The 49,684-nt window shown below is 65.9% G+C and carries 48 protein-coding genes; 36 read left to right on the forward strand and 12 right to left on the reverse strand.

Annotation, left to right across the window (positions count from 1 at the left end; translation table 11 throughout):
* Nucleotides 1-22 precede the first annotated feature (22 nt).
* The gene (locus A5779_RS34845; RefSeq protein ID WP_269085859.1) at nt 23-178 is read left to right on the forward strand and encodes a heme-binding protein; all 156 of its coding nucleotides are present in this window, start codon (nt 23-25) and stop codon (nt 176-178) included.
* 55 nt (nt 179-233) lie between these two features.
* On the opposite strand, the gene A5779_RS31985 is transcribed toward A5779_RS34845, so the two are convergent.
* Nucleotides 234-944 carry a (2Fe-2S)-binding protein gene (locus A5779_RS31985; RefSeq protein ID WP_064888014.1) on the reverse strand — a complete coding sequence of 237 codons (711 nt, stop codon included), beginning with the start codon at nt 942-944 and terminating at the stop codon, nt 234-236.
* Between the two features lie 125 nt (nt 945-1,069).
* On the opposite strand from A5779_RS31985, the gene A5779_RS31990 reads away from it, so the two are divergent.
* From A5779_RS31990 to A5779_RS32070, 19 genes are all read left to right on the forward strand, one after another.
* Complete coding sequence (locus tag A5779_RS31990) at nt 1,070-1,498, forward strand: diol dehydratase small subunit (RefSeq protein ID WP_064888016.1); 429 nt, start codon at nt 1,070-1,072, stop codon at nt 1,496-1,498.
* A gap of 10 nt (nt 1,499-1,508) precedes the next feature.
* A complete protein-coding gene (locus A5779_RS31995) occupies nt 1,509-3,227 on the forward strand; it encodes a propanediol/glycerol family dehydratase large subunit (RefSeq protein ID WP_064888018.1) in 1,719 nt (572 codons plus the stop codon).
* Between the two features lies 1 nt (nt 3,228).
* Nucleotides 3,229-3,825 (forward strand): propanediol/glycerol family dehydratase medium subunit, encoded by a 597-nt coding sequence (locus A5779_RS32000; RefSeq protein WP_064888020.1) that lies wholly within the window; start codon nt 3,229-3,231, stop codon nt 3,823-3,825.
* Nucleotides 3,825-5,684 carry a diol dehydratase reactivase subunit alpha gene (locus A5779_RS32005; protein ID WP_064888022.1) on the forward strand — a complete coding sequence of 620 codons (1,860 nt, stop codon included), beginning with the start codon at nt 3,825-3,827 and terminating at the stop codon, nt 5,682-5,684. Before A5779_RS32000 ends, A5779_RS32005 begins: the two co-directional genes overlap by 1 nt.
* Before the next feature lie 22 nt (nt 5,685-5,706).
* The gene (locus tag A5779_RS33295) at nt 5,707-6,033 is read left to right on the forward strand and encodes a glycerol dehydratase reactivase beta/small subunit family protein (protein ID WP_236734950.1); all 327 of its coding nucleotides are present in this window, start codon (nt 5,707-5,709) and stop codon (nt 6,031-6,033) included.
* A 221-nt stretch (nt 6,034-6,254) separates the two neighbouring features.
* The gene (gene eat / locus A5779_RS32015; protein WP_064888085.1) at nt 6,255-7,670 is read left to right on the forward strand and encodes an ethanolamine permease; all 1,416 of its coding nucleotides are present in this window, start codon (nt 6,255-6,257) and stop codon (nt 7,668-7,670) included.
* Nucleotides 7,667-9,082 (forward strand): ethanolamine ammonia-lyase subunit EutB, encoded by a 1,416-nt coding sequence (locus A5779_RS32020; protein ID WP_064888026.1) that lies wholly within the window; start codon nt 7,667-7,669, stop codon nt 9,080-9,082. Before eat ends, A5779_RS32020 begins: the two co-directional genes overlap by 4 nt.
* Nucleotides 9,079-9,852, forward strand: coding sequence for an ethanolamine ammonia-lyase subunit EutC (gene eutC, locus A5779_RS32025; RefSeq protein WP_064888028.1), 774 nt, complete (start codon nt 9,079-9,081; stop codon nt 9,850-9,852). The genes A5779_RS32020 and eutC overlap by 4 nt, the downstream gene beginning before the upstream one ends.
* Nucleotides 9,853-9,865: 13 nt before the next feature.
* Nucleotides 9,866-11,152, forward strand: a complete 1,287-nt coding sequence (locus A5779_RS32030; protein WP_064888030.1) for an HAD family hydrolase — start codon at nt 9,866-9,868, stop codon at nt 11,150-11,152.
* 425 nt (nt 11,153-11,577) lie between these two features.
* On the forward strand, nt 11,578-11,880 hold the full coding sequence (locus tag A5779_RS32035) for a DUF5663 domain-containing protein (protein WP_131811729.1): 303 nt from the start codon (nt 11,578-11,580) through the stop codon (nt 11,878-11,880).
* 10 nt (nt 11,881-11,890) lie between these two features.
* Entirely contained in the window at nt 11,891-14,218 is a 2,328-nt protein-coding gene (locus tag A5779_RS33920; protein WP_131811730.1) for a P-loop NTPase fold protein, read from the forward strand.
* A 29-nt stretch (nt 14,219-14,247) separates the two neighbouring features.
* Nucleotides 14,248-16,512 carry an amidohydrolase family protein gene (locus A5779_RS33300; protein WP_131811731.1) on the forward strand — a complete coding sequence of 755 codons (2,265 nt, stop codon included), beginning with the start codon at nt 14,248-14,250 and terminating at the stop codon, nt 16,510-16,512.
* Between the two features lie 525 nt (nt 16,513-17,037).
* The gene (rplM, locus tag A5779_RS32040) at nt 17,038-17,481 is read left to right on the forward strand and encodes a 50S ribosomal protein L13 (RefSeq protein ID WP_055109823.1); all 444 of its coding nucleotides are present in this window, start codon (nt 17,038-17,040) and stop codon (nt 17,479-17,481) included.
* Nucleotides 17,478-17,951 (forward strand): 30S ribosomal protein S9, encoded by a 474-nt coding sequence (gene rpsI, locus A5779_RS32045; protein WP_082941946.1) that lies wholly within the window; start codon nt 17,478-17,480, stop codon nt 17,949-17,951. The genes rplM and rpsI overlap by 4 nt, the downstream gene beginning before the upstream one ends.
* A 343-nt stretch (nt 17,952-18,294) precedes the next feature.
* Nucleotides 18,295-18,723, forward strand: a complete 429-nt coding sequence (locus A5779_RS32050) for a hypothetical protein (protein WP_131811732.1) — start codon at nt 18,295-18,297, stop codon at nt 18,721-18,723.
* A gap of 156 nt (nt 18,724-18,879) precedes the next feature.
* Nucleotides 18,880-20,220, forward strand: coding sequence for a phosphoglucosamine mutase (gene glmM, locus A5779_RS32055; protein ID WP_064888036.1), 1,341 nt, complete (start codon nt 18,880-18,882; stop codon nt 20,218-20,220).
* 68 nt (nt 20,221-20,288) lie between these two features.
* Nucleotides 20,289-20,594, forward strand: a complete 306-nt coding sequence (locus A5779_RS32060) for a type VII secretion target (protein WP_064888038.1) — start codon at nt 20,289-20,291, stop codon at nt 20,592-20,594.
* Between the two features lie 3 nt (nt 20,595-20,597).
* Nucleotides 20,598-22,022 (forward strand): hypothetical protein, encoded by a 1,425-nt coding sequence (locus tag A5779_RS32065; RefSeq protein WP_064888040.1) that lies wholly within the window; start codon nt 20,598-20,600, stop codon nt 22,020-22,022.
* Between the two features lie 122 nt (nt 22,023-22,144).
* Entirely contained in the window at nt 22,145-23,284 is a 1,140-nt protein-coding gene (locus tag A5779_RS32070; protein ID WP_207549150.1) for a 3-ketosteroid-9-alpha-monooxygenase, oxygenase component, read from the forward strand.
* Between the two features lie 37 nt (nt 23,285-23,321).
* Here A5779_RS32070 and A5779_RS34200 read toward each other — a convergent pair whose 3' ends face one another.
* Nucleotides 23,322-23,471: a hypothetical protein gene (locus A5779_RS34200; RefSeq protein ID WP_165609199.1), complete on the reverse strand. Its 150-nt coding sequence runs from the start codon at nt 23,469-23,471 to the stop codon at nt 23,322-23,324.
* A 47-nt stretch (nt 23,472-23,518) separates the two neighbouring features.
* Between A5779_RS34200 and A5779_RS32075 the strand changes: the two genes are divergently transcribed.
* Nucleotides 23,519-24,175 carry a TetR/AcrR family transcriptional regulator gene (locus tag A5779_RS32075; protein WP_064888087.1) on the forward strand — a complete coding sequence of 219 codons (657 nt, stop codon included), beginning with the start codon at nt 23,519-23,521 and terminating at the stop codon, nt 24,173-24,175.
* A gap of 55 nt (nt 24,176-24,230) precedes the next feature.
* Here A5779_RS32075 and A5779_RS32080 read toward each other — a convergent pair whose 3' ends face one another.
* The 3 genes from A5779_RS32080 to A5779_RS32090 are packed head-to-tail and all read right to left on the reverse strand — an operon-like array spanning nt 24,231 to nt 26,819.
* Complete coding sequence (locus tag A5779_RS32080) at nt 24,231-25,271, reverse strand: LLM class F420-dependent oxidoreductase (RefSeq protein ID WP_064888044.1); 1,041 nt, start codon at nt 25,269-25,271, stop codon at nt 24,231-24,233.
* A gap of 55 nt (nt 25,272-25,326) precedes the next feature.
* The gene (locus tag A5779_RS32085; protein ID WP_236734951.1) at nt 25,327-25,938 is read right to left on the reverse strand and encodes a hypothetical protein; all 612 of its coding nucleotides are present in this window, start codon (nt 25,936-25,938) and stop codon (nt 25,327-25,329) included.
* Entirely contained in the window at nt 25,938-26,819 is an 882-nt protein-coding gene (locus A5779_RS32090; protein WP_064888047.1) for a LysR family transcriptional regulator, read from the reverse strand. The genes A5779_RS32085 and A5779_RS32090 overlap by 1 nt, the downstream gene beginning before the upstream one ends.
* A 71-nt stretch (nt 26,820-26,890) precedes the next feature.
* Here A5779_RS32090 and A5779_RS32095 point away from each other — a divergent pair, with 71 nt between their 5' ends.
* Nucleotides 26,891-27,607 (forward strand): SDR family oxidoreductase, encoded by a 717-nt coding sequence (locus tag A5779_RS32095; protein WP_110777965.1) that lies wholly within the window; start codon nt 26,891-26,893, stop codon nt 27,605-27,607.
* Between the two features lie 7 nt (nt 27,608-27,614).
* Here the strand turns inward: A5779_RS32095 and A5779_RS32100 are convergent, their stop codons facing one another.
* A complete protein-coding gene (locus tag A5779_RS32100; RefSeq protein WP_064888049.1) occupies nt 27,615-28,466 on the reverse strand; it encodes a dienelactone hydrolase family protein in 852 nt (283 codons plus the stop codon).
* 142 nt (nt 28,467-28,608) lie between these two features.
* Here A5779_RS32100 and glmS point away from each other — a divergent pair, with 142 nt between their 5' ends.
* On the forward strand, nt 28,609-30,486 hold the full coding sequence (glmS, locus tag A5779_RS32105) for a glutamine--fructose-6-phosphate transaminase (isomerizing) (protein WP_064888051.1): 1,878 nt from the start codon (nt 28,609-28,611) through the stop codon (nt 30,484-30,486).
* Nucleotides 30,487-30,570: 84 nt separating this feature from the next.
* Nucleotides 30,571-31,491, forward strand: coding sequence for an alpha/beta fold hydrolase (locus tag A5779_RS32110; RefSeq protein ID WP_064888053.1), 921 nt, complete (start codon nt 30,571-30,573; stop codon nt 31,489-31,491).
* A 14-nt stretch (nt 31,492-31,505) separates the two neighbouring features.
* Here the strand turns inward: A5779_RS32110 and A5779_RS32115 are convergent, their stop codons facing one another.
* Together A5779_RS32115 and A5779_RS32120 are read right to left on the reverse strand one after the other, a co-directional pair.
* Complete coding sequence (locus A5779_RS32115; protein WP_064888055.1) at nt 31,506-32,264, reverse strand: DeoR/GlpR family DNA-binding transcription regulator; 759 nt, start codon at nt 32,262-32,264, stop codon at nt 31,506-31,508.
* A gap of 35 nt (nt 32,265-32,299) precedes the next feature.
* On the reverse strand, nt 32,300-34,264 hold the full coding sequence (locus A5779_RS32120; protein ID WP_064888058.1) for a PTS mannitol transporter subunit IICBA: 1,965 nt from the start codon (nt 34,262-34,264) through the stop codon (nt 32,300-32,302).
* 194 nt (nt 34,265-34,458) lie between these two features.
* Between A5779_RS32120 and A5779_RS32125 the strand changes: the two genes are divergently transcribed.
* Complete coding sequence (locus A5779_RS32125; protein ID WP_064888060.1) at nt 34,459-35,538, forward strand: zinc-dependent dehydrogenase; 1,080 nt, start codon at nt 34,459-34,461, stop codon at nt 35,536-35,538.
* Between the two features lie 2 nt (nt 35,539-35,540).
* Here A5779_RS32125 and A5779_RS32130 read toward each other — a convergent pair whose 3' ends face one another.
* Nucleotides 35,541-36,212: an MSMEG_1061 family FMN-dependent PPOX-type flavoprotein gene (locus A5779_RS32130; protein ID WP_064888062.1), complete on the reverse strand. Its 672-nt coding sequence runs from the start codon at nt 36,210-36,212 to the stop codon at nt 35,541-35,543.
* A gap of 8 nt (nt 36,213-36,220) precedes the next feature.
* Nucleotides 36,221-37,180: a PDR/VanB family oxidoreductase gene (locus tag A5779_RS32135; RefSeq protein ID WP_110777968.1), complete on the reverse strand. Its 960-nt coding sequence runs from the start codon at nt 37,178-37,180 to the stop codon at nt 36,221-36,223.
* A gap of 66 nt (nt 37,181-37,246) precedes the next feature.
* Between A5779_RS32135 and A5779_RS33305 the strand changes: the two genes are divergently transcribed.
* Nucleotides 37,247-37,897, forward strand: a complete 651-nt coding sequence (locus A5779_RS33305) for a TetR/AcrR family transcriptional regulator C-terminal domain-containing protein (RefSeq protein WP_236734952.1) — start codon at nt 37,247-37,249, stop codon at nt 37,895-37,897.
* Here A5779_RS33305 and A5779_RS32140 read toward each other — a convergent pair.
* Entirely contained in the window at nt 37,783-38,766 is a 984-nt protein-coding gene (locus A5779_RS32140) for a DMT family transporter (protein WP_064888064.1), read from the reverse strand. The two genes, A5779_RS33305 and A5779_RS32140, sit on opposite strands and share 115 nt — an antisense overlap.
* Before the next feature lie 57 nt (nt 38,767-38,823).
* Between A5779_RS32140 and pdxR the strand changes: the two genes are divergently transcribed.
* From pdxR to A5779_RS32190, 10 genes are all read left to right on the forward strand, one after another.
* Entirely contained in the window at nt 38,824-40,305 is a 1,482-nt protein-coding gene (gene pdxR, locus A5779_RS32145) for a MocR-like pyridoxine biosynthesis transcription factor PdxR (protein WP_236734953.1), read from the forward strand.
* 49 nt (nt 40,306-40,354) lie between these two features.
* Nucleotides 40,355-41,803: an NAD(P)H-hydrate dehydratase gene (locus A5779_RS32150; RefSeq protein ID WP_064888066.1), complete on the forward strand. Its 1,449-nt coding sequence runs from the start codon at nt 40,355-40,357 to the stop codon at nt 41,801-41,803.
* Between the two features lie 15 nt (nt 41,804-41,818).
* Nucleotides 41,819-43,201 (forward strand): glutamate decarboxylase, encoded by a 1,383-nt coding sequence (locus tag A5779_RS32155; protein WP_064888068.1) that lies wholly within the window; start codon nt 41,819-41,821, stop codon nt 43,199-43,201.
* Nucleotides 43,202-43,270: 69 nt separating this feature from the next.
* Nucleotides 43,271-44,440: an alanine racemase gene (gene alr, locus A5779_RS32160; protein WP_064888070.1), complete on the forward strand. Its 1,170-nt coding sequence runs from the start codon at nt 43,271-43,273 to the stop codon at nt 44,438-44,440.
* Complete coding sequence (locus A5779_RS32165; protein ID WP_064888072.1) at nt 44,437-45,525, forward strand: alpha/beta fold hydrolase; 1,089 nt, start codon at nt 44,437-44,439, stop codon at nt 45,523-45,525. The genes alr and A5779_RS32165 overlap by 4 nt, the downstream gene beginning before the upstream one ends.
* Nucleotides 45,518-45,985, forward strand: a complete 468-nt coding sequence (tsaE, locus tag A5779_RS32170; protein WP_064888074.1) for a tRNA (adenosine(37)-N6)-threonylcarbamoyltransferase complex ATPase subunit type 1 TsaE — start codon at nt 45,518-45,520, stop codon at nt 45,983-45,985. The genes A5779_RS32165 and tsaE overlap by 8 nt, the downstream gene beginning before the upstream one ends.
* Nucleotides 45,982-46,611, forward strand: coding sequence for a tRNA (adenosine(37)-N6)-threonylcarbamoyltransferase complex dimerization subunit type 1 TsaB (gene tsaB, locus A5779_RS32175; RefSeq protein ID WP_064888096.1), 630 nt, complete (start codon nt 45,982-45,984; stop codon nt 46,609-46,611). Before tsaE ends, tsaB begins: the two co-directional genes overlap by 4 nt.
* Complete coding sequence (rimI, locus tag A5779_RS32180; protein ID WP_064888076.1) at nt 46,608-47,069, forward strand: ribosomal protein S18-alanine N-acetyltransferase; 462 nt, start codon at nt 46,608-46,610, stop codon at nt 47,067-47,069. The genes tsaB and rimI overlap by 4 nt, the downstream gene beginning before the upstream one ends.
* Entirely contained in the window at nt 47,066-48,088 is a 1,023-nt protein-coding gene (tsaD, locus tag A5779_RS32185; RefSeq protein ID WP_064888078.1) for a tRNA (adenosine(37)-N6)-threonylcarbamoyltransferase complex transferase subunit TsaD, read from the forward strand. The genes rimI and tsaD overlap by 4 nt, the downstream gene beginning before the upstream one ends.
* Nucleotides 48,085-48,555, forward strand: coding sequence for a nuclear transport factor 2 family protein (locus A5779_RS32190; RefSeq protein ID WP_064888081.1), 471 nt, complete (start codon nt 48,085-48,087; stop codon nt 48,553-48,555). Before tsaD ends, A5779_RS32190 begins: the two co-directional genes overlap by 4 nt.
* A 1-nt stretch (nt 48,556) precedes the next feature.
* Here the strand turns inward: A5779_RS32190 and A5779_RS32195 are convergent.
* The coding region (locus A5779_RS32195) for a PucR family transcriptional regulator ligand-binding domain-containing protein (RefSeq protein WP_330220092.1) at nt 48,557-49,684 on the reverse strand (1,128 nt) is incomplete at its 5' end.

Below are 49,684 nucleotides of genomic sequence, written 5' to 3' on the forward strand. Positions count from 1 at the left end.
CATCTGCCAGCCCGGCGGTGAGTTGTACGGCCTGGAGCAGACCGCCGGCGGGCTGGTCGTGTTCGGCGGCGGGGTTCTGCTGGAAGCCGGCGGAGTGGTGATCGGCGCGGTCGGGGTCAGTGCGGGCAGTGTCGAGCAGGATGTCGCAGTGGCGACCGCTGCGGCAGCGGCAATGTAGCCACCGCTGCGGCAGCGGCAATGTCGCCGGAGCAGGGGCGGCGCCCTCTAGGGATCTAGCCCGGCCCGCTGGTCAGAACACAGTCACCGCAGTAGCCGCCCCCGGGCACCTGGTAGAACAGGCAGCAGTTGCGCCGCCGGAACTGTTCTCCCACAACGTCTGCGGCACCGCGCAGCGGTTCGATCGCGATCAGTTCGGCCACCAGCTCACGGCCGCGGCGCTGCGCGTCGGGGCGGGACATGGCCAGTACGGTGACCGCGCCGTTGGCCGCCGATGCGATGTTGCCCCACATCACCTGTGGCGAAAGGGATTCCGCCGGCCCCATGGTGCCGTTCAGCAGGAGCAACACGGTTTCGATCAGCGATTCGGCGATGGTGACGGCGACCCGCCGCAGGTCGGTTTCGGTCACCCATTCGACACCGGCTTTTCCGAGGGCTGGTCGGTGGGATGAATCCTGTTGCCAGAACAGCGAATCCATCGTGAGTAGTGGGACGCTGCCAAAGCACACCGCGGCGCCGAGTGCGGGGGACAACAGGCGTGCGGCGATCGACAGGTGCACCGAGGAGGCCGCGGCCTTCACCGGCACGTCGGCTTCGTCGATCCCGAAGCCGGCGGCCGTCGCCGCCCGGGTGCGCATCGTGTACTCGTGCAGGACGGCCGGATCGCCACACAGGGACGCGATCGGCCTCCAGTCGGCGGGATCGGCCGCCGGGAGGGCAAAGAACTCGCCCAGCGCGGCGATCGGGTCAGATTTTCCGGCGTCCATCGTCGGGTCAGGTTAGCCGCACTGACCTGCGGCGCAACCCTGATGCAACGTGATGCAGCGCACAATTGGCTCGCGTTGTGTCGCACGTCGGTGGGAGATCCGCCCCGAGTCAGTTGGAGTAGTGAATGACGGAACCGATTCTCGACCCTTCGGCCGATTACCCGCTGAGCATCCATCGCGAGGATCTGCTGTTCACCCCCAACGGCACGCCGATCGGCGGTATCACCATGGACGCGGTGATGTCAGGTGAGATCGCCGCCTCCGATCTGCGCATCACCCCGCAGACCCTGCGACTGCAGGCCCAGATCGCGGAAAAGGTGGGACGCCGCCAGCTCGGCTCGAACCTGCGCCGCGCCGCGGAGATGACCGCGATCAGCGACGAGCGGGTGTTGCAGATCTACAACGCGCTGCGGCCCAACGCCTCCACCAAGGCCGAACTCGACGCCATCGCCGACGAGCTGGACACCAAATACGGGGCGGCGTTGCTGGCGGGGCTCGTCCGTGAGGCCGCCGACGTGTACGAGCGCCGCGACATCCTGGCCACCAGCGAATAGGAGAACACCGGTGACGGCAGTATCGCCACAACATTCCACGGCCGGCCGGCGCAGGCAGTCCGAGCGCACCAAGGTCCTTGAGGACCGGCCGGTCAACCTCGACGGCTTCGTCGAGGAATGGCCCGAGGTGGGCATGGTCGCGCTGGACAGCGCATTCGATCCTGCGCCGAGCGTGCGCGTCGTCGACGGGGTGATCGTCGAGATGGACGGCCGGGACCGCGCCGATTTCGATTTCATCGACCAGTTCATCGCCGATCACGCCATCGACACCGCGACCACCGAGCAGGCGATGGCGATCCCGGCGGCCGACATCGCTCGGATGCTTGTCGACCCACATGTGTCCCGCGACGAGGTGATCGCGGTGACCACGGCACTGACCCCGGCCAAGCTGCTCGAAGTGGCAAAGACGCTGAACATCGTCGAGATCATGATGGGGATGCAGAAGATGCGGGCCCGTCGCACCCCGGCGAACCAGGCGCACTGCACCAGCGCTCGGGACAACCCGCTCCAGGTCGCGTGTGAAGCCGCCGAGGCTTCGCTGCGCGGATTCTCGGAAGTGGAAACCACTTTGGGTGTGGTGCGCTACGCGCCGCTGGTGGCGATGGCGCAGCAGATCGGCAGCCAGGTCGGCTGTGGTGGACGCCTGACCCAGTGCGCCCTCGAGGAGGCCACCGAGCTCGAACTCGGCATGCGCGGCATCACTGCCTATGCCGAGACCATCTCGGTCTACGGCACCGAGTCGGTGTTCGTCGACGGCGATGACACCCCGTGGTCGAAGGCCTTCCTGGCCGCGGCTTATGCCTCGCGTGGCATCAAGATGCGGTTCACCTCGGGCACCGGTTCCGAGGTGCAGATGGGCAACGCCGAGGGCCGCTCCATGCTGTACCTCGAGATCCGGTGCATCTTGGTCGCGAAAGGCGCAGGCGTGCAGGGCTTGCAGAACGGTTCGATTTCCTGCATCGGCGTGCCGGGTGCGGTACCGGCGGGGATCCGGGCGGTGGCGGCGGAGAATCTGATTGCCTCGGCGGTGGACCTCGAATGCGCTTCGGGCAACGACCAGTCGTTCTCCCACTCGCCGATGCGCCGGGTGGCGCGGTTGTTGCCGCAGCTGATGCCGGGCACCGATTTCATCTGCTCGGGCTACTCGGCGCCACCCAACTACGACGACATGTTCGCCGGATCCAACCTTGACGCCGAGGATTACGACGACTTCAACACCATCCAGCGGGACCTGCAGATCGACGGCGGGTTGCGCCACGTCAACGAGGCCGAGATTCTCGCTGTCCGGCATCGTGCGGCCAAGGCTCTGCAGGCAGTGTTCGCATACCTGGACCTGCCCGCCATCTCTGACGCCGAGATCGAGACGGCCGTGTATGCGCACGGCAGCCGCGAGCTGATCCCGCGGGACGTCCTGGAAGACCTCAAGGGTGCTCAGCAGGTGATGGACCGCAACATCACGGGACTGGACCTGGTGAAGGCGCTGGAATCGACCGGTTTCTCCGATGTCGCCGAGAACCTGTTGGCCGTTCTGCGGCAACGGGTCTCGGGTGACCTGCTGCAGACGTCGGCGATCATGACGCGCGAGCTCCAGCCGTTGTCTGCGGTCAACGACCGCAACGACTATGCGGGCCCGGGCACCGGCTACCGCCCCACGGGCGCACGCTGGGAAGAGATGAAGCGGCTACGTCACGTGACCAGCGCCGAGAATCCTGAACTGGAGGTCGAGTGACATGTCGGCAGTGACCGGGCAGCGGACACTGAGCTTCACCGGCGAGCGGCCGGCAGAACCCGGCAAGCGCTCTGATGAAGTGGTGCTGGCGATTTCGCCTGCGTTCGCCGACTTCTTCAGCCAGACCATCGTCGGCCTGTCTCATGCCGACGTGATCCGTCAGATCCTGGCCGGTATCGAGGAACAGGAGGTGACCGCCCGGTGTATCCGGATCCGGCACAGCAGTGACCTCGCCGTGGTCGCACACGCGGCGGCCAGGCTCAGCGGGTCGGGCATCGGTATCGGCATCCTGTCTCGCGGCACATCGATGATCCATCAGCGTGACCTGCCCAGGTTGTCCAGCCTCGAACTGTTCCCCCAGAGTCCGCTGATGACGTTGGAGACCTACCGCCGCATCGGGTCGAACGCCGCCCAGTACGCCAAAGGTGAGTCACCCGAACCGGTTCCGACGCTCAATGATCAGATGGCGCGGCCGCGTTGGCAGGCGAAGGCGGCGCTGCTGCACCTGAAGGAGACCGAGCAGATCCGCAAGCAGGATCGCCCGGTAGAGGTGACGCCGGAGTTCGGCGAGCTGACCCCCGAGGCACTGGGTACCTGATGGCGTTGACTGTTGTCGGTGTCGACATCGGCAACTCGACGACCGAGGCCAGTGCCGCGGTCGTCGCGACTGACGGCTCGACCAGGTTCCGTGGCGCGGCACTGACCGCGACGACGGGCGTCAAGGGCACGCCTCGAAACGTGGACGGCGTGGCCCAGGCGGTGGTTCGAGCGCTGGAGGCGAGCGCGGTGCGACTGGCCGACCTGGACCTCGTCCTGCTGAACGAGGCCACGCCGGTGATCAGTGGCATGGCGATGGAAACCATCACCGAAACCATCATCACCGAGTCGACGATGATCGGTCATGACCCGCGCACCCCTGGCGGCCGCGGTCTCGGTGTGGGCGTCACCGTGGCGTTCGACGACCTCGCCCAAACGCCATCCGGCACCGAAGTGATCGTGGTGGTGCCCAGGGACGTGGACTTCGAGGACGCGGCACGTGGGATCAATGCGGCAGCGGCACAAGGGCTGACGGTGCGCGGGGTGATCCTGGGCAACGACGATGCGGTGCTGGTGGCCAACCGGCTCGACTCCGTGGTCCCGGTGATCGACGAGGTATCGCGCATCGATGCGGTGCCGCTGGGCATGCTGGCCGCAGTCGAGGTGGCCGCACCCGGTAACTCGATCCGTACCCTGTCCAACGCCTACGGGCTGGCGACGATCTTCGACCTGGACGCGGCTGCCACCAAGGTGATCTCGCCGGTGGCCCGGGCGTTGACCGGCAACCGCTCGGCGGTGGTGGTGCGCACTCCCGCAGGCGATGTCGCCGATCGCAGTATCCCGGCTGGATCGCTGGAGCTGTCCGGTGTACACAAGCGGGTCACCGTCGATGTGTCCCGCGGTGCACCGGAGATCATGAGCGCGGTCGAGCGGGTCGCTCCGCTGGCGGATGTGGCGGGGGAGGCAGGCACCAACACCGGCGGCATGATCGCCAATGTGCGGCACAGCATGGCCGAGCTGTCCGGACATGTGCTGGCCGACGTATGCATCCAGGATCTGCTCGCAGTGGATACCTTTGTGCCGCAGGAGGTTCGTGGCGGGGTGGCCGGTGAGGTCGCCCTGGAGAACGCGGTTGCGCTGGCGGCCATGGTCCGGACGCGTGAAAGCGGAATGCGAGCGGTCGCCGACGAGGTTCGGGCCCGGTTGCGGGCCGCCGGGGCTGACCGTGTCGAGGTGATGGTCGGTGGTGTCGAGGCCGAGATGGCGGCGCTGGGTGCGCTGACCACGCCGGGCACCGACAAGCCGCTCGTGGTGCTCGATCTGGGTGGCGGCTCGACCGATGCCGCATCGCTGGCGGTGGACGGCGGGATCGGTACCGTGCACCTGGCCGGTGCAGGCGATCTGGTCACCAAGCTGATCGACGCCGAGCTCGGTCTCGACAACCTGGAACTGGCCGAGGACATCAAACGATCACCGTTGGGCAAGGCGGAGAGCTTCTTTCATGTCCGGCTGGAGAACGGCACCGTGATGTTCTTCGAGAAGCCGCTGCCCGCTGCATCGTTCGCGCGAGTGGTCACGCTGGCTGAATACGGCATGAATGCGATCCCCACCCGGCATTCCATGGACCGGGTCAGGCTGGTGCGCCGCGCGGCCAAGGAACGGGTCTTCGTGGTGAATGCGTTGCGCGCACTGCGGGCCATCGCGCCCGGTGGTGACCTGCGACAGATCGGGTTCGTGGTGCTGCTCGGTGGATGCGCGCTGGACTTCGAGATCCCCGAACTCATCGCGGATGCCCTGGCTCCGTTCGGAATCGTCTGCGGCACAGGAAATGTACGCGGGTCGGAGGGGCCACGGAACGCCGTGGCCACCGGTCTGGTGGCGTCGCACGCTCGGCTGGTCGGAGCGGGCCTCAGTGCATAGCGGTGGTCAACCTGATCGTCCGGTGATCGTGGTGTTGAGTTCGGGTAGCCGGGATGTCGAACGCGACGTGCTCGCGGGCATCGAGGAAGAAGGCGTTCCGTACCTGTTGGTTCCGGGCGACGCCGGGGTGCCTGCGACGGAACTTGCGCGCCGCGCGGCGCTCAGATCGCCGCTGCATGTCGGGGTGGGTGTCGGCCCCGGAGGTGAAGTGTGCGTGCAACATGCCAAGCTGTCAGATCCGTTGCCCGAGTTGATGTCTGGTGCAGTTACGCGCCCTTCGGTTGTCCGGGTACTAGGGCACAATGCGGCCAGGATCGTGGTAGGTGTTCCGCTCAAACCCGACGATTGACAACGAAACTGACCGTTGGGGTAGACACCGTCGCAGAGTGGGGTAATAATCTTCCATTAAAGGTTGATTTTCATACCTTTGGAAGGTGAACTCGCCGGAGCTCCGGCGTCGGACCGGCGGTGTTGCCGGGGTAAAGGTGGGCCGCCGCCTGCGAAGACCGTCATCAGCTGACGGCATCACATACGAGACATTCGAAAACGTTGTAAATGAAGGAGTTTGACATGGCGGGTGTGGAAGAACACCTGGAGAGCGCTGACTATCTACAGAAACGTCAGCTCAAATCCGGAAGCGCGGGATGGCTGCTGTTGGCCGGCCTGGGCGTCAGTTATGTGGTGTCCGGTGACTTCTCGGGCTGGAACTTCGGCCTCGAGCAGGGTGGCTTCGGTGGTCTGCTGATCGCCGTGGTGGTCATCGCCGCGATGTACTTCTGCATGGTCCTGGGCCTGGCCGAGCTGTCCTCGGCGCTGCCCGCGGCCGGCGGCGGCTACACGTTCGCCCGCCGCGCGCTGGGCCCGTGGGGTGGCTTCGCCACCGGCACCGCGATCCTGATCGAATACTCGATCGCGCCGGCAGCGATCGCCACCTTCATCGGCGGCTACGTCGAATCGCTCGGTCTGTTCGGTATACACAAGGGCTGGTGGGTGTACCTGGCGGCCTTCGTCATCTTCATCGGCATCCACCTCGCGGGTGTCGGTGAGGCGCTGCGGTTGATGTTCGTCATCACCGCGATCGCGCTGCTGGGTCTGGTCATCTTCGCCGTGAGCGCCATCGGCCACTTCGACGTCGCCAACCTGACCGACATCGCCCCCGACGCCGCGGCGGCAGGTGCGTCGAGCTTCCTGCCGCACGGTTACCTCGGCATCTGGGCGGCCATCCCGTTCGCCATCTGGTTCTTCCTCGCCGTCGAGGGCGTCCCGCTGGCCGCCGAGGAGACCGCCAACCCCGAGCGCAACGTGCCGCGCGGCATCATCGCCGCGATGACGGTGCTCATCATCACCTGCGTCACCGTGCTGTTCCTGACGGCCGGCGCCGGCGGTGCCGACGCGATGTCGACGGTGGACGATCCGCTGGTGCAGGCCCTCGGTGGCACCGGGTTCGCCGCCAAGGCGGTCAACTACATCGGCCTGTTCGGACTGATCGCGAGCTTCTTCTCGATCATCTACGCCTACTCGCGGCAGACCTTCGCGCTGTCGCGGGCCGGCTACCTCCCCACGAGGCTGTCGGTGACCAACAAGCGCAAGGCCCCGACCCTCGCGCTGATCGTCCCCGGCATCGTCGGCTTCCTGTTGTCGCTGACCGGTCACGGTGATCTGATCCTGAACATGGCGGTGTTCGGCGCGGCGCTGAGCTACGTGCTGATGATGATCAGCCACATCGTGCTGCGGGTGCGTGAGCCGGAGATGAAGCGGCCGTACCGCACCCCGGGCGGCATCGTCACCACGGGCTTCGCCCTGGTCATCGCGGTCGTGGCGCTCATCGCGACCTTCGTGGTCAGCCCCGTGGCCGCGGGTCTGTGCCTGGCTGTGTTCTGCGCGTTCATGCTCTACTTCGCGCTCTACAGCCGCCACCGTCTGGTCGCCAACTCGCCTGACGAGGAGTTCGCGATGCTCGCGGAAGCGGAGAGTGCCCTGAAATGAAGTACCACCAGCAGGTTTCGGGGGTGACCTACAGCTTCGACGGTCTGGTCGAGGTGATGGCCAAGGCCACCCCGCTGCGCTCCGGCGATCAACTCGCCGGTTGCGCGGCCGAGCACGACGGTGAACGCGCCGCGGCCGCCTGGGTGCTCGCGGACCTGCCGCTGGACATCTTCCTCAACGAGGAGCTGGTGCCGTACGACACCGACGAGGTGACCCGGCTGATCATGGACAGCCATGACCGCCAGGCCTTTTCGGAGATCTCACACCTGACCGTGGGCGGGCTGCGGGACTGGCTGATGGACGTCACGGCCCATGACCACAGCGCCGAGCGGCTGGCTGCCGTCGCCGCGGGGCTCACCCCGGAGATGGTGGCCGCGGTCAGCAAGATCATGCGCAACCAGGATCTGATCGCGGTGTCGGCCGCCGCCGAGGTGACCGCCGCGTTCCGCACCACCGTCGGCGGCCGCGGCACCCTGGCCACCCGGCTGCAGCCCAACCATCCGACCGACGACCCCCGCGGCATCGCCGCGGCGGTGCTCGACGGGCTGCTGCTGGGCTGCGGCGACGCGGTGATCGGGATCAACCCGGCGACCGACTCGCCACAGGCCACCGCCGATCTGCTGTATCTGCTCGACTCGATCCGCACCCGCTACGACATTCCGGCCCAGTCCTGTGTGCTCTCGCATGTCACCACCACGATCGGCCTGATCGAGGCCGGTGCGCCGGTCGACCTGATGTTCCAGTCGATCGCCGGCACCGAGGGCGCCAACTCCGCGTTCGGGGTGAACCTGCAGCTGTTGCGGGAAGGCAACGAAGCGGCGCGCAGCCTGCACCGGGGCACCGTCGGCGACAACGTCATGTACCTGGAGACCGGGCAGGGCTCGGTACTGAGCTCGGGCACGCACCTGGGCGTCGGCGGCAAGCCCGTCGACCAGCAGACCCTGGAGGCCCGCGCCTACGCGGTGGCCCGCGACCTGCAGCCGCTGCTGGTCAACACGGTCGTCGGCTTCATCGGGCCGGAGTACCTGTACGACGGCAAGCAGATCATCCGGGCCGGCCTGGAAGACCACTTCTGCGGCAAGCTGCTCGGCCTGCCGATGGGGGTGGACGTCTGCTACACCAACCACGCCGAGGCCGACCAGAACGACATGGACACCCTGCTGACGTTGCTGGCTGCCGCGGGAGTGGCGTTCGTCATCACCGTGCCCGGCGCCGACGACGTCATGCTGGGGTATCAGAGCTTGTCGTTCCACGATGTGCTGACCACTCGGCGCACCCTGGGACTGAGACCGGCTCCGGAGTTCGAGGCGTGGCTGCGCAGCGTCGGCATGGTCGACGACTCCGGGAAGCTGACCCCGTTCGACCTGGAGCGCTCGGCGCTGCGGTCGTTGACTTCGGGGGAGGTGCGATGAGCCCGAACGAGGTTGCGGTTCAAGAGTTCTGGGATGAGCTGCGCAAAACCACGCAGGCCAGGATCGGGCTGGGCCGGGCCGGCAACGCGTTGCCGACGCGCCGGGTGCTCGAACTGGCCGCTGCCCACGCCGCGGCGCGCGACGCCGTGCACGTGCCGCTGGATTTGGATCGGCTCAGGCAAGCTGTCCTCGAGGTGGGTATCGGTGAGCCGACCGTGGTGACCAGTCAAGCCACCTCGCGCGACGAGTACCTTCGCCGTCCCGATCTGGGCCGGGCCCCCGCAACCGGCATGCAGGTGCCCGAAACCCCGGCCGACATCGGCTTCGTGCTGGCCGACGGTTTGTCGCCGACGGCACTGGATCGTCATGGCGCTGAGCTACTGGCAGCTCTGGTGGCTCAATTGAAGGACCGCTACACCCTGGCCCCGCCGGTGATCGCGACGCAGGCCCGCGTCGCACTCGGCGACCACATCGCAGCTCAGGCCCGCATGCGGACCGTGCTCGTCATCGTCGGAGAACGGCCGGGCTTGAGTGTCGCCGACAGCCTCGGCATCTACCTGACCCACCTGCCGATGCCCGGCCGCACCGACGCCGACCGCAACTGCATCTCCAACATCCACCCGCCCGATGGCCTGGGATACACCGAGGCCGCGCGGGTGGCGGCAGGCCTGGTCGACGGCGCGTTGGCGCTGGGCCGCTCCGGTGTCGACCTGAAGGACACCTCACGAACCTCCACGCTCGACCCGTCCAGCATGACCCAGCTCAACTGAATCAGGAGTCTCAATGACCGTGCGTGCCGTTCTGTCCCTGCTCGCCGCGACGACCGTTGCTGTCGCGGGCTGCGGTGCAAGCAACGATTCGGCGGAGCCGTCGGCCGGTACGCAAACTGGCACCGAGACACCGGCCGCCAACTGCCGCACCCTGGCGGACAACCCGGGTTGGTACGGCGACAACCGGGACCGGATTGACGCGATGCTCGCCGAACGCGGCAGCTGCGGGGCGGACGGCTCGGTGGCCGACGGCGCTCCGCTGGCGTTGTTCGACTGGGACAACACCGTGGTCAAGAACGACATCGGGGATGCGACGTTCTTCTGGATGGTGCGCAACGGCAAGCTGCGGGCACCCGCAGGCGGCGACTGGTCGACGACGAGCCCGTACCTGACCCCGCAGGCCACGGCTGCGCTCGGCAAGGCCTGCGCCGCAACAACTCCGGGCCAACCGATGCCGACGAACACCGATCTGGGCTGCGCCGACGAACTGCTGTCGGTCTACACCGACGGTGAGACACGTGCCGACGAGCCGGCGTTCGCCGGGTTCAACGCCCGCCGGTTCGAGCCCTCGTATGCCTGGGCCGCGCAGATGCTGGCCGGCTGGCCCGAATCCGAGCTGACCGGTTTCGCCGAGGCGGCACGCAAGGAGAACCTCGACGCGCCCGAGGGCACGGACCAGAAGGTCGGCAGCGGTGACGAGACCGGTTGGGTTCGCTACTACCCGCAGATGCGCGATCTGGTGGAAACCTTGCGCGCCAACGGTTTCGACGTCCGCATCATCTCCGCGTCGGCGGAGCCGGTGGTGCGGGTGTGGGCGGCCGATCTCGGTTTCACCCCGGACAAGGTGATGGGGGTGCGGACCGAGCGCGACGGTGATGTCCTGACGTCGAGGCTGGTGCCGTGTGGCGGCGAGACGGCCATCCCGTACATCGAGGGCAAGCGGTGCCGGGTCAACGAGGACGTCTTCGGCATCAAGGGGCCCGCCGCGTTCGAGCAGCAGCCAGAGGCCAAACGTGCGGCCTTCGGCGCCGGGGACTCCGACACCGACGTCACGTTCCTCACCGACGCCACGGCGTTGCGCCTGGTGCTCAACCGCAACAAGACCGAGTTGATGTGCACCGCCTACGACAACTCCGACGGTCGGTGGGTGGTCAATCCGATGTTCATCGATCCGAAGAAGAAGCAGGCCGACCCGTACGAGTGCACGACGGAGGGCTACATCGAGCCCAGCGGCAAGGACGCCCCGCTGCACCGCGCGGACGGAACGGTGGTGCCTGACCAGCAGGACTCGGTCTCGTAGCGCCTAGGTCAAGACACCCTCTGCGCGGTGTCGTAATCGCGTTTGAAAGGAGTGGCCGGCAGCTGATCGATCGCGTGCATCGAGTATTACGTTGGAGCAGGCGGCCTGGCACATGATTACGCTCGACTCCCTGGGCCGAGATAGGGCTTCGCTCCGCGTTCGACGATGGTCTTTCAGGCGGAGCGTTGATCCAGTCCCAGGCCGTGCGTCGACTTCAACACGCCAGCAGACCTTGGCGGTTGGAGCACGGCGCAGCGCATTCGAAATGGACGTCAACCCGATGCCGTTAACCCACTGCCGCAAGACCCACTATCTTCTTACTGCTGCAAGACCCATCATTGCGGTTGGGCGGCGTAATCTAGCTCCATCAGATTCGTCGCATGCAACCAGCTGGGCTTGCGTGCTGGCAGGACAAGGGGAGACGGTTGACGCTTACGATAACGCGCGATGTCATCGCCGACCTCGGCTATACACGTCTGACGGAGGAGCAAGCTTCGCAGCTGCTCGATCAGCTCGTCGCTACGCTCACGAACATCGTTGGCTACCGCATTGCGCGTGCTACAGCGGGTGACGCGGCTGATTCTCTAGCCGGACTTCCAGAGGATGACGTCCTCGCGTGGTTACAGACACAGGCTCCGGGCCACGAGGAGGTTGTACGGCACGTATTCGAGGAGATTCGGCAAAAACTGAAGCAATTATCGGACGCAGGCGCGAGCTACAGCGACTAACATTCCGCGAATGAACTCGTGGAATGGGTCGTTCAATACTATCCTCAGTGGACGGGACGAGCCTAGGAATCTCACAGTCCTCCGTGACAGCATCGTCGGCCGTATTAATGCATATTATAGTGAGCTAAAAGATGTGTACTCTAGCTATCAAGATTGCCTCGACTCGGAGATGCTTTTCACCGATGAACCCGCAACTATTGCGATCATGGGTGAGCGAGGCGCCGGTAAATCAACCCTGTTGGCTGCTACTTTAGCCAGATTGCGCGAATTTAATCGAGATATTGTAACTCCAATACTCAGGCCCGAACTTTATTCTCAGAGTGAGTCGATTATCTCTGCGTTTTTAGCCTCGATGTGGGACATCGCTACCCGCGGTCCGGATCCTTTTGGACTCGGTTTGGATGACAACGACAGACTCGCACTAACCCGACAACTGGGCGACGCTGCGCGGCTTCAGGCGATAGCCCGAACGACGCTCTCCGCACTCGAAAACTCAAGTGAGGGCCCAGGGGATTTTGCCGAGGATGCGAACGCTGTCAGCCGGTCAGGTGTGCGCGTCGTTCGCGTTCTGCAAAGTGTCGCCATGACTTTGTCCACTCTAGGCGACCGCCAAGAGCCTCGCCTCATAATTGTGCCTATCGACGACGCCGATTTGGCAGCGGGTAATGTGACAACAATCCTTCGAGATTTGCGCGTACTGGGATCAATGCCTGGGATTGTTCCGATATTTTGTATGAATCCGGTGGACCTTTTCGACTCATGGGTATCGTCAAAAAAGCAGGGCATGGCGGACGACAATCTCGCTAAGCGCTACAACCGCCAATTGATTAAGGCGATACCTTATACGTCACGTTTTGAGATTGACCCGATCCCCTCTCATGAGCGCCCAAACTTTAAACCCATCGGGCAGTCCGCGAGTATCGCGGAAGTCATGTGGGAGTTTGAATCTGCGATAGGGCACGAATTTGGGCTGGACTTAAATTCAGACGCCTGGATGAGTTTTCCGGATAGCCAGTTTGGTTTACCTAATCCGCTTCCGGATAACGCACGCGAACTGGTCCAGCTTTGGCAAACGGTGAGTAATGCGACTCGTAGCGAAGAACTTACTAAAGAAGCAATAGTGCTTGGCGTTCGCAGGATACTCAGCATCCTGTCTGAGAGGCTCCGTTCAGTCGGGGCTACTGCGACAACGGAATTATGTACAATTACTCAGAATGATCCACGATATTCTAGCTACGACTTTTCAATCAATCTTAAACCTGACGATCTATTCGTGTACCTGACCTCGCAAAGAGAGTATCCGCGAGGGGTTAATGACCGGTTGTTTGATGCGGCCCTCGCTCCGCCACTTGTGGACATCGATCTAAGACCGGTTCACGCGGTTTACGCTGCATTCGACTCAGATGGTTCGGTTCATCCGCGGACAAACTCATCGAGGCCGGAACACCTCGAAGGTGAGATAGTTTCGACAATACTTGCTATCCAAGAGCTCGTATATTCAGGAATATTCGACGTCCATGGCGCCACTCCAAATACGATTGATGACTTCGATTGGTTGAACCTGCAGCGCGTCAATGTCGCAGGGAATGGAACCGACAATCGCTTTATTTTCTTGCCGGAATGTCGCACTCTCTCAGAGGTTCGTTCAGCTGTAGCGTTGTGGAACCAGCTTGCCTCAGCGTCACACACTGTTCGTCCTGAACGTTTGCTCACCATGAATGTTGGAGCGTCGATCGCCTGGGCGCAAAATCGCAGCGAAATTGTAGAATTTGGCACATACAAGGACTCTGTACGAGCGGCTGTTGACCTGTATGAATCCTGCAGAGGTTCTCGCGCGAATTCACACCGGTCGTTCCGACGATGGTGCGAGGATCTACTTCCGATGCAATGGTCGACAGCGATTCTCAGGCCACGTGTTATTGGTGAGATGGCCAGTTACTACCAGAGATACTTCGAAGATACAACCGATTCATCGATTGGGCGTAGTAAATTGCGCTTACTCGAATCCAGGCTCGACCGGGTCATGGCTAACTGTAGCGATCCGATGGATGCTGAGGAATGCGCTTGGGTGGCATCTTACGCTGAGTTGGCCGGTCGGCTTTCCGACAGATTAGCGCAAAAGATACACCCCTTCGAAGAGGCGTGGCGATCGCAACGGATCGCCCTCAAATCTGGGGCCGCATCAGTGAACGCCACTTTGCATGTGGAAAGTGGCGGCCACCGGAGGTTTGCTGAAGTTGAAAACGATCAAGGTAAGCAATTATTTGAGCGTGCGCGTGCGCTGTTAGAGTCAATGGAGGACCAGGAGCGGCGCCGCGGACATGGGCATATATCTTGATATACGCCGGCGTTGCATTACTTGACCTGGTGACTTCCGACTTATCACTCTTGGGTGAAGGCAGGTTGATTCGAGACAACCCGGCTACAGCTTTGTCCGAGATAGAGCCGGCGGTACTAGCAGATATCGTTCGCATGCGGAACCGGGCCTATAGCTATCCATTCCTGCGAGACGATATCGAGCGCATGATGACTGCAGCGCAGGGCGATATACTGAAACTATTTTCAGTTGTGATGGCTAGTGAAGAACTTAACAAAGTTCCTCGTATCGATATGTCTGACTTTCCGGTAAGTGCGTTTGCGTCTGTAGCCTTTGCCGCTACGGCCGAATTCGGTTTCGAGATTGCTGACGGGCACCTGCATTCTGGCGGAAGCATGCCGATCGATGTCTTTATTCAAGCAGTGGCGGCCAGAACGCAACCAATTGAACTTATCCGAGTAGATCCTCGTACCAAGCAGGAATCTGTCCTGACGCTGCACAGTCCCACCGGACAGTGTTGGTTAGTTGCTCCGCTCCTGGCCGGGATACGTCTCTTTGTTAGGTGCGTGAGCTTTGTGCTGACGAACGGAGAATGGCCAAGGGATCCGGAAGTCTCAGGGCTGCCAAGCGAGTGGCTGTTGCGTTTCCAAAATGGTTCGTTTTGGAATGTAGTGCGGTCTCTTAGTTTGGATCAAACTCTTTTTGAAGCGCACGACGGGCGAATGTTAAACATCGAGATGCCGCCCTTTGCTAACCCGCAGTCGTTACTTAAGCAACTCAACTTCATTGCATCGAAGGATTTGCTTCCGGTGCACGTACGTACAAGTTTGGTGCTGGGATTACTACGAGCTATCGTAGCGGTTCATTCATTCCTGACCTGCCGCGTGGGGGAAGGGCTAACGCGCTTTTCGGAACGCTTCGCGATGCTGGGAGGGGCGAAGGGTGCTGCGCGAGATCCTGAGATCGCGGATATAAAGACGCAGCTATTAGCCTCCACGATCAAGCGCTTGGCTCCCACAGAGGAGGTTGTGGGTCTTGAATTCAGAAGTACAGTCGACAAGACTACGGATAAGTCCTTTAAAAAGGAGGTCGTAAAAGATCTTGCGACGCATTGTGATGCCTTTGCCTCTGTATTGTCTGCCGGGCTTCCAGGCCTAGCGCTATCCATGCCCGTGGGATTTCGCCGTATGCGGGCATCTGATCGTGACCCAGCCGCGGTCGGACTTAGTGAACTTGCAACAGTTCTGGCTGGGGTCAACGCGCTGTCAGCCCTGGCGCTTGGAGAGGGTGGTGCTCGGCGGATTGAGGCGATATGGTCGATTGACGTGGCCGATGACGAGTTGGGCAGCAACAATTGGCCGTACTGTATTGGTGCGCAGTTGTTGGAAGATCTTGAAATTGATCTCAAGTTCACGATCCATTGTGGAGAGAGCTTCTATACGGAATTAAACGGCGTTCGCAGAGTTGGGGAACTTTATTTAGGTAGCGTTAAGCCTTACAGAATCGGGCATGCGCTAGCTCTGTCTGAGCGGGCGTCCTCCTCGATCCTAAGTAGGACCAAGCCAGCGTTCGTGCTTTTTGATGGTGTTGCTGATCTGGCTTGGCTAAGTGCGACTCGAATCGACACATCGGGTGACGTCGAGGAGGCTCTGTACCAGCTGCTAACCCCGCCGCCAGGAATTACGCCGTTAGACGTCAGTGCCGTCGTCGAGGCGTTTGTTCGGCTGCATGATCTCGACTTCGTCAAATCATTGTTTCTTACTAACGTGTCGGGAAAGCTATCGACAATAGCGCGAGAAGAGCTCCAGGAAGTGTCGGCAATAGCATTGGAACCGCGATTGCGGTCGGCGATGAACCTGGTAGGAGCTGTAAGTGCCGACGAAGACTATCAACTGTCACGAGCGGCGGCGGGCACGAGGCTGGACGCCTACAATCGCGTTGCTGCGAAGAATATTGCAAAGTGTCGCGAACATGTATTTGATCTTGTTCGGAAGAGTGAGACGATCTTGGAGGCGTGCCCCACGTCGAATATCCTGTTGTCGGGAATGGTGGGTGGGCACGAGCTGCATCCCGCGGCGAAGTGGGTGGTAGACGAACGTTGTCAGGTTTCTGTTAGTTCCGACGATCCTTTCTTGTTCTCCGTGACTGTATTGGACGAATTCGCGGCTCTTCGAAGTGCAGGGGTTGACGAGGACGTACTTCATCGGTTAGCTGCTACATCGGTTGAGTGTTGTAGCGGAGGACGATCGCGACAATTATGGGGCCGAGAGGAATACCGTTTGGTCGGCGAGGCTCTCAGATTGTTGCCCGATTAGGCGCAGCGTCAGTGTGGCGTTGTTTCTCGATTCCGCGGCTTTTGTTGGATGCGGCGCAAGATTCGGTTACCCCGGGCTGACCTGGGGCTTTCAGCCGCGTTCAAGCTGGCGCTACCTATCGCGGCTCAAGCACTGCGCAGTGTCCGATGAGCGATGAGTCGATCTAGATGGTGTGTCATTGGCTACGCCTGGTCAGCGCCCGTTTTGCAGCTTGTACGTGGAGTGAAGCCTGTAATGGCCGGAATTATGGTGTGAGATGGGTGTATATGAAACAAGCTAGGACATCGCGGTCGGCGGGTGCTTGCTCTACGGACGGTTTAGGTGCCGACGAGGCGCACGTTTGACCTCGGAAGCTGCGTTTTGACCTGCGCGGACACCCACCGGTAAGCTGCTCCGTTGGTGTGTGCTGCCCTGATGGGCAAGCGGGTCCCGGGTCACTGTCGGTCGCCGGGAAAGCCGAGTACACACGCCGCGACCGGCACCCGGATTATCCGGGGTCCAACCCGAGAAGAAGAGGTAAGCGCTGTGCCTACGTACACGCCGAAGGCGGGTGACACCACGCGTCAGTGGTATGTCATCGACGCCCAAGACGTGGTGCTCGGCCGGCTCGCCGTCGAAGCAGCCAAGCTGCTCCGCGGCAAGCACAAGCCGACATTCACGCCGAATGTCGATGGTGGCGACTTCGTCATCGTCATCAACGCCGAGAAGATTGCCGTCAGCGGCAACAAGCTCACCAACAAGTTCGCTTACAGCCACTCGGGTTACCCGGGCGGTCTGCGCAAGCGCACCATCGGTGACCTGCTGCAGAAGCACCCGACCCGCGTCGTCGAGAACGCGATCATCGGCATGCTGCCGCACACCAAGCTCGGTCGGCAGATCCAGAAGAAGCTCAAGGTCTATGCCGGCCCGGATCATCCGCACGCCGCGCAGCAGCCGGTTCCGTACGAGATCAAGCAGGTGGCCCAGTGACCGAAGCGACTGAAGTGACTGAGACCGAGGTCGTGACCGAGGCCGTCGAGGTGGAGCAGGAGCACCGCGAGCCGGTCATCATCGACCGTCCGATCCAGACCGTCGGCCGCCGCAAGGAGGCCGTGGTGCGGGTGCGCCTGGTGCCCGGCACCGGTCAGTTCAACCTGGACGGCCGCACCCTGGAGAACTACTTCCCGAACAAGGTGCACCAGCAGCTGATCAAGGCCCCGCTGGTGACCGTCGACCGCCTCGAGCAGTTCGACATCTTCGCCCACCTCGATGGTGGTGGCCCCTCGGGTCAGGCCGGCGCTCTGCGTCTGGCGATCGCCCGTGCGCTGATTCTGGTGCAGCCGGAGGACCGGCCCGCACTGAAGAAGGCGGGCTTCCTGACCCGTGACCCGCGTGCCATCGAGCGCAAGAAGTACGGCCTCAAGAAGGCCCGCAAGGCGCCTCAGTACAGCAAGCGCTGATCTGTCGCCATTGCGGCCGAACGAACCCGCCGGGTGTGTACAGGACACACCCGGCGGGTTTGTTTTTGCCTGCTGAGCTGGGCCCGAACCTCGCCGGGTTCTACCTCAGGGCTGTGGTTGGCCGCCCGGTTACGCCCCTGGCGTCGAAATCTGCGCGGCCCCGCCTCTCAACTTTTTCCGGGATTCGGGTTTGAAGGTGGATCCTGCGTGGAAGCCCACGGTGTGGAGAGCAGGGGGCTGCTTTGTGTCAGCAGGGTTGTGCCCGCAGGACCTTCCTGCCGCCGGTGGACGTCGTTCTGACGTCGGGGGACCGGGTGCCGCTGTCCCATCGGAAGGAGTAATTGTGGGGAACTTCGTGAAGACAGCTACTGCGGGCGCGATGCTCGGCGGGTCGTTGCTGTTCACCGTGGGTCTGGGTATCGCGCAGGCGGCGCCCGAGACTGCCGGAGACGGCAAGGTCAACCTGACCCTCGGCAACATCTCGGTCCTGGAGAACGTCGACGACGCCGCGGCCGCCCAGATCGCGGCAGGCGTGTGCGAGAACACCGACACGGCATCGTTGACCACCGCCGTTCAGGGGGTTGACGCGAACAGCACCGACCACGTGGTTTGCACCAACAACCTCGGCACCATCTCGTTCAGCCAGAACGGGACCACTGAGCGCCCGGGTGGGATGGCCGAGGGCACGGCGCCGCACAGCGTTGCGCCGACGACGGCACCTCCGATGGCGCCGGGTGGCAGCCATTCGTCGTCTGACACCGGCTCCAGCTAACTGCTTGCCGCCGACGATCACCGCCCGCACCCGACCCGCGGGCGGTGATCCGGTGAGCGTCACCGGCCATCACGACGGGGTTTCAATTCGGCTCCGACATGGTCGCTGACCTCGTCGGTTGTGTTTACGGCAGCCAATTATGAGAAGTTTAAGGGCATGGGTCGACTGTTCGGCACCGATGGGGTGCGCGGGGTCGCCAATCGCGATCTGACTGCCGAACTGGCAGTTGCGCTCGGTTCGGCGGCTGCGCGGCGTCTCGGCAATTCCACAGGTCCCGGTCGTCGGGTGGCCGTCGTGGGCCGAGATCCGCGGGCCAGCGGCGAGATGCTTGAAGCCGCTGTGATCGCCGGCATCACCAGCGAGGGTGTCGACGCCTTGCGGGTCGGCGTCTTGCCGACGCCTGCGGTGGCGTACCTGACCAGTGCCTACGACGCGGATTTCGGCGTGATGATCTCCGCATCGCACAATCCGATGCCGGACAACGGCATCAAGATCTTCGGTCCCGGCGGGCACAAGCTTGACGACGCCGCCGAGGACCGCATCGAGGACCTCGTGCAGGCGGGCCCGGGGCTGCGCCCGACGGGTGCCGGTATCGGCCGCGTCCTCGAAGCCGAGGACGCGCTGGACCGCTATCTGCGGCATGCGGGCAAGGCCATGACGACGCGGCTTGACGGGCTGACCGTCGTGGTCGATTGCGCGCACGGCGCGGCGTGGGCGGCCGCTCCCCGGGCCTACCGGGCCGCGGGGGCCAACGTCATCGCGATCAACGCCGAACCCAACGGTCTCAACATCAACGACGGCTGCGGATCCACCCACATGGAGGTGCTGCAGGCCGCAGTCCTCGAGCACGGCGCCGATCTGGGTCTGGCCCACGACGGGGATGCCGACCGGTGCCTGGCGGTGGACGCCACGGGCGCCGTCATCGACGGTGACGCGATCATGGTGGTGCTGGCGCTGGCCATGCAGGAGGCCGGCGAGCTGTCCTCGGACACGCTGGTGGCCACGGTGATGAGCAATCTGGGCTTGCATCTGGCCATGCGGGCCGCCGGTATCGAGGTCCGTACCACCGGCGTCGGGGACCGCTACGTCCTGGAGGAACTGCGGGCCGGTGAGTTCTCGCTCGGTGGCGAGCAGTCCGGTCACATCGTGTTGCCCGGCTTCGGCACGACCGGAGACGGCATCGTCACCGGGCTGCGGCTGATGTCTCGGATGGCCCAGACCCGCGCCACGTTGGCCGCGTTGGCCGCGCCGATGCGGACCTTGCCGCAGGTTCTGATCAACGTGGCGGTTGACGACAAGGCCGCGGTGGCCAAGGCGCCGTCGGTGCAGTCCGCCGTGGCCCAGGCCGAGGCCGAGCTGGGTGACACCGGCCGAATCCTGTTGCGGCCCTCGGGTACCGAACAGGTGGTTCGGGTGATGGTCGAGGCCGCCGACGAGAACACGGCCCGGATGGTCGCGGTTCGGGTGGCCGATTCGGTCAGCGGCCAGTCGGCCTGACGAGCGCTCGCGCGAGGAACATTCAGCCCTGACGGAACCGGATGGTGCCCGGCTGCGTCTAACCGGGAATGGGAGATGTAACAGCCGTCCGTCTCGACAGGGCGGGCCTGTCCGCGGTAGCAGCCGGATACGACGCCGTTGCCGCCGATCTCGATTCGCTGGTGCGCGACCGGTTGCGTGGCCCGGTTTTCGACGGGGCCGCCGCCGGGCACGCCCACGCGGCCGACGGCGACGCCGTGCGGACTGCCGTGGACGAGGTGACGGATGGGTTGCGGCAATGGTCCCGGGCCAGTGCCGAGATCGCGGCCGTGCTGCGCGGCTCGATCGATCGGTACGCGGTTGCCGACGCGCGTGCCGCGGCTCGGGTGGGTTGAGCCGTGGTGGCAAGCCTCGACGTCGCGTCCCGGCTGGATGAGGGGCAGGCCGCTGTCGACACCGTCGCCGAGTACGTCTGGGCCTGCCACCTGCTGGGCTTCGATCACCCCGATCTGACGCGATATCGCTATCAGGTACGCGACTGGTATGCCGCCGAGGACGGCCTGGACCTGCGGGCGCTGGATACCGAATGCACCGCGCTGGCGGCCGCTGCGACCGCGGCCGAGCAGGTATTACAGCTGCAGGACAATCAGTTTCAGAATCTGACGCAGGCATGGCACGGCACCGGGGGTCGGGCGTCGACGGATTTCCTGGGCCGGCATGCGACGTCCGCGGCGCAAGTCGCCGCCGGGATCCGCGGAGCTGCAGCCACATTGGCCCGGTTGCGTGACAATCTGCGGGAGGCGGTCGACGCCAAGGTCTCCGCCGCGCTGCAGATCGAGCAGCGTCGGGCCGGTCAGCGGGGCATCTGGCTCGCGGCTGCGCGAACCGTGAGCAGCGGTGTGGGGGACCGCTCGGCGGCCAGCGAGCTCATCGATACCCAGGTGAAACCCTTTGTGGCCAACGATATCGGCGGGGACTGGTTGACGGCGATGCGCAGCACGACGCGAGCGGTGGCCGACGCGTACTCACAGGCCGTCGCTGCGCTGCGAGCCGAGGCCCACCCGGCATTCGGCATCCCCGGGGAGCTGGGGCCGGTCTGGCTTCCCACCGGCGCATCCCCGGGCCCCGCCCCGGCCTTCGCCGCTGGTGCAGCTGACCGGTCCTCGGCAGCCGGTGCGATCGGGGGATCCACCGCGGCTCCGGCGAGCGTGCCATCGTTCCCGGTTCCCGCGACTGTGCTGCCCGCCGGGACTGCGTCCGGAGCGGCGGCGGGTCCTGAGCCAATCCTCCCGGCGGCAGCACCCGTTGAGCCGGCGGCGCCCGCCTTGGCCGCACCGGCAGGACCGGGCCAGGGCCTCGGTGGCGGTGGCCTGCCCGGTCTGGGCGGCTTACCTGACATAGGTTCCGGCTCGGCCGGTACCGGGCCGCAACTGGCCGATCTGCTGGGCGGGCTGATCGGGTCGTCGGCCGATGATCTGCCCGGGGATATCGGTGACCTGTCGGACGAGGACGTCGATCCAGTGCCAGACGATGACGAACACGATGAGGCCGAGAACGGCACCGACGAGGGCGGCACCGACGAGGACGAGGCGGCGGCCGACGAGGATGGGATCCACGAGGCCGCCGACCGCGAACCTGTCGGGCTGGAGGATGCGCCTGTGGAAGTGACCGAATCGCAGCCGGATCCACCGCCCGAGGCGACGGAGGTGCCCGAGGCCCTCATCCCGCCGCCGGCGGTGCCCGCTGCCGCACCGCTTGCTGCACCCATGGGTGGCACGCCGTGTGAGATCGCCGCGGATCAGCTTCCGCAGGTTGGCGGCTAGCTTCGCGCTGAACCGGATTTCGATCCCTGCCAGTGGGACTTCGGGCACAGGAGCGGCGCCTGAGTGTTAGACCTGGATGTGATGTGAACCACAGTCGTCGCGAGCCTTCGGAGGGGTCTTTGATGGAAATGGAATCCGAGTGCGAGGTGCGGGAGATCGCAGCCGAACCGCCACCGCCGCGTTTTGCTCGTGGCTGGCACTGCCTTGGGTTGACCTGCGACCTCGGTGGCGGGGAGCCGCACGCGATGAACGTCTTCGGCCAGAAGCTTGTCGTATTCCGCAGCGGGGACGGCAAGATCAACGTCCTGGACGGGTACTGCCGACATATGGGCGGTGATCTGTCCCAAGGCCAGGTCAAGGGAAATGAGATCGCCTGCCCCTTCCATGACTGGCGCTGGGGTGGCGACGGACGCTGCAAGACCGTGCCGTACGGCAAGCGCGCCCCACGCCTGGCCCGGACCGATACCTGGACGACCCTTGAGCAGGACGGGATGCTCTTCGTCTGGAACGATCCCGAGGGCAAGCCCCCGCCCACCGATGTGACGATTCCCCGCATCGAAGGTGCCACCAGCGACGAGTGGACCGACTGGCACTGGTACACAACGGTCGTCAACGCCAACTGCCGAGAGTTGGTGGACAACGTGGTGGACATGGCGCACTTCTTTTACGTGCACGGATCGATGCCCACGTACTTCAAGAACATCTTCGACGGCCACATCGCGACCCAGTACATGAACGCCGACACCCGCGCCGACCGCGACGATGTGGGCGGCTCGACGATGCTCGGCACCACCTCGGTGGCGTCGTACTACGGGCCGGCCTTCATGATCGATGACCTGACCTACCACTATCCCGACACCGACCATTACAGCGTGCTGATCAACTGCCACTATCCGATCGACGCGAATTCGTTTGTCCTGCAATACGGCATCATCGTCAAGAAGGTCGCGGGCCTGTCCGGGGAGCTGGCGATGCAGAACGCCGTCGCACTGGGTGACTGGGTGAAGATCGGCTTCGAGCAAGATGTGGCAATCTGGAAAACCAAGGCCCGCATCGATAACCCGTTGTTGTGCGAGGAGGACGGGCCGGTGTATCAGCTGCGTCGTTGGTACGAACAGTTCTACGTCGACGCCGACGATGTCGCGGCCGACATGGTCGACCGGTTCGAGTACGAGATCGACACCACGAGCGCCCAGCATGCGTGGGCACAGGAGATCGAGGACAACATCGCTGCCCGCGCCACCGCGCAGTCCGCCCCATGACCGGCAGCTGCCTCGACCCGGGCCTGAGCCACTTCAGTCAGGTGAGGATCGACGTGAGCCGACTGATGCTGTCGCGGATCGCCGTCTCGCCGAGTGGGCTGTAGCCGATCACCAGGGCAGGCGGTGCGGAGTCCGGGTCAGCCCGATTCCACCGGGTGCGGCGGTCCTCCGGGGGAGTTGTTGACAACTGACGTGGTCACGCGAATCCGCGTATTTCTGCGTAAAGATGGTCCGATGACCGTGACCAAGACCGCCAAGACGGGTCCGGGACGGCCCGCAGGTATCGACAGTGGCGACACCCGCCAGCGGGTCATCGACGCCGCCTGTCGATGCTTCGCCCAATTCGGCTACGGACCCGCGACCAACAACCTGATCGCTGAGATGGCAGGCGTGACGGCCGGCTCGGTCTATTACCACTTCGGTACGAAGAACAAGTTGTTCGAGGCGGTGTGCGATGACGTCTACGGCAAGATTCTGGCCAGCGCCGCCCCTGCCATGGCCGGGCCGCATTCGATGGACGAACTGCTGCGTGCGGCACTGACCGAATCGATCCGGATCAACCGTGAGTTTCCCGAGCTGGCTGGTTTCGTCGCGACCGCACCGATCGATGCCCGTCGGCACCAGGAGCTGAGCGCGGGTTACGCGCGGCAGGGCGCGCGGATGACGGACGCGCTGGCCCGTTCGGTCGTCGAGGGACAGCGAGGCGGTCGGATCTCATCGGAGTACGACCCGGTTCAGGTGGCGCGGGTGATCGGCGCGATTGTCGACGGCTTCGCGCATGCGGCGGCGGTCACCGAACCTGAGGAGATGGACGGTGTGAACAGGTTGTTCGAATCGTTGCTCCTGAACGCCGCACTCGGCAAACGTCCAGCCGGCAGGGCGCCCGACTGATATCAGTCGGGCTGCCGCGGGCCTGCTTTCTTGAGTTGCGGTCGTACTGACCCGCTTACTCGGTGAGCGCCACGAGCTCCTCGCAGAACTTCACGGTCTCGGAGGTATCGGTGGCCAGCGGGTGCACCAGCATGGTGGTCACCCCGGCTTCGGCGTAGGCGGCGAGCCGCTCTTTGACGAATCCCTTTGGCCCGACCAGTGACACGTTGCGCACCAGGTCGTCGGGGACGGCTGCGATGGCCTCGGCCTTCTTGCCGGCCAGGAACAGGTCCTGGATGGTGTCGGCGACCTCGCCGTAGCCGTACCGGCTGGCCAGCTTGTGGTAGAAGTTCTGTCCGCGTGCGCCCATGCCGCCGATGTACAGCGCCAGTTGGGGTTTCGCCCAGGCCAGCCGGTCGTCGACATCATCGCCGATGGCCAGGCTGGCGCTGACCATGACGTCCAGCGGTCCCAGCTCTGGATCGCGCTTGGCGGTCCCGGCCCGCAGGGCGTCGCCCCACACGTCGTCGGCCTTCTCGGGCAGGTAGAACACCGGCTGCCAGCCCTCGGCGATCTCGGCGGTCAGCTCGACGTTCTTGGGACCCAGCGCCGCGATGGTGATCGGAATGCGCTCACGCACAGGGTGATTGATCAGATGCAGCGACTTACCCAGCCCGGTGCCACGGTCGGCGGGCAGCGGCAGCTGGTAGTACTTGCCGTCGTAGTCCAGGTTCTCCCGGCGCCACACCTTGCGGCAGATCTCGACCACCTCGCGGGTGCGACCCAGTGGTGCGTCGAACGGTACGCCGTGGAAGCCCTCCATCACCTGCGGGCCGGAGGTGCCGATGCCCAGGCGGAACCGGCCGTCGGACACATAGTCGACACCGGCCGCGCTCATGGCCATCAGGGCCGGCGTGCGGGTGTAGATCGGGACCACGCCGGTGCCGAGCTCCATGGTGGAGGTCTTGGCGGCCAGGTACCCGAGCTGGCTGATCGCGTCGTAGGAGTACGCCTCGGCGACCAGGGCGATGTCGACGCCCACCTTCTCCAATTCGACGACCTGGTCGGCGGCTTCTTTGAAACCGCCGGCGTAACTCAGAAATATTCCTGTCCGCATAGTGGAGTTATATCACCATCAACCGGTTGGTTGGGAACGGAGGTGGAGTGCGGCTTCATTCCCAGTACTGACTCGCGAGCAGGAACAGGCCCCAGCTGAAGCCGGCGCCGTACCGCCTGCCGTTCCACTCGAAGTCGTACACCTCGTGTGCGGGAAGAACATCGTCGGTGAGCGAACTGCGATGGGTGAGAGTGGCGGGTCCGAAATGCTCGATGAATTCGGCGGTGTCCATGCTCCACGTGGGCTGCTCGCCGGGCGAATCGGCGGGCAGCGGATAGCCTCCGGCGCGGCAGTACTGCGCTGCCTCAATTGTTCCGGCCGGCCCGGTGTGTGCGGTGAACTCGAAACCCGGCCACAACACGCTGCAGAACGACAACGAAGTCGAGTCCTGTTTCGCCACGCCGACAACCTGTTTCAGGTTCTCGAAGCGAGAGGATTCGTCGTCCAGTAGCCCGACGACACGCTGGTGGATGCGTTGCGCGTCCTCGGTGGAGATCCCGTACTCCGTCAGGGTCCAATCGATCATGGCCCGCCTGGGAAGCATTCCCCACTTCATCGTCAGCAACTGATAGATCTCGAAATCCGGTACCCCGACCGTCTTCTGGACTGCCAGCGCCGGAGGAATGATGGGCTCTGCTGCTCGTACCCAGGTGGGCTGGTCGGACATCAGATCGTCTCCGCTCGGCACGCCAGCGCAGCTGCCACGAATTCGTCCCGCGCCGGGTTGTCCGTGTTGGCGTTCCAGATCAGTGTCACCCGGGAGGGCCCCAGGTCTTCGATCGGCACTGCTTTCACATCGGGTCGGCGGTAGTAGGCGGTGGTGGATCGGGGCAGGATGACGAAACCCTCGTGCGCGGCAACGTGTTCGAGTTTGTCCTCCACGCTGCGGAACTCGTCGCGCGGCGGTGCCCACCGCTGATCGGGTGCGGCCGCGCACACCCAGTCCGGCACCATCGCAGGGTCCGGCAGTAGCAACAGCCTGGAAGCGAGATCGGCGAGGCGCACCGAGGCGCGCGTCACCAGGGCGTCGTCTGCCGGTAGCACCGCGCCCATGGGTTCTTCCAGCAGGGGTGCGCTGCCCAGTCCGCGGTGGTCGACCGGCTCCCGGGCATAGACCACGTCGACCTCGCCCGTCCGGACCAGCTCCGCCTGCTCGTGCCACGGGACCTGACGCACGACTGCGCGACGCCGCGGGCCGCCCGCCTCGAACGCCGCGGCCGCCGCTGTTGCCCGCAACCCGGCGATCACTCCTACCGTCACAGTCACCGGGTGTCCGGCGGCGCGGGACAGGCGCTGTCGCAGCGCGTGCGCGTCGTCGAGTAGAACCTTGGCGTCCCGCAGCAGCTGCGAGCCGACGGCGGTCAGCTGGGTACCGGTCGAGCCGCGGATGAACAACTGAGCGCCGAGCTCGCTCTCGAACGCCCGAATCTGCCGCGACAGCACGGGTTGTGCGATATGGAGACGTTGGGCCGCCCGACCGAAATTCAGCTCCTCGGCGACCGCGACGAAGTACCGCAGCTTGCGCAGGTCGAGGTCCGCGGTGCTCATACCCCGAGGGTATCGCCGAAAGACGAAAAGAGTCTTGGACGACGAAGTCGCCGCGAATTCACAGTGGACTCATGAACCTCAAGAACGCACGTGTCCTGATCATCGGCGGCACCTCCGGCATCGGTCTGGGGGTGGCGGCTGTGGTGGCGGACCGAGGTGGCATCCCGATCGTGGTGTCGCGCAACCAGTCCAACGTCGATCGAGCTGTCGCCGAACTGGGTGAGAACTCCCGGGGGATGACCGTCGACCTCGCCGACCCCGCCTCGCTCGGTCGTCTCGTCGATGAGGTCGGGCAGATCGAGCACCTGGTATTCAGCGCGGGGGAGTCGCTCACGATGGTCGGCCTGGCCGACCTGACCGCTGCGACGATCACCGAGTTCATCAGCACTCGACTCATCGGCCAGCTGCAGACGGTGCGGGAGTTCGCGCCCCGGATCACGCCGGGCGGGTCGATCACCCTCACCAGCGGCACTGCCGCCGAAAAACCGGGACTCGGCGTGCTGCCCACCGCGGTATGCGGCGCAATCAACGCGATGACCAGGGCGTTGGCCGTCGAACTGGCGCCGTTGCGCGTAAATGCCGTCGCCCCCGGTCCGATCCGGACGCCGCTGTGGTCGGCGCTCGGTGAGGAGGCTCGGGAGGCCATCTACGAGCAGTTCGCGAGCAACCTCCCCGTCGGCCGGATTGGTGAGCCATCCGACACCGCGCTGGCGTACGCCTACCTGATGGAGCAGGAGTTCGGTACCGGGGTGGTGCTGACTGTGGACGGCGGTACGACCTTGGTGTGACGCCCGATCACGGCTTGAGTAGCGCGACGACCTTGTCTTCAAGGGCGACCGGATCGGCGTTCGGGTCGGCCGGTTCGGTGTGGGGCAGTGGGGCGTCGGGATCGGCGAAGTCGCGGTAGGTCTTGTCGCCGGCCAGCGTGGCCAGCAGGTATCCGGTGAGCAGGCCGCGGATGATCTTCTGGGTGTCCTTGTCGGCGCCGGGCAGTCCGATGAACCGAGCCAGCCGGCGCCCCTCGACCAGGCCGCCGGCCTGCGCCTTGCTGACGGTCCGCAACGTCGCACCCTCCCAGGTGCGAGCCAGTTCCACGGCGTTCGACCGCAGCGTCATAGGATCCCCGGGCGCGGTCAGGACCAGGCCGGGGACCTGCAGCGTCGACGCCGGTTGTTCGGCGGGCGGCTTGGTCACCGTCGGGAACAGCGAGACCACGGCCTTCGGGCGGTGCGGATCACCTCCCATACCTGCGGCAGCGAACACCGCGGCCGACCCACCGAAACCGTGCCCCACCACACCCCGCTTGCCCGGGTGCACGCTGATCTTGCCGGTGCCCAGCCGCACGCCGGTGATGATTTCCAGGGCCGCGCCCAGGTCAAACGCGAAATTGAGGACCGACGGAGCCACGCTGGTCTCGGTATCGGGTGCCGCCGCCACGATGCCCCAGGACGCCAGGTGCTCGAGCGTGCCCGTGTAGTTCTCCGCCCGTGTCATCCACTCGTGGCCGAACACCACACCGGGCAGATTCAGGCCGGCCTCGGGCGTGTAGACCACTCCCGGCATGCCGGCGAACGCCAGGTCACCGCGCAGGACTCGATGCGGTCCGCGGCGGGTCAACCCTGCGAAGAGCTTCTTTGTGCTGGCCACGCGTTGACCGTAGCGCAGGCTCGGTGCGGCGCGTGAGCGCCAATTGAGCCTGAGGCGCGCCCGAGTGCGAACACGGTGATCTGCGTCAAACGCCGTCGCGCAGAATCGGGCCAGGGCTCCGGCTGCACTACCCTGGGAGCCTATGTGTGGAATCGTCGGCTACGTCGGGGCGCGCCCGGCCCGAGACATCGTGGTCGACGCGCTGCGCCGGATGGAATACCGGGGCTACGACTCCGCGGGTATCGCGCTCATCGACGGCAACGGCGGGTTGACGGTGCGTCGCCGTGCCGGCCGGCTGGCCAACCTGGAGACCGCTCTCGCCGAGACCGACGAAAATATCCTGACCGGTAGCACCGGGCTGGGCCACACCCGGTGGGCCACCCACGGCCGTCCCACCGACCGCAACGCTCACCCGCACCGCGACGCGGCCGCCAAGATCGCCGTCGTCCACAACGGCATCATCGAGAACTTCGCCGTGCTGCGCGCCGAGCTCGAAGCCGACGGGGTGGAGTTCTCCAGCGACACCGACTCCGAGGTCGCCGTGCACCTCGTGGCCCGCCAGTACGCATACGGCGACACCGCCGGCGATTTCCCGGCCTCCGTGCTGGCCGTGCTGCAGCGCCTCGAAGGCCACTTCACCCTCGTCTTCGCCAATGCCGACGATCCGGGCACCATCGTGGCCGCGCGCCGGTCCACCCCGCTGGTGGTCGGTATCGGTGACGGCGAGATGTTCGTCGGCTCGGATGTGGCGGCGTTCATCGAGCACACCCGGAATGCGGTGGAGCTCGGCCAGGATCAGGCCGTGGTGCTGACCGCCGACGGCTACCGGATCACCGACTTCTCCGGTCGCGACGATCTGCAGGCCGGCCGGGACTACCGCGAGTTCCACATCGACTGGGATCTCGACGCCGCCGAAAAGGGTGGCTACGACTACTTCATGCTCAAGGAGATCGCCGAGCAGCCCGCCGCGGTCGCCGACACCCTGCTGGGGCACTTCGTCGACGGCAGCATCGTGCTCGACGAGCAGCGCCTGAGCGATCAGGAACTGCGCGAGATCGACAAGGTCTTCATCGTCGCCTGCGGCACCGCCTACCACTCGGGTCTGCTGGCCAAGTACGCCATCGAGCACTGGACCCGGCTGCCCGTCGAGGTCGAACTCGCCAGCGAGTTCCGGTACCGGGACCCGGTGCTGGACCGCAGCACCCTGGTGATCGCCATCTCGCAGTCCGGCGAGACCGCCGACACCCTGGAAGCGGTGCGGCACGCCAAGACTCAGAAGGCCAAGGTGCTGGCGATCTGCAACACCAACGGCAGCCAGATCCCGCGCGAAGCCGACGCAGTGCTCTACACCCGGGCTGGACCGGAGATCGGTGTGGCCGCCACCAAGACGTTCCTGGCGCAGATCGCCGCGAACTACCTGGTGGGACTGGCCCTGGCGCAGGCCCGCGGGACCAAGTACCCCGACGAGGTCGAGCGCGAGTACCACGACCTGGAGGCCATGCCGGACCTGATTGCCCGGGTGCTGGCCGGCATCGAGCCGGTGGGGCAGCTGGCGCAGCGGTTCGCGAAGTCGCCCACGGTGCTGTTCCTTGGCCGGCACGTCGGCTACCCGGTGGCGCTCGAGGGCGCGCTCAAGCTCAAGGAGCTGGCGTACATGCATGCCGAAGGGTTCGCCGCCGGTGAGCTCAAGCACGGTCCGATCGCGCTGATCGACGACGACCTGCCCGTGATCGTGGTGATGCCCTCGCCCAAGAACGCGCAGATGCTGCACGCCAAGCTGCTCTCGAACATCCGCGAGATCCAGGCCCGCGGCGCGGTGACCATCGTGATCGCCGAGGAGGGTGACGACACGGTACGGCCGTACGCCGATCACCTGATCGAGATCCCCGCGGTGTCAACGCTTTTCCAGCCGCTGCTGTCGACCATCCCGCTGCAGGTCTTCGCGGCCGGGGTGGCGCGGGCGCGGGGTTACGACGTGGACAAGCCACGCAACCTGGCCAAGTCGGTCACCGTCGAGTAGTCCGGTCATCTCGTCGATTGTGAACAAGATCGCGAAGTTTCCGAGAAATCTCGCGATCTTTTTCGCGTTCGGCGCCGAGGTCTGATGGATCTGCGGGTTCCCACGGCCAACATTGCCCGACGGCGGGACCGGAACGGGTTGGGGGCCTTCGTCTCCGAGTCGGCGTTCGAGCACTTCCTGGGCGCCTACCGGGCCGGGATGGCGACGTTGCCGCCGTTCGAACTGTTCGACGTGCCGACCTCGTTCGGAACGGTCCGGGCCTACCGGTTCGCCGGACCGGACTCAGGTGCGCCGGTGGTGCTGCTGCCGGGCCGCAACGCGTCGACGCCGATGTACCGGACCAACCTCGGGCCGTTGCTGCAACAGCGCACGGTGTATGCGATCGACCTGCTCGGTGAGGCCGGTCTGTCGGTGCAGGACAAGGCGATTCGCGGTGCACCGGATCAGGCACAATGGCTCGACGAGACGCTGGCCGGCCTGGGCCTGGAAGCGGCGCACCTGCTGGGAGTGTCGATGGGCGGGTGGACGGCGGCGAATTGCGCGGTGCACCGGCCCGGCCGGATAGCCTCGCTTACGCTGCTCGACCCGGTTTTCACCTTCACCGGAATCCCGGCGAAGGCCATTCTCGCTTCGGTGGCGCTGTTCGCCCCGGGCGTGCCGGAGCGCTGCCGCCGGAGGGTGCACAGCTGGATTGCCGGTGGTGCGGACCTGCAGGCCGCCGCGAGCGAATCCGCGCTGATCGATGCTGGGGCAAAGGATTTCACGCTGCGCGTACCGGCGCCGAAAATGTTCACCGAGGAGCAGTTGCGGGGGCTCGACGTGCCAGTGCTGGCGTTGATCGCGGGCCGCAGCGTCATGCTCGACCCCGAGCGTGCCGTCGCGCGGGCGCGGGAGGTGCTGGCGCGCGGGGAAGTCGAACTCTGGGCCGATGCTTCTCACGCCATCAACGGTGAGTACCCCGAAGAGATCGCGCGACGTGCGGGCCGGTTCTGGAACGCGGCGTAGGCCGACGAGGATCTTCAGGCGCGAATCACCGACGGCCCCAGCGCTTCATAGAGCTGTGCTTCCTCTGCGGGTAACTCGGTGCCGGTGACGATCGACTCGAAGTCGGAGACGTTCGCGAACCGGCAGAAACTCGTCTCCCCGAACTTGGAATGGGCGGCCACCAGTACGCGCCGTTGCGCGACGTTCACCGCAGTCTGCTTCACCGCCGCCACGGCGGGATCCGGTGTGGTGAGGCCATGCTCGGTAGTGATCCCGTTGGTGCCCAGAAATGCGATGTCGATGACGAGGCTGTTCAGGCGCTCCACCGCCCAGTGGTCGACGGTGGCCAGGGTGCGTCCACGCATTCGCCCCCCGATCATCAGCACGGTGACGGTCTCGCTGTGTGCCAGTGCTTCGGCTGCCAGCAGCGATGACGTCACCACGGTCAGTTCCTGATCGGCGAGCTGTTCGGCGATCAGGCGTGGCGTGAAACCCTCGTCCAGGTAGACGGTTTCGGCGCCATGCAACAGATGTGCCGCCGCGGCAGCGATGCGGTGCTTCTGGGCCAGGTCCACCTGGCTGCGGTATTCGACGGTGGATTCGAACGCTGCGGTCTCCAGCGGGATCGCGCCCCCGTGCACACGTTTGAGCAGTCGTCTCCCGGCCAGCGCCTTGAGGTCGCGACGGATGGTCTCGGCCGCGACGTCGAGTTCGGAGGCCAACGTCAGCACATCGACGCGGCCCCGGCTGCGCGCGAACTCGACGATGCGGCTCTGGCGGGTATCTGAATCCACGCTTGCCATTCTGGGGCACCCGGGTGCGACGTCGCTTATTTGCTGTCGGAGAGCACTGCACGCACCTCGTCGGCGCTGGTGGCCGCCCGCAGTCGGGCGACCTCGTCCTTGTCGAGGAAGACATGGGCGATCTTGGTCAGCAGTGCCATATGGTCGTTGCCCAGCCCGGCGATGCCGACGACGAACTCGGCGGGTTTGCCGTTCCAGTCGATGGGTTCGGGGTAGCGCACGAAGGAGATCCCGGTACGGCGGATCGCGGTCTTGGCCTCGTTGGTGCCGTGCGGGATGGCCAGACCATTGCCCATGTACGTCGACACCGACTTCTCGCGTTCGTGCATGGCATCCACGTAGGCCGGCTCGACGGAGTCAGCTGCCACCAAGAGTGCACCGGCCTCGTCGATCGCGGCGTCCGCCGAGTTGGCCGAGCCGGCCAGCACGATCGATTCGAGGGGCAGAACCTCGGCGCCGGCTGTCTGGTCTTCGGGCGAGCGCGCAGCCTCGGTTGTCTGCTCATCCGAAGCCGCGTTCGTGTTCCGCAACATCTCGACGATCTCGTCGTAGCGAGGGGAACTCATGAAGTCCTCGACCGAGACATGAACGGCCGAGGCGGTTTTCAGGCGGGCGCGGTCCGTCAGATCGCGGTGGGTGACCACCAGGTCGTAGGTGTCGGTCAGGTTCGCGATCGATTGGTTGGTCACGGTGATGTCGCCGAATCCCGCGGACCGGATCTTCTTGCGCAGCACCGACGCCCCCATCGCCGAGGACCCCATGCCGGCGTCACAGGCGAACACGATGCTGTTCACCGGTCCGCGGTGCGCGCCGACCAGGGCGGAGGCCACGCCGGACTTCTTGCCCTTCAGTGCCTCCATCTCGGCGGTGGCCGCGGCCAGATCCGGCTCGTCTTCGGCACGGTCGGTCTTGAGCAGCAGTGAGGCGACGGCGAACGAGACGGCGGTGGCGCCGAGCACCGACAACGTCACACCGAGGAAGCTGCCGCCGGCGGTCTGCGCGTAGATCGCGATGATCGAACCGGGTGCGGCCGGTGCGCGCAGTCCGGACCCGAACAGCACGTTGATGAAGACGCCGGTCATACCGCCGAGGATGGTGGCGGCGATCAGCTTGGGTTTCATCAGCACATACGGGAAGTAGATCTCGTGGATACCGCCGAAGAACTGGATGATCGCGGCGCCCGGTGCCGACGCGCGGGCAACACCGCGGCCGAACACCATGAACGCCAACAGGACTCCCAGTCCGGGCCCGGGGTTGGTCTCGAGTAGGAAGAGAATCGACTTGCCGGTCTCGAGCGCCTGGGTGGTACCCAGCGGTGTCAGCACCCCGTGGTTGATGGCGTTGTTGAGAAACAGGACCTTCGCCGGCTCGATGAGTATCGAGGTCAGGGGCAGCAGGTCATTGTTGACCAGGAAATCCACCGCATTGCCGGCGGCGCGGGTGAAAGACGACACGATCGGCCCGACGCCGAAGAAGCCGAGGATGGCCAGCAGCATGCCCAGGATGCCCGCGGAGAAGTTGTCGACGAGCATCTCGAAACCGGGCCGGATCTTGCCTTCCCAGAGCGCGTCGGCCTTCTTCATCGCCCAGCCGCCGAGCGGCCCCATGATCATCGCGCCCATGAACATCGGGACGTCGGCGCCGGCGACCACCCCCATGGTGGCGATTGCGCCGACGACGGCGCCCCGGTTGCCGTGGATCATCCGGCCACCGGTGTAACCGATCAGAACGGGCAGCAGATAGGTGATCATCGGGCCGACGATTCCGGCGCCGTCGTAGCTGCCCCAGCCGCCGATCTCGGCCACCCAGCCGTCGGGGTTCCTGAGTCCGGAGAAGATGGCCTGTAGCCAGCCCTGCTCGATGAATAGAGCTGTGATCAGACCCCAGGCGATGAAGGCGCCGATATTCGGCATCACCATGTTCGACAGCGAGGTGCCCAGCTTCTGCACGTACACCCGAACTCCGGTGCGTGGCGCTTCGACAGTGGACATCTGACGACCTCCGATCTTGCCGGCTGCTGGGTGACGCCGGTCACATGCACTGCCAGTACACCGCACAAATGGGCATGAGTGCAAGCAGTCGGGCTTAAATGGGCATCTCAAATTGTGGTTTTATGACCAGATTGGGGTTAGGGTGCTGATATCAACACGGTTATCGCCAGTCCCTGCCCGTCGAGAGGACCGTCATGAAAGCCCTGCGTTTCTACGCCCCCGAGGATGTCCGGCTCGAGGATGTGCCGGAGCCCCAGTGCGGTCCCCACGAGGTGAAGATTCGGGTGCGCAACTGCTCCACCTGCGGCACCGACGTCAAGATCCTGCACAACGGACATCAGAACCTGACCCCGCCGCGCACCATCGGCCACGAGATCGCCGGTGACATCGTGGAAGTCGGTGCCGACGTCAATTCCACCTATGGCACCGATTGGGCTGAGGGAGACCGGGTTCAGGTGATCGCGGCGGTCCCGTGCGGAGAATGTCATGAGTGCCGCAAGGGCTGGATGGCCGTCTGCCAGAACCAGACATCGATGGGCTACCAGTACGACGGCGGGTTCGCCGAGTACATGATCGTTCCGCGCCAGGTGCTGAAGGTCGATGGGCTGAACCGGATTCCGGACAATGTCAGCTACGACGAGGCGTCGGCGGCCGAACCGTTCGCGTGTGCGATCAACGCGCAGGATCTGCTCGGGATCGAAGAGGGCGACACCGTCGTGGTGTTCGGTGCCGGACCCATCGGCTGCATGCACACCCGCATCGCGCGCGGCGTGCACAACTGCGGCCCCGTCTATCTCGTCGACGTGAACGAAAGCCGGCTCAAGATCTCGGCCGACGCCGTCCATCCCGATGAGGTGATCAATGCCGCGGAGGTCGACGTCGTCGAGAAGGTGATGGAACTGACCGGTGGCCGCGGTGCCGACGTCGTCATCACCGCCACCGCGGCCAACGTCACCCAGGAACAGGCCATCGCGATGGCGGCCCGAAACGGGCGTATCTCGTTCTTCGGCGGACTGCCCAAGACCAACCCGACCATCACCTGCGATTCGAACGTGGTGCACTACCGCCAGTTGCACATCCACGGTGCCAACGGTTCCGCGCCGGAGCACAACAAGCGTGCGCTGCAGTACATCTCGACGGGCCAGGTACCGGTGAAAGACCTCATCACGCGCCACATCCCGCTCGACGACGTGCTCGACGCGTTCTCGATCGTCCAGAACGGTGAGGCCATCAAGGTGACGGTCGAACCTGCCGCGGCGACCGCCTCGGTCTGAGGTCAGTACAGCTCGTTCTCATAGTGGTCGTCGATCACGGCATGAAGCGAGTCGGCCAGGTCGCCGAGTTTCTCGGCCATCGTCGCCGCACTCTCGGTGATCGAGAGGGTGTAGAAGTCCCCGCCCAATGTCACGGCGTCGGCCAGTCCCCGGCTGTCGCCCTCCCAGAGCTTGGCCCGGATCACGGCCTTGCCGCATTGCCCGAACACCTCGCGGATGCGCACGATGGTGGCCAGCACCGCGGGTTTGCCGTCGGCGCTGAGCATTTCGAGTAGTTCCGGGTCATCGGTGACGAACGCGTCCCCGTTCACGCGGATCACCTCGCGGATACCCGGCACGAAGAAGACCAACCCCACCGCGGGATGCGTGGTGATGTTCTTGTGGGTATCGGCGAGCTTGTTGCCCGGCCGGTCGGGGATGGCGAGCGTCCATGGGTCGAGGATCCGCACCGAACCGGGTGGGTCTCCTCGCGGGCTGGTGTCCAATTGACCGTCGGCACCCACGGTCGCCATGCAGAAGAACGGGCTGTGTGCGATGAACCGAGCCGAGAATTCACCGAGTTTCGGCTCCTTCTTCTCGGCGATGAATCGCTCTGGGTATCCGACGATCTCCCTGACCCGCTCCATGGAGACGGGGGAGTACGAGTCTGCCGCCGTGCCTGTGGTTTCCATCATCGAATTCCCTAGACGTCCAGAACCAGCCGGGGAGTGTGCGCCCGGGAAACGCAGACGAACATGCGATCGTTGGCCGCACGTTCGGACTCGGAGAGGATGTCGTCCCGATGGTCGGGTACGCCCTCGATGACAGCGGTCTCGCAGGCACCGCAGATCCCCGATCGGCACGACGAGGGCACGTTGATCCCGGCATCATCGAGCGCGGCGAGAACGCTCTGGCCCGCTTCGACGTTGACGGTCCTGTCCGACGCGGCACACACCACTTCGACCGGTTTGTCTTCGGCGGATGCCGCCCGCTTACGTGGCTTGAAGCGCTCGAGATGCAGACTGTCCGCCGGCCAATGGTCGGTGGCGTCCTGCAGTGCCGACAGCAGCGCCGAGGGGCCGCACGCGTAGATCTTCGCGCCGGGCCGGACCTGTGCGAACTGCTCACCGAGCGGGATGCGGCCGTCGGCGTCGGAGGCATAGAAACTCACGCGTGTTCCGTATCGGCGGAGTTCGTCCGAGAACGGCATCGAGCTCGCGGTGTGCCCACCGTAGAGCAGTTTCCAGTCCAGGCCCCAAGATTCGGCCTGACGGATCATCGGAAGGATGGGGGTGATTCCGATGCCGCCGGCCACGAAGACGTATGAGGTGGCGCGACGCAGCTCGAATGTGTTGCGTAGCCCGGCAACCGTGAGTTGTTGCCCCGGACGTAGAAACGCATGCACGTACTCGGAACCGCCGCGGCTGGTGCGTTCCCGCCGCACTCCGATGCGGTAGTACGACCGTTCACCGACCGGCCCGCACAACGAGTACTGGCGCTGGATGCCGGTCGGCAGGAGCAGATCGATGTGTGCGCCGGGTTCCCACGCCGGCAGCAGTTCGCCGGCACGCGGCTGCAGTTGCACGGACACCACGCCGTCGGCCTCCCATCGGAGTTGGCGGACGGCGACGCCGATCCCGTCGGCCGTCAGTTCGCTGCCCACACCACACCTCCCTTCCGTGTTAACAATGTTAATTGCAGGTCAGAGAGTACTGTTAACATCGTTAACGTGTCAACCGCCTCAACTGGCCGCGATCGCGTGGCGCTCGCCAAGCTGTCGGTCGACCGCGTGGTCGGGGAGGCCCTGGCGCTGGTCAACGACGGTGGACTGGAATCGCTGACGATGCGCCGGCTCGCCGACCGGCTGCAAGCGCACCTCCCGACGATCTACCGACTGGTCGACGGCAAGGACGCCCTCATCGACGAGATGGCCGAGACGATCCTGGCGAAGGCACTCGAAAACGCCGAGACTGGCGACCCGGAATGGGCTCATCGCGTCAAAGGCCTTGCTGCGGGACTCCGTTCGTCCCTGCTGGCGCAGCGCGACGGAGCCCGGATCGTCGGCGGGAACTATGCCGCCAAGCAAGCCAACCTGACCTACATCGACACGCTCGTCGGCAGTATCCAGGCCGGCGGTCTGGCCCGTGAATACGCCTTGTGGGCGGCGAGCTCACTGTTCTGCTACGTCCTCGGTGAGGTGCTGGAACAACAGGGCGCGGCGGGGGGAGAGGCCGAGACGCTCGAAGGTGTGGTTCGGGCAGGCGACTATCCGCACCTCGCGTCAAGCCCCGTCGAGCAATTGCTCGACTTCGACGCGCGGTTCGAGTTCGGGTTGAACCTGCTGATGTCGGGCATGCGTTCCGGTGAGCCTTTTGCCTGACCGGCGGCACCGTTGTCGCTCAGTCCCAGTGCCAACCCGCCCCCGATCAGGCCGATGCCGGCCCATACCGCCGCGGCGGGCAATGCCCCGATGACGGCTATGCCGATGGCGGCGGCGGCAATGGGCGCCACACCGGTCAACAACCCGGCGGCCCCGGCGCCCAGCGTGCGCACGCAGGTGTACCAGAGCACGAACGCGACCGCCGTCACGCATACGGCCAGATAGCCGATCGCCAGGATCTCGCCGACGTCGAAACTGCTTGCCGCTCTCCATCCTTCGGTAACCAACGCGAGCACGGCGAACATCGCCGCGGCCATCCAGGTGGTGTGCACCGACACTCCCGCTGGACCGTGTGAACCGAGCACTGGCACCGCCAACAACGTGAATCCGGCCTCGCAGGCGAATACCACCGTGGCCCAGAACAATCCGATCCCGTCGGCCCGCCCCAGTCCTTCGACGACCACCGCCCCGACGCTGACCACGACTGCCGCGGCCAGCACCCGACTGCGCGGCCGGTGGCCTTCCAGCAGTGGCCCCATCGTCGCCAGCGCGACCGGCACGCATGCCACCGCCACCGCCAGCACCGCAGGCTCGGCGTGGCGTGATCCGTACACCAGGGCCACGTTGAACAGCACCAGGCCGCTCACGGTCACACTCAGCAGCCACAGCCATTCGGAACCCCTCGGGCGGCGCAAGGATTGGCCGGTGAGCCGGGCCCACGCGAGCAGCAGCAGGCACGCCACGGCGTAGCGCAACGCCTGCGCGGTGTGCAGTGGCGCGTCGGCGAGCACGCTCGAAACGGCCACGCTGCCACCGACGAAGGTCATGCCGAGTGCGCCGGACAAGCCGGCTCGGGTGGGGCTGGACATCTACCCATGCTGACGCCAATATGGTCCAACAAATAGAACCAAGTTTGGACACATGTCATGGACCAAATTGCGGGGGCGGACTTCCTGCAGCTCGACCCGTCGATTGCTCCGGCACGGGGGCTCACCGACTGGCTCGCGGACGCCCTGCGCACTGCGATCGCCGACGGGCGGCTGTCCCCGGGCACCCGGTTTCCACCGACCAGGGTCTTGGCCGGCGAACTGGCGATATCACGCGGGGTGGTTGTCGAGGCCTATCGGCGGCTGGCGGACGAAGGTCTGGTCAGCGGGCACGCGGGTGGCGGCACTCACGTGCTCACTCAGCCGGTCCGGCCGACCCGGGCTGAACCTTTGGGATCGCTGGTGGCACGCCTGCCGCGCCCCCGTCTGCCGGTCGGTGAGGGCATCGATCTGTCGCCGGGCGTGCCCGATCTGTCGGCATTTCCGCGCAGCACCTGGTTGCGTGCCGAACGTGCGGTGCTGGCCGAGGCCTCGCCCGACGACCTCGGTTACGGCGATCCCCGGGGCCATCCGCGGTTGCGGGCCGCACTCGCCCCGTGGCTCGGCCGGTCCCGCGGACTGCGCGTCGCTCCCGACGACATCCTGGTGGTCGCCGGCGTTGCCCAGGCCGTCGCCCTGCTCGCCCAGCAGTTGCGCGGCGAAGGCCTCGACACGATCGCCGTCGAGGATCCTGGTTCGCGCGGGGCCGTCGACGAACTCGAGCACTGGGGTCTGCACCCGGTGCCCATCCCCGTCGACGACGACGGAATCCTCGTCACCGAACTCGCCGCCAGCGGCGCACCGACTGTCTTCCTGACCCCGGCGCATCAGTTCCCGACGGGCGTGGTGCTGGGCCCGCATCGGCGCCGCGCGCTGCTGGAATGGGACGGCACGCTGATCATCGAGGACGACTACGACGCCGAATATCGTTACGACCGGGCCCCTGTTCCGGCCATGCACGCGTCGGCGCCCGATCGCATCGCCTACGCCGGGAGCACCTCGAAGAGCCTGGCGCCCGCGCTGCGGCTGGGTTGGCTGATCGCGCCGCCGCGCCGCCATCCCGAGCTGGTGGCGGCCAAACATGCCAGCGACCTCGGCAGCCCGACCGTGCCGCAACTGGTGCTGGCGCGATTGCTCGAATCAGGTGAATACGACCGGCACGTCCGGCTGGTGCGCACGCGGCACCGGGCACGGCGCGACGCACTGCTGGACGCGTTGACCGCGGCGATGCCCGCCGCGAGGGTGAGCGGTGTCGCCGCGGGCCTGCACCTGCTCGTCACGTTGCCCGACGACGTCGATGATGCGGCGCTGGCCGACGATCTGCGTGCTGCCGGTGTGCTCGTGCATCCCGTGTCATGGCACCGGCGGCTACCCGGTCCGCCCGGTCTGGTTCTCGGGTACGCGTCGCATCCACCCGACCGGTTGCGCGAAGCGGCAGCCACGATCGCGCGGGTCACGCGAAAGTGGCAGGGCGGTCGCCGACGAGGCTCGGTAGCAGCCGTGGCGTCACTTTCGGTGACGCTCGACAGCAAACACACGTAACCTGTTGGCGCGCGGCAAAGTCGACGACACATCGAGCGGAGCGGAGCGGATGCGGTACTACTACTCGGCCGATGCGATCCGTGCCGCCGAAGCGCCGCTGCTGGCATCGCTGCCCGACGGCGTGCTGATGGGCCGCGCCGCCTATGGGCTGGCGACGGCGATCGCGACCGAGTTGAAGCTGCTTACCGGTGGTGTCGCCGGTCGACGGATCTGTGCGGTGGTCGGTTCCGGCGACAACGGTGGCGATGCGCTGTGGGCAGCGACGTTCCTGCGCCGTCGCGGCGCCGCTGCCGATGCGATCCTGCTCAATCCCGAGAAGACTCACGCCAAAGGTCTGGCGGCGTTCCGGCGGGCCGGAGGGCGGGTGGTGTCCGGCATCTCTGCGGCAACCGATCTGGTGATCGACGGCGTCGTCGGCATCTCCGGGCGCGGTCCGCTGCGCGCCAACGCCGCAGCGGTCTTCGAAGCCAACACCGCACCCGTGGTCGCCGTCGACATCCCCAGCGGCCTCGACGTGCAGACCGGCGCCGCCGACGGCCCACATGTGCATGCCGTCCTGACCGTCACGTTCGGCGGCCTCAAACCGGTACACGCACTGGGTGAGTGCGGTCGCGTCGAGCTCGTCGACATCGGTCTGGATTTGGCGCCCGCCGATCTGGCCGGCCTGGAGACAGCCGATGTCCGGGAGCTGTGGCCGATTCCGGGACCACACGACGACAAGTACACCCAAGGTGTGACGGGCGTGGTGTCCGGCTCGGCGACCTACCCCGGTGCGGCGGTGTTGAGCACCGGCGCCGCCGTGGCCGCCACCTCCGGCATGGTCCGGTATGCGGGAAGCGCCGGCCCGCAGGTGCTTTCACACTGGCCCGAGGTGATCGCCGCACCCAGTCCGCGGGAAGCGGGGCGAGTCCAGGCCTGGGTGGTCGGGCCCGGACTCGGCACCGATGACACGGCCAAGTCCGCGCTGCGCTTCGCACTCGAAACCGACCTGCCGGTGATCGTCGACGCCGACGGTCTCACCCTGCTCGCCGCCGAACCCGGCCTGCTCGCCGGACGCACCGCGCCGACCGTGCTCACCCCGCATGCCGGGGAATTCGAACGGCTGGCAGGAGATCCGCCGGGCCACGACCGCGTCGCCGCCGCGCGCGATCTGGCCAAGCGACTAGGTGCCACCGTGCTGCTCAAAGGCAACGTCACCGTCATCGCCGAACCCGGTTCGGCGGGCAGGAGCGCAGCGACCGGGGGATCAGGAATGACCACCTATCTCAACCCCGCGGGCCAATCATGGGCTGCCACAGCCGGATCCGGAGATGTGCTGTCCGGGATCATCGGATCCCTGCTGGCCGCCGGACTGCCACCCGGAGAAGCCGCAGCCGCAGCGGCTTTCGTCCATGCCCGCGCCGCCAACCTGTCGGCGGCCGATCCCGGTCCCAACCCGGCGCCGACCTCGGCGTCACGCATCCTCGCTCATGTCCGCGCGGCAATCGCTGCGCTGTAGAAGAAAAGGAACTCCATGCCGCACAAGCACCATCGCGCCCCGCACATCTCGCCCGCCTATACCGGCAGATTGGCGATGGCACCGGTTCCCTCGCTGCGCCTGCCCGACGATGCGATGGAACCCGGTGCGGCGTACCGCTTCATCCACGACGAGCTCATGCTCGACGGCAGCTCCCGGTTGAATCTCGCGACCTTCGTCACCACGTGGATGGACCCCGAGGCCGAGAAGCTCATGGCCGAGACGTTCGACAAGAACATGATCGACAAGGACGAGTACCCGGCCACCGCGGCGATCGAGGCGCGCTGCGTGAGCATGGTCGCGGACCTGTTTCATGCCGAAGGCCTGAGCGACGACGACGCTTCGGCTGCATGTGGAGTCTCGACGATCGGTTCCAGCGAGGCAGTGATGCTGGGCGGGCTGGCCATGAAATGGCGCTGGCGCGAGAAGGTCGGGAAGGATTGGAAGGGACGCACCCCCAACCTGGTGATGGGGTCCAACGTCCAGGTGGTGTGGGAGAAGTTCTGCCGGTACTTCGACGTCGAGCCGCGTTACCTGCCGATGGAGGAGGGGCGCTACGTCATCACCCCCGAGCAGGTGCTCGACGCGGTCGACGAGGACACCATCGGCGTCGTCGCGATCCTCGGCACCACCTATACCGGCGAGCTGGAGCCGATCGCGGAGATCTGCGCGGCGCTGGACCAGCTCTCGCAAGACAAGGGCCTGGACATCCCCGTGCACGTCGACGCCGCCAGCGGCGGATTCGTCGTCCCGTTCCTGCACCCCGATCTGGAGTGGGATTTCCGGTTGCCGCGCGTGGTGTCGATCAACGTCAGCGGTCACAAGTACGGGCTGACCTACCCGGGTATCGGCTTCGTGGTGTGGCGCAGCAAGGAATACCTGCCCGAGGACCTGGTCTTCCGGGTCAACTACCTCGGTGGGGACATGCCGACCTTCACCCTGAACTTCTCCCGGCCCGGCAACCAGGTGGTGGGCCAGTACTACAACTTCCTGCGGTTGGGCCGGGCCGGATACACCCAGGTGATGCAGTGCCTGTCGCAGACGGCCCGCTGGCTCGGGGATGAGCTGCGCGACAGCGAGCACTTCGAGCTGATCACCGACGGCTCCGCCATCCCCGTGGTCAGCTTCCGGCTCAAGGGAAAACCGGGCTACACCGAGTTCGACGTGTCCGAGGGGCTGCGTTCCTTCGGCTGGCAGGTGCCGGCCTACTCCATGCCCGAGGGCGCCACCGACGTCGTGGTGCTGCGGGTCGTCGTGCGCGAGGGGTTCTCGGCCGATCTGGCCCGGGCGCTCAAGGAGGACACCATTACGGTGCTCGGCCGGCTCGACGCGCTCAAGCCGCGCGGAGCGTTCGACGACCTGCAGCCGTTTGCGCATTAGATGGGCCGGGCCGGTCCGCTGATCAGGCCGGATTGGTGCCTCTGGGACAATGGTCGGCGGTGATATGACATGCAGACGACCGAACTCGCGACCTCGCTGACCCCGCACGCATCGCCGCAGGCGGTGGTGGACCTCGGCGCGATCGACCACAACGTCCGCCTGCTGCGTGAACATGCCGGCGGCGCCCGCGTGATGGCTGTGGTCAAAGCCGACGGTTACGGCCACGGCGCCGTAGAGGTGGGTACGGCCGCGTTGGCCGCCGGGGCCGCCGAACTCGGGGTGGTGACCATCGCCGAGGCAGTCGCGCTGCGGGCAGGCGGGATCACCGCGCCGGTGCTGTGCTGGCTGCACCCGCCGGGCACCGACTTCACGCCGGCGCTGGAAAACGATGTGCAGATCGCGGTGTCCGCGGTGCGCCAGCTCGACGACGTGGTGGCCGCCGTGCGCCAGACCGGTCGCGCCGCGACGGTCACGGTGAAGGTGGACACCGGGTTGAGCCGCAACGGTGTCAGCCCGGCAGATTTCCCCGCGATGGTCGCTGCGCTGGCCCGGGCCCAGACCGACGGCGCGATCCGGGTGCGCGGCATCATGAGTCACCTGGTGCACGGCGACGACCCTGACAACCCGTTCAACGAGCTGCAGGGCAAGCGCCTGACCGCGATGCGCGAGCAGGCCGCCGAGCAGGGTGTGGTGTTCGAGGTCGCCCATATCGCGAACTCGCCGGCAGCCATGACCCGGCCGGATCTGGCGTTCGACATGGTGCGGCCCGGGATCGCGGTCTACGGGCTGAGCCCCATCCCCGAGCTGGGCGATATGGGTCTGATCCCTGCCATGACGGTGAAATGCCCTGTTGCACTGGTCCGTTCGGTACATGCTGGTGACGGGGTGTCCTACGGCCACCGGTGGATCGCCGACCGGGACACCACGCTGGCGCTGCTGCCGGTGGGCTACGCCGACGGCATCTTCCGCTCGTTGAGCGGAAGAATCGAGGTGCTGATCAAGAGCAGGCGTCGCCAGGCCGTCGGGCGGATCTGCATGGATCAGTTCGTCGTCGACCTCGGCCCGGATGCCACCGACGTCGCCGAAGGCGACGACGCGATCCTGTTCGGTCCCGGGACCCAGGGCGAACAGACCGCCCAGGACTGGGCCGAACTGCTCGGCACCATCAACTACGAGGTGGCCACCAGTCCGCGTGGCCGGATCGCCCGCACCTATCTGCAGGCAGGTCGCGAGCGTTGAGTCGCAATGCTCAGTGGCTGGCCGGTGCCGCCGGGCTCACCGCCGTGGGCACGGTGGCGGGCAGGTCGGTGGCGCGCTCATTGACCCGGCGCAGCACCGACGAGGATCCCTACCTGGGCGAAGATTTCGAACGCCTGGACGCAGACCGCAGTTCCGTGGTCACGACGGATGACGGGGTGCCGCTGGCCGTGCGTGAGGTCGGACCCAACGACGCACCGCTGACGGTGGTGTTCGCCCACGGATTCTGTTTGCGCATGGGCGCCTTCTACTTTCAGCGCACCCGCCTGGCCGAACAGTGGGGCCCGCAGGTGCGGATGGTGTTCTACGACCAGCGCGGCCACGGCCAGTCGGGGATGGCGCCACCGGACACCTATTCCGTCGAACAACTCGGACGTGATCTGGAAGCCGTTCTGGCGGTGACGGTTCCGCGCGGGCCCGCGGTGCTCGTCGGCCATTCGATGGGCGGAATGACGGTCCTCTCGCATGCCCGGCAGTTCCCGCACCGCTACCCGAAGCAGATTGTCGGTGCCGCGGTGATCTCCTCGGCGGTCGAGGGTGTGGCGCGCTCACCGCTGGGCGAGATCCTGCGCAACCCGGCGCTGGAGGCGGTGCGGTTCCTGGCCCGTTATGCCCCCGGTGCCGTGCACCGCACCCGCGGCGCCGCCCGCTCGGTGATCGGGCCGATCCTGCGCGCCGCGTCCTACGGCGACGAGTCGGTCAGTCCCAGCGTGGTCGAGTTCTCCCAACGGATGATGCACGGCACGTCGATCACCACGCTGGTCGAATTCCTGCACGCCCTCGAGGTCCACGACGAGGCCGGCGCCCTACGGGTACTGGCCAAGGTGCCGACACTCATCGCCTGCGGTGACCGGGACCTGCTCACCCCGATGGAATACTCAAAGGCCATGGCCGCACAGCTACCCCGCTCCGAACTGGTGATCGTCGGGGGAGCCGGCCATCTGGTCCAGCTTGAGGAGCCCGTGGTGATCGACGACGCACTGGTCCGTCTGGTGGAGCGGGCTACGCCCTCCAAACTGGTCACACTGTCCCGCCGGGTCCGCGATCGGGTCCGGTTCCGTGGCTGAGCGCAGGGCCGGCACGGCGGAGCTCGCCACCACCGAGGACACCATCGCCCTGGGCGCGACGCTGGGCGCGGGGCTCAAAGCCGGTGACGTGGTGGTGTTGTCGGGTCCGCTGGGGGCGGGCAAGACGGTGATGGCCAAGGGCATCGCGGCGGCGATGGATGTGGACGGGCCGGTGGTCTCGCCGACGTACGTGTTGGCCCGGGTGCATCCCGCCCGGCAGGCCGGCCGACCGGCGATGGTGCATGTGGACATGTACCGGCTGCTCGACCATCCCGGCGTCGACCTGTTGGGGGAGCTCGATGCACTCGACCTCGACACCGATCTCGACGACGCCGTAGTGGTGGTCGAGTGGGGCGAGGGCCTGGCCGAACGGCTCTCCGATCATCACCTGGACATCCGCATCGAGCGCGACACCGACACCGAGACGCGCACGGTGATCTGGCAGTGGAGCGCCCCATGAACATCTTGACCATCGACACCGCGACCCCGGCGGTCAGCGCCGGCGTGGTCCACCGCGCCGAGGACGGCGCCGTGCGCACCCTCGCCGAACGGGTGACCCTGGATGCCCGGGCCCACGCCGAGCAGCTCACACCCAACGTGCTCGGTGCCGTGTCCGATGCCGGGATCACTGTCGCGGAGCTCGACGCGGTCGTCGTCGGCTGCGGGCCGGGCCCGTTCACCGGGCTGCGGGTGGGGATGGCCAGTGCCGCGGCCTTTGGCCACGCACTGGGCGTTCCGGTGCACGGGGTGTGCAGTCTGGACGCCATCGGTGTCCACACCGACGGCGATGTGCTGGTGGTCACCGACGCGCGGCGGCGCGAGGTGTACTGGGCGCGCTACCGCGACGGAGTTCGGGTCGACGGGCCCGCCGTCAACGCACCTGCCGATGTGGCGCCGGAGTCCTCGGCCGCGGTGGCCGGTTCACCCGATCACGCGGCCCTGTTCGCGCTGCCCCGGCTCGACGTGGTGTACCCGACGCCGGCGGGACTGGTGCTCGCGGTCGGCGACTGGGGCGCCCCGCAGTCTCTGGTGCCGTTGTATCTGCGCCGGCCCGATGCGAAACCCTCTGCGGCGGTGCGGAAGTGACCGTGTTCGACGCGCTGACCCGTGCCGACGCCACGCGGTGCGCCGAGCTGGAAGCCAAGCTGTTCGTCGGCGACGACCCGTGGCCGGCCCGGGCGTTTTTGGCCGAACTCGACGCCAAGCACAATCGCTACATCGCGGCCCGCAACGACGGCGTTCTGGTCGGCTATGCGGGTATCTCCCGGCTGGGCCGGATGCGCCCGTACGAGTACGAGATCCACACCATCGGTGTCGATCCCGAGTTCCAGGGGCAGGGGATCGGGCGCAGGCTGCTCGACGACCTGCTCGACTACGCCTCGGGCGGAACGGTTTTCCTGGAGGTCCGCACCGACAACGAACCGGCCATCGCGCTGTACGAGAGCGTCGGTTTCGTCAACATCGGCCTGCGCAAGCGGTACTACCGCGCCAGCGGCGCCGACGCCTACACCATGCAACGCCTTCCCCAAGGGGGCCCGACGTGATCATTCTGGCCATCGAAAGTTCTTGTGACGAAACGGGAGTCGGCATCGCCGATCTCGCCGCCGACGGAACCGTAAAGCTTCTCGCCGACGAGGTCGCCTCCAGCGTCGACGAGCACGCCCGCTTCGGCGGTGTCGTTCCCGAGATCGCCTCACGCGCGCATCTGGAAGCGCTGGGGCCGACCATGCGCCGGGCGCTGGACGCCGCAGGCATCGAGCGGCCCGACGTCGTCGCCGCGACCATCGGCCCCGGACTGGCCGGGGCGCTGCTGGTCGGGGTGGCCGCCGCCAAGGCATACGCGGCCGGCTGGAACGTTCCCTTCTACGGGGTCAATCATCTCGGCGGGCACCTGGCCGCCGACGTGTACGACCACGGGCCGCTGCCCGAAAGTGTCGGTCTGCTGGTCTCGGGTGGTCACACCCATCTGCTGCATGTCCGGTCGTTGGGGGAGCCCATCATCGAGCTCGGCAGCACCGTCGACGACGCCGCCGGTGAGGCCTACGACAAGGTGGCCCGGCTGCTCGGACTGGGCTATCCGGGTGGACGGGTGCTCGACGAGCTGGCCCGCACCGGGGACCGTGACGCCATCGTCTTCCCCCGCGGTATGACCGGGCCACGCGACGACCCGTACGTGTTCAGCTTCTCGGGACTCAAGACCGCGGTTGCCCGGTATGTCGAGGCCCACCCGGAGGCCTCGCAGGCCGATGTCGCCGCCGGCTTCCAGGAGGCCGTCGCCGACGTGCTGACCGCCAAGGCTGTGCGCGCCGCCACCGATCTCGGGGTGTCCACCCTGCTCATCGCGGGCGGGGTGGCAGCCAACTCACGGCTGCGGGAACTCGCCGAGGAACGCTGCGCCGCAGCGGGTCTGACGCTGCGGGTGCCGCGGCCCCGGCTGTGCACCGACAACGGCGCGATGATCGCCTCGTTCGCGGCGCACCTGATCGCAGCCGGCGCGGAACCGTCGCCGCTGGATGCGGCCAGTGATCCGGGATTGCCGGTGGTGAAGGGACAGGTGGCATGAGTTCGGTTGTGGACAAGCTTGAAGTCACCGAGCTGCTGTACCGCTATGCCGAACTGATCGACGCCGGCGACTTCGACGGGGTCGGGCAGTTACTGGGCCGGGCCACGTTCGGCGGCCCGGCCTCTGGCAGCGTGTCTGGAGCCCAGACCATCGCGAAGTTGTTCGCCCACACGACGCGCAGGTTCCCCGACCACGACAACCGCACCCGGACCCGTCACCTGGTGCTCAATCCGATCGTCGAACTCGACGGCGATCGGGCCGAAGCCCGGTCGACGTTCTGCGTCGTGCAGCACGTCCCGGACGGCCCGAGTCCCGTTCCCCTACAGCCCATCGTGGTCGGGCGGTACATCGACACGTTCGCGCGGGATGACGAGGGCTGGCACTTCACCGAACGCAAGGTCGACGTGGAGATGGTGGGGGATGTCTCGGCGCATCTGAACGTCGACCCGCGACAGTACGGACGCTAGGTCAGCGCGCTTCGTTGATGTGGTGAACCCGCACACTGACCTCCAGCTGGAAACGGTCGGCGGGGTTCTTGAGTGACAGCCCGGTGAGTTCCTCGATGAGTTTGATCCGGTACAGCAGCGAGTGGCGGTTCAGGAACAGCGCCCGCGCCGCCGCACTGGTGTTGGTGGCCTCGTCGAGCAGGATCTCCAGGGTGTGCACGAGTTGCCCACGTCGGGTCTTGTCGTACTCGACGAGTGGCTGCAGCGTCTGCAGGACAGTGGCCATGCTGCGCGGGTGCTGACGCAGCACCTCGGCGAACTGCATGGGACCGACCGGGCCTTCGGGCAGTGGCGACGAAACCGGAGCCGCCACGGTGACCGCATGGCCGTGTGCGGGCGCCAACAGGGCCCAGGTCACGAGATCCTCGGGGAGCCCGCTGAGTCGCTGTGCGGAATCGACCAACCCGGAAACCGTGGATTCCGTTGGGGCCGAAGAGAAATGACCCATGACCAGGTCGTCGGTCACCGACGACGTGACTGTCAGGCCGGCGGCGAGCGCCAATTCGCGCAGGGCGTTGGCGAACTTGTCGGCGGCTTCGCCCCACTGAGGGTCGTCGCGCACGCGGCGACCGATGACCATCTGGACCCCGGTCTCCGGCGGAGATGGACCGACCAGCGGCAGGATGGTCTTCTGGACGTCGGCGAAGGCAATCTCCCAGGGCAGCAGCACAAATGGACACGCATGCTGGTCGGCGAGCGGGATCAGCAGCTCGAGGAGGTCGTGGGCGTCCACGTCGGGGGGCGGGCTGAGAATGATGCCGGCGGCCGGTGAGGCCACCAGGGAGACCAGGAATTCGCGCACACCGGGTTGTTTGAGGTCGGCGCCGGTGGTGAGCACCAGGTCGCCGGGCCGGACGAAGTCCTCGGCGGGTGCGTGGATGATGTCCACCCAGCGGACCTCGCGGTCCAGTCCGCGGTGGCCGGCGACCACTGAACCCTGGTCCAGGGGTGGAATCGTCAAGACCGCCGCCACGCTCAGCGACGAGTCCTCGGACATGCCGCTTCCCTTCTGATCAACTGCTCGGCGGTGCGTCGAAGCCGACGGTATCAGCGACCAGCGACGGCGGTGGCCACCTGCCGGGCAGGTTGT

Origin of the sequence: Mycolicibacterium peregrinum (assembly GCF_001665625.1) — a bacterium.
Taxonomy (GTDB): domain Bacteria; phylum Actinomycetota; class Actinomycetes; order Mycobacteriales; family Mycobacteriaceae; genus Mycobacterium; species Mycobacterium peregrinum_B.

What these genes read in the sequence shown, in the direction of transcription:
- A5779_RS31985 (WP_064888014.1), bottom strand. Translation starts at nt 944, where the DNA reads ATGGACGCCGGAAAATCTGACCCGATCGCCGCGCTGGGCGAGTTCTTT.
- A5779_RS31990 (WP_064888016.1), top strand. Translation starts at nt 1,070, where the DNA reads ATGACGGAACCGATTCTCGACCCTTCGGCCGATTACCCGCTGAGCATC.
- A5779_RS32000 (WP_064888020.1), top strand. Translation starts at nt 3,229, where the DNA reads ATGTCGGCAGTGACCGGGCAGCGGACACTGAGCTTCACCGGCGAGCGG.
- A5779_RS32005 (WP_064888022.1), top strand. Translation starts at nt 3,825, where the DNA reads ATGGCGTTGACTGTTGTCGGTGTCGACATCGGCAACTCGACGACCGAG.
- eat (WP_064888085.1), top strand. Translation starts at nt 6,255, where the DNA reads ATGGCGGGTGTGGAAGAACACCTGGAGAGCGCTGACTATCTACAGAAA.
- A5779_RS32020 (WP_064888026.1), top strand. Translation starts at nt 7,667, where the DNA reads ATGAAGTACCACCAGCAGGTTTCGGGGGTGACCTACAGCTTCGACGGT.
- eutC (WP_064888028.1), top strand. Translation starts at nt 9,079, where the DNA reads ATGAGCCCGAACGAGGTTGCGGTTCAAGAGTTCTGGGATGAGCTGCGC.
- A5779_RS32030 (WP_064888030.1), top strand. Translation starts at nt 9,866, where the DNA reads ATGACCGTGCGTGCCGTTCTGTCCCTGCTCGCCGCGACGACCGTTGCT.
- A5779_RS33920 (WP_131811730.1), top strand. Translation starts at nt 11,891, where the DNA reads ATGAACTCGTGGAATGGGTCGTTCAATACTATCCTCAGTGGACGGGAC.
- glmM (WP_064888036.1), top strand. Translation starts at nt 18,880, where the DNA reads ATGGGTCGACTGTTCGGCACCGATGGGGTGCGCGGGGTCGCCAATCGC.
- A5779_RS32060 (WP_064888038.1), top strand. Translation starts at nt 20,289, where the DNA reads ATGGGAGATGTAACAGCCGTCCGTCTCGACAGGGCGGGCCTGTCCGCG.
- A5779_RS32070 (WP_207549150.1), top strand. Translation starts at nt 22,145, where the DNA reads ATGGAAATGGAATCCGAGTGCGAGGTGCGGGAGATCGCAGCCGAACCG.
- A5779_RS32075 (WP_064888087.1), top strand. Translation starts at nt 23,519, where the DNA reads ATGACCGTGACCAAGACCGCCAAGACGGGTCCGGGACGGCCCGCAGGT.
- A5779_RS32080 (WP_064888044.1), bottom strand. Translation starts at nt 25,271, where the DNA reads ATGCGGACAGGAATATTTCTGAGTTACGCCGGCGGTTTCAAAGAAGCC.
- A5779_RS32085 (WP_236734951.1), bottom strand. Translation starts at nt 25,938, where the DNA reads ATGTCCGACCAGCCCACCTGGGTACGAGCAGCAGAGCCCATCATTCCT.
- A5779_RS32090 (WP_064888047.1), bottom strand. Translation starts at nt 26,819, where the DNA reads ATGAGCACCGCGGACCTCGACCTGCGCAAGCTGCGGTACTTCGTCGCG.
- A5779_RS32095 (WP_110777965.1), top strand. Translation starts at nt 26,891, where the DNA reads ATGAACCTCAAGAACGCACGTGTCCTGATCATCGGCGGCACCTCCGGC.
- glmS (WP_064888051.1), top strand. Translation starts at nt 28,609, where the DNA reads ATGTGTGGAATCGTCGGCTACGTCGGGGCGCGCCCGGCCCGAGACATC.
- A5779_RS32110 (WP_064888053.1), top strand. Translation starts at nt 30,571, where the DNA reads ATGGATCTGCGGGTTCCCACGGCCAACATTGCCCGACGGCGGGACCGG.
- A5779_RS32120 (WP_064888058.1), bottom strand. Translation starts at nt 34,264, where the DNA reads ATGTCCACTGTCGAAGCGCCACGCACCGGAGTTCGGGTGTACGTGCAG.
- A5779_RS32125 (WP_064888060.1), top strand. Translation starts at nt 34,459, where the DNA reads ATGAAAGCCCTGCGTTTCTACGCCCCCGAGGATGTCCGGCTCGAGGAT.
- A5779_RS32130 (WP_064888062.1), bottom strand. Translation starts at nt 36,212, where the DNA reads ATGATGGAAACCACAGGCACGGCGGCAGACTCGTACTCCCCCGTCTCC.
- A5779_RS32140 (WP_064888064.1), bottom strand. Translation starts at nt 38,766, where the DNA reads ATGTCCAGCCCCACCCGAGCCGGCTTGTCCGGCGCACTCGGCATGACC.
- pdxR (WP_236734953.1), top strand. Translation starts at nt 38,824, where the DNA reads ATGGACCAAATTGCGGGGGCGGACTTCCTGCAGCTCGACCCGTCGATT.
- A5779_RS32150 (WP_064888066.1), top strand. Translation starts at nt 40,355, where the DNA reads ATGCGGTACTACTACTCGGCCGATGCGATCCGTGCCGCCGAAGCGCCG.
- A5779_RS32155 (WP_064888068.1), top strand. Translation starts at nt 41,819, where the DNA reads ATGCCGCACAAGCACCATCGCGCCCCGCACATCTCGCCCGCCTATACC.
- alr (WP_064888070.1), top strand. Translation starts at nt 43,271, where the DNA reads ATGCAGACGACCGAACTCGCGACCTCGCTGACCCCGCACGCATCGCCG.
- tsaB (WP_064888096.1), top strand. Translation starts at nt 45,982, where the DNA reads ATGAACATCTTGACCATCGACACCGCGACCCCGGCGGTCAGCGCCGGC.
- A5779_RS32190 (WP_064888081.1), top strand. Translation starts at nt 48,085, where the DNA reads ATGAGTTCGGTTGTGGACAAGCTTGAAGTCACCGAGCTGCTGTACCGC.